We start from the raw sequence: 46,535 nt of genomic DNA on the forward strand, positions 1-46,535 counted from the left end.
CGGGCGGCCAGGGACTCAAGGTAGTCATAGGGCGGCTGCTTGTCCAGCCTGTCGAGCATGTAGAGGCCCGCGGCCACGGCCAGCGGGTTGCCCGAAAGCGTCCCGGCCTGGTAGACCGGCCCCAGGGGCGAAAGCTGCTCCATTATCTCGCGCCGCCCGCCCACCGCGCCCACCGGCAGCCCCCCGCCGATGATCTTGCCCAGGCAGGTCAGGTCCGGTGTGATCCCGTAGCGCCCCTGCGCCCCGCCGCGCCCCAGGCGGAACCCGGTGATGACCTCGTCGAAAATGAGCAGCGCTCCGTGCTTGCGGGTCAACTCGCGCAGAGCGGCCAGATAGCCCGGCGCGGGCGGCACCACACCCATGTTGCCCGCCACCGGCTCCACGATCATCGCGGCCACGTTGCCGCCGCAGTCGGCCAACACGCGCTCCAGGGCCGCGGCATCGTTGTAAGGGACATTGACCGTGAGGGCGGAAAGCTCCCTGGGCACACCGGCGCTGTCCGGCACCCCGAAAGTGGCCCCGCCCGAGCCGGCCTTGACCAGAAAACTGTCCGAGTGGCCGTGGTAGCAGCCCTCGCATTTGACTATCAGGCTGCGGCCGGTGAACGCGCGCGCCTGGCGCAGGGCGGTCATGGTGGCCTCGGTGCCGCTCGACACCAGGCGCAGCATTTCTATCGAGGGCAGGCAGCGCGCCACCCGCTCGGCCAGCTCGATCTCGCCCCCGGTGGCCGCGCCGTAGCTCGTGCCGAGCCGCGCCGCGCGGGCCAGCACCTCGGTCAGCCCCGCGGGCGTGTGGCCGAACAGCAGCGGGCCCCAGGAGCAGACAAAATCCAGGTAGCGGTTGCCGTCCACGTCGTAGAGGTAAGCCCCCTCGCCGCGCTGGACGAAAAACGGCGCTCCGCCCACCGAGCGGAAAGCCCGCACCGGCGAGTTCACCCCGCCGGGGATGATCCGCTGCGCGCGGCTGAACAGTTCGGCTGAACGGCTGCGTTTCACTCCCGGGCCTCCTTCTCTATATCAGCGAAATACTTCATCGAGGTCTTTTTCCATTCTTTCACACTGTGCACCAGACGGTAATCGATGAGGCCCGTGGCCGCGGACATCCGGGCCACCAGGGCCTCGATGGCTTCCTGGTCCGCGCCGTGGATCATGGTGTAAAGGCTGTAGGGCCAGCCGGGGAACTCCGGCCGTCGGTAGCAGTGGGTCACCTCGGGGAACGCGGCGAAAACCTTCCCGGCGGCCTGGGCCGCCTCTGTCTCCACGCGCCAGACCACCATGCAGTTGGCCTTGTAGCCCATGTTCACATGACGGACCGAGGCGCCGAACCGTCGGATAACGCCCGACTCGCTCCAGCGGCGCACCCGCTGGATGACTTCTTCCGGGGTCAGCCCCACCTTGGCCGCCAGCTCGTGATACGGCCGCTCAACCAGCGGCAGGTCCTCTTGCAGAAGGCGGATCAGGGCCCGGTCTTTCCGGTCGAAGGAGGCGGGCAGCGGTTCAGGCATCAGTCCTCCTCCCCGGCCGCGGAGGAGCCGCCGCCCTCCAGGGGACGGAACTCGGCGCGGACCTTGTACAGATCGAGCTGGGGCAGGGAGCGCACCTCGGCCACACCGGGCAGGGCTGCCACCTGCGCCAGGATCGTTTCCATGCGGGCCGGGCTTTCGGCGATCAGGGTGAACCAGAGGTTGAACCTGTCGGTGCGCTCGTAGTTGTGGGTCACTTCCAGATAACGTCCCACCGCCGCGGCGACCTCGGGAAGGCGCTCCGGCTCCGGGATACGCACCGCCACCAGGGTGCTGACATAGCCCAGGCGGTGCGAGTCGAACACGGCCCCGAATCGACGGATCACCCGCCGCTCGACCAGGCTCCTCAGCGTGTCGAGCACCTCCTGCTCGCTCAGGCCCAGGCTGCGGCCTATTTCCGCGAAGGGCCGCTCCACGGCCGGAAAACCGCTCTGCACCGCGCCCAACACTAAATTATCCCGCTGGCTGAGGTCGCCGCTCACGGCTGTTTCCCCTGGCTCAGCAGGCGCGCGGCCTCGCGGGCGAAATAGGTGATGATGAGGTCGGCCCCGGCGCGCTTGATCGAGGTGAGCACCTCCAGCATCGCCCGGGAGCCGTCCAGCCAGCCCAGGCGCTCGGCGGCGCGCAGCATCGAGAACTCACCGCTCACGTTGTAGGCCGCCACCGGTACATCGAAGCGCTCACGCACCCGGCAGACTATGTCCAGGTACGGCAGCGCCGGCTTGACCATCAGGATGTCGGCCCCCTCCTGGATGTCCTGGGCCACCTCGCGCAGCGCCTCGCGGCTGTTGGCCGGGTCCATCTGATAGGTGCGGCGGTCGCCGAAAGCCGGGGCGCTGTCGGCGGCCTCGCGGAACGGGCCGTAGAAAGCGCTGGCGTACTTGGCGGCATAGCTCATGATCGCGGTCTCGACAAACCCCTCGGCATCCAGCGCCTTGCGGATCGCCAGCACCCGGCCGTCCATCATGTCGGAGGGAGCGACAATGTCCGCCCCGGCGCGGGCGTGGCTGAGCGCCTGCTGCGCCAGGATTTCGAGCGTGGCGTCGTTGTCCACCCGGCCGTCAACGATCTTGCCGCAATGGCCGTGGTCGGTGTACTCGCAGAGGCAGACATCCGTGACCACCACCAGCTCGGGCAGCTCTTTCTTGAGCGCGCGCACCGCCTGCTGGACTATCCCATCCTCGCGCAGGCTGCTGCTGCCGGTCGGGTCCTTGCTGTCCGGCAGGCCGAACAGCAGCACAGCGGGCACGCCCTCGGCGAAAGCCTCGGCCGCCTCCCGGACCAGACAATCGACTGAAAGATGGTAGTTGCCAGGCATGGAGGGTATCTCGTGGCGCACTCCGGCGCCGTGCACGGCAAAGAGCGGGTAGATGAAATCGGCGGGGCTGAGCGCGGTCTCGCGCACCATGGAGCGTAGCGCCGCGCTTTTCCTGAGACGGCGGCCCCGGTTGAGCGGAAAAGTCATGGCGGCCTCGCAAGGGGACCCGCAGCCGGATCGTGCATCCGGTGCGGATAGTGAAAGGTCTATTTGAGGAACGGCTCGACGATCTGGGCGAACTTGGCCCGCGCGCGGTTCAGGCGGCTTTTGACCGTGCCGATGTTGCAGCCAAGAATTTCGGCGATCTCCTCGTAGCTTTTGCCCTGGGTCTCGCGCAGGCTGAAAACGAGGCGGTGACGGTTGGGCATCTTTTCCACCGCCCTGGAGACAATGTCGCCCAATTGTTTCTGGTACAGCTCGTCATCCGGGCGGCCGGCCTTGTCGGCGGCCTCGAACATCTGCGGCTCGTCCTTGCGGAAGAAGAAGTTCTGGAAATACATCAGCGGGCTGCGGCCGGCGTTGCGCAACTCGTTCTTGGCCAGGTTGGTGGCGATGGTGTACAGCCAGGTCGAGAACTTGCGGCTCTGGTCGAAGCGGTGGATATTGCGGTAGACCCGGATGAAAGTGTCCTGGAGAAGGTCCTCGGCCCGGTCGCGGTCGCCGATGATCCGGTAGATGTAGTTGACCATCCGGCGGCTGTAGCGGTCCATCAACTCACGGAACGCCCGCTCGTCGCCGTCGATGAACTCCCGGACCAGCTCCTCGTCGCTCAGCGCGGCGCGCGTTGGTCCCCTCTTGACTGACTCGTCGCCGTTGGTCGTCAAAATTCCGATATCTTCTGCTGAATTTTCGAGACTGCAAGCTGTATCCTGCACATTGACCGCCATGGTTGACCGCTTTCATAGTAACATAAACCAACTCAATCTCCAAGAATTGAACGCCCGCCCGGCAGCCTGCGCCGCAGTCGGGACACCTGACTGAATGCAAGAAACAAACCAGCTTTTCAGTCCGGTTGGAGATTGCGGGGCACACTCGAAACCGGAGCGCGTTCCCCTCAGTTCAAATATACAGAAGCGGTCAAGCACGAAGCAAAAGGGGTGTGCCCAGCCCGGGTGCAAGCCGGCTCAGATCTGCTCCAGACGGGCGGCCGGCATCCAGCCGCTGCTGCCGCTGGGCAGACTGACCAGCACCCAGCCGTTGCGGCTCTCGCCCAGGCGCACCAGGGTGCCCTCCGGCAGGACCATGACCCGGTTGTTCTCCTCCCCCGGTCCGCTGCGCGCCTCGGAGTTCGCCTCCAGTACCACGGCCTCGGTGAAGTAGTTCTGACGGTACCAGTGCATGGACAGAAGAGCGCTGTTGGCCAGCAGCAGGAACGTGCCGGCCAGAGTGGCCCAGATCAGGAGACGCCGCGCCCGGCCCGCGTAGCCGGCCACCAGGAACGTCGCCCCCAGAGTGGCCCAGCCCAGCAGCACGAGCTGGCTGAACCCCACCTCGCGGTCGGAGAGCAGGAACATCCAGCCCAACAGCGGTCCGCTCAGGAAATCCTCGCCCTCCTCCTGCGAGTTCTCGGGCCGGGTCAGGGCCTGCACGAAGCGCAGGTTGGCCCGGATGTCCTTGTCGCGGGGAGCCAGCCGCGCCGCGCGGTGGAACGAGGCCGTGGCAGGCCCAAGTTGATTGGCCTTGAGCTGAGCGCAGCCCAGGTTGTAGTAGAGTCCCGCGCTGGGGCCAGACAGCTTGAGCAACTCGGCATATTCCTTTGCCGCCTGCTCGTACTCGCCCTGGCTGTAGCTGCGGTTGGCCTGGATGAAACGGGTCTCCAGGGTGGTGATGTTCTGCTCCTGCGCCCGTAGGCCCCGCGCCGTGAATACACAGGCGAGCACAGCGGCGATAAGGATTACCAGTCCTCTTCCGGTCGATAAGTTATTCAGTTTCATAGCGCTCTCTCCAGGCTGGAGGCAAGCTGCTTGACCCGCTCGCACCAGGTGGCGGCCTCCGCGGCCGAGACCTGCGAGGGCGCGAAACGCGCAAAGGCGAAATGCTCCAGGCACTGGCGCACCTCCGAGACCAGGGAGCTGTCCAGTTTGCGGCTCTCCAGCAGCTCTAAAATCTGTTCGGTCACCATGCCGCGCGCCTCGGTGTTGAGCTTGTCCCCGATGAAATCGATCAGGGCGCGGTCCAGCGCGGCGAAAGCCTCGGGGGCCTTGCCTGCTGCGACGGCGCGGGAGGCCTCTTTCAGGTGCGCCGTCAGCCGCCGCCCGGAGCGCCGCAGCCGCGCATAGCCCATGTCGCTCATCAGGCGGCCGCGGTGGCGGCGCCAGGCCAGGGCCAGGCCCAGGCAGAGCAGCGGCAGCGCGTGGGCGCCCCAGAACCCGAACCCCTCCAGCGGCGAGCCGGAATGCGCCCGCAGCAGGTCCAGGTTCTCCTTGATGTAATGGATGTCCTCGCCCAGAGTGAGTACTTTCTCGGGAGCCAGGCGGTAGCCCGGGGCCTCGCGCCCGGCCTCGGAGGGCGTGACCGTGAATTTCACCGGCTGGCTGTGCAGGAGCACGTACTTTTCGACCGCGGGGTCGAAATAGGCGTAATCCACGCCATCCCAACCGAACGAGCCGGGCTTGCGCGGCACGATCACGTAGCGGAACGTTTTCTTTCCGCCGATCCCACCCGCGGTGCGCTCGATATTCTCCTCGCTCTTGGAGGAGTAGACGTCGAAATCTTTCAGACCCGGAAGGTTCGGTTCCTGCAGGGTCTTGATGTTACCCGTGCCGGACACTGTTACTTCCAGGGTCACAGGCTCGCCCTGCTTGACCTCGTTCTTGTCCAGCTTGGCGGACAGAGTGAACTTACCCACTGCGCCGTTGAAAACATCCGGGCGGCCGCTCTCGGGCAGGGCTTTCACTTTCACGCTCACCGGGTTGGTCCGGAGCTGGAAACGGCGCGGGCGGTCGAAAAAATTCCAGATGTCGCTGACCACATAGTTCAGGCCGGCCGGGGTGATCGCGGCCTCGCCCGCGGTGGTCGGGAACAGGGCGTAGCGCAGCTCCTGCACCACGAAAGTCATGCCGTTCACGTTACGGGTCGACTGCACCGCGTTCTGGTCGATCTGCTCGACCCAGAACCCGTTGAACGTGGGCGGGATATACTCCGGGTTCTCCACCAGGCGCGTGCGGTAGAAAAAGCCGAAAGTGTAGATCACCTGCTCGCCCACGAACACCTCGCGGCGGTCGGCGTTGCCCTGGATGAACACGCTGCCGTCCGGCGAACTGGCCCCGCCGGAGGGGGCCTCGGCCGGGGCCTGCGGCTGTGACTGCCTGGACGCGGCCGGGTTGGCGGGTGCGGCCGGATTGGCCGGTTGTGCGCCGGAGCCGCCCGCTCCCACAGTCACCTGGACCGTGTTGGAGGAATAGGTCTTGCCCTTGACCTGCACCGTGGCCGGCCCCAGGGTGAAGGCGCCCACCTGGTTGGCGAACAGGCTGTACTCGTAGGCCACGCTCACGCTGGTGCGGCCGTTGATAAAATTGAAGCTGGAGTTCTGGCTGGTCCCGGCCACGGTGAAGCTCTCCAGCCCGGCGATCTGCGGCTGTCCGACCTGCAGCATCGCCCCGGAAATGGAGACAGTCAGGTCGAGCTGCTGGCCCGCGGCCAGGCTGGTCGGCTGGGCCTCGATGCGCACGGTCACGTCATCCGCGGCGCGGCCCGTGACCGCGAGGCAAAGCACGGCCACCGACAGCGCGGCTAAAGTCCTGCTCCAGAAATAGTTTTTCGTCATAATGGTTCTCACCAGTCCGGCCCCTTGGCGCGTTTCTGAACGGCGGCTTTCTTTTCCTTCTCCTGCATGTCCTTTTCCATCTGCATCAGGGCGTTGAGGATGCGCTCGGCCTCCTCCTTGCTCATCTGGCCCGGCTGCGGCTGGGGTTTCTGCTCCTGTTGCTGCTTGTCCTTCTCGGCCTGCGGCTGCTGTTGCTGCTCTTTCTTATCCTGCTGCTTCTTCTGCTGGTCCTGGTTCTGTTGCTGCTTTTGCTGCTGGTCTTTCTTGTCCTGATCCTTCTTCTGGTCCTGGTCCTTCTTCTGGTCCTGGTTCTGCTGCTGTTGCTGCTGCTGTTTCCTTATCAGACGGCGTGTCAGCTCGTAGTTGTACTTGCTGTCCAGGTCCGCGGGGTTGCGCTGGATGGAACTGCGGTAGGCCTGGAGCGCCTGCTCAAGCATTTTCTGGTCCTGCCCGGCCTTGCCCATCTGGAACAGCGTGTTGCCCAGGTTGTAGAGCGAGTTTGCGCTGAGCGAGGGCTTGTCTTTCTGCAGCACCTTCGAGAACTGTTTCGAGGCGTCCTGGTAGCGGCCCAGGCTGTAGAGCGTGTTGCCCAGGTTGTAGGCCAGGGTGTCGGAGTCGGGCTCGTGGGTGGCTGCATCCTGGTACAGATCGAGGGCTTTCTGGAAATTGCCCTTGTGATAGGCTTTCTGGGCCTGCTCCGGCTTGCTCTGGGTAAGGTTCTCCCAGGCGCCGGCGAATGATAACACGAACACCGTGGAAAGCGCCAGCAAATGCAATGCTGTATTGTACCCTGGCTGTCTCACCCTCGTTCCCCTCCCTGCACCGCAAGCCCGTTCCGCCCGTTGTCACGGCGGCGGCGGGTCTCGACCAGCAGCGGCTCCAGCACGAGCAGCGCGAAAGCCAGCCCCAGGAACCACTGGTAGCGGTCCTTGTACAGCACGAACTCCTTGCTTTCGAGCTGGCGCTTCTCCAGCTTGCGGATATCGTCGAAAATGCGCTCCAGCTCCAGGGCCTGGTCACCGGCGCGGTAGTACTCACCACCCCCGGCGCGTGCCAGCTCGGCCAGGAGCTGCTCTCCCAGGCGGCTCATCACCACCTGGCCCTGGTAGTCGCGCTTGTAGTCGGTCACCTTGCCCGAGCCGTCCCGCACCGGAATCGGCACCCCATCCGGTGTGCCTATGCCGATGGCGTAAAGCCGCACTCCGGCCTCGCGCAGCTTGCGCGCCTCATCGAGGGCGTCCCCGCTCAACTGCTCACCGTCGGTGATAAGCACCAGCACCCGGTACTTGGTCTGCTCCTTGTCAAACGCGCCCGCCCCCACTTCCAGGGCGCGGGCGATGTCGGTGCCGGGCTCGGAGGTCATCTGCGTATCCAGGGCGTCGATGAACAGGGCCGCGGCACTGTAGTCGGTGGTCAGTGGGCAAAGGATGTCGGCGTCCCCGGCGAACGGCACCACGGCCACGCGATCGCCCTCCAGACGGCCCAGCAGGCTGCTGATCTCGAAACGCGCCCGGCTCAAGCGGTCGGGCTTGATGTCATCGGCCAGCATGCTGGTCGAGGTATCGATCAGGAACACGATATCGCGCCCCTCGCGCTTCAGGATCACCGGCATGCGTCCGTACTGCGGGCGGGCCAGGGCTGTCACCACCAGGCCCAGGGCGGTCAGCAGGCACACAGTGCGCAACGGGCTGACCCACTCGAACACCGGGTCGCTCAGGCGCTCCAGCAGCGGCGCCCCGGCGAAACGGGCCAGGGCGCGACGACGCGCCCGTCCGCTCAGCCAGAGAAACAGCACGGTCAGCGGCAGCAGCCAGAGCAGATGAAAAAACTGCGGGTTCTGGAAATGCATATCCCAACCCCTCGAATCAAGGCAAAGTCCCGAAACGTGTCCGGGCCAGCAGGATCTCGATCACCAGCAGCAGCAGCGCCGGAACGAGCAGCAGCATGAACAGCTCATCGTAGCGCTGGTACTGCTTGACTTCCACTTTCGTCTTTTCCAGACTGTCGATCTCGCGGTAGATGTTCTCCAGCTCGGCGGCGTTGGTGGCCCGGTAGTAGCGGCCGCCGGTCAGCTCGGCGATCTCGCCCAGGGTCTTCTCGTCGATCTCCACCTGCTGGTTCACGTAGCGCGTGTTGCCGAACTGGTCCATCATCGGCACCGGGGCCACCCCGCGGGTGCCCGCGCCGATGGTGTAGACTTTCACTTTCTCGGCCTGGGCCACATGTGCCGCGGTCAGCGGGTCGATTTCGCCGCGGTTGTTCATCCCGTCCGTGAGCAGGATTATCACCCGGCTCTTGGCCCGGGAGGAGCGCAGGCGGTTGACGCTGCTGGCCAGGGCCACCCCGATCGCGGTGCCGTCCTCGATGGAGCCGATCTTCAGGTTGTCCACCTGGGCCTGCAGCACGCGGTAGTCCAGGGTGGGAGGACAGCGGGTCAGGGCCTTGGCCGCGAACGCCACCAGGCCGATGCGGTCGTGACGGCGCTTGCCGATGAAATCGGTCACCACCTCGCGGGCCACCTCCAGACGGTTCTCGCCGCGGCGCAGGTCCTCGGCCAGCATGCTGGTGGACACATCCACGGTCAGGATGATGTCGATCCCCTCGCTGGAGACCTCCTCAACGCTGGAGCCGCTGCGCGGACGGGCCAGGGCCAGGGCGATCAGGGCCAACGCCAGAAGGCGCAGCGCGAACGGCACGTGCGGGCGCACCCGGGTCCAGGGGCCGGTCACCCGGACCAGGCCCGGCAGATCGGAAAAATCCAGGCTGCGGCGACGGCGCGAGCGCCAGCCGAACCAGGCCCAGCCCAGCGGCGCCAGCAGCAGCAGGAGTAGAAGGGCGTAGCGGTCGGCGAACTCGAAACCGGCGTAGTTTATGTCAGGGAGCCAGTCAAGCACGGCTTCAATTATTCTTTCTATCATTTCGGCGCCTCCTCTGTGGAGGCCGGCTCAACGCTGTCCACGTCCGCGACCGGGGCTGTCTCCTCCGCAGCTTCAGCCGCGGGCAGACGGCGGGTCAGTTCGACCAGATCATAGGCCTGGTTGAAAACCGAGTTTATCTCCACAATGGGCGGACGGTACTTGGCGAACTTGACCAGGTCGCAGGCCTGCAGGAACTCCTGGAAACGGTCGGCGATGTCCGGCCCGGCCGTGAGCGCCCGGTGCAGGCTCTCGTACACCTCCCAGGTGGTCATGTCGATGGCCTCGATCTCGTAGAGGTCCTGGATGTAGCGCCGCATCGCATCCGAGATCAGGCTGTGGAACAGCTTGATCTCGCCCTTTTCGATCAGCCCGAGGGCCTTGATCCGGTCCAGTTCCTCCAGGGCCACCACGTGGGCGGGACGTTTGGGGCCCGCCTCTGCCGGGGCGCCGCTCAGGCGCTGGTCGCGGCGTTTCAGGTAGCGCCGCCATAGCCAGATCAGTCCGGCCAGGACCAGCAGGGCGGCCACGGCCAAGAGCGCCAGGACATGCCAGCGCGGCGGCGCCTCGATCAGCGGCTTGAGTGGACGGACATCGGTCTTGGTCGTGTCCTGGAGCAGGCTGACCACCTCCAGGGACAAGGCACGGGTGTAGACCGTGTCCACCGAGCCGTTCGACTCCATGACCACAAACGGCAGGGGCGGAAGCTCCAGACGGCCGGTCTCGAACGAGGTGAGCCTGAAGCTGCGGCGCTCAAGGCTGGCCCCGTTGCCCTCCTCGTAACGCTCCGGAGAGCCGGCCGAGATCAGCTCGAATTTGTCGGGTGCGGGCTGAAGGTCCGGAAAGCGGACAGTCTCCCCCGGCCCGGTGTGGGCCGAAAGAGTGAGGGTCACCGGGTCGCCGATACTGATCCCGGTGGTGTCCAGGCGGGCATCCACCTGCGGTTGGGCTGCCGCCGTCGCCCCGGTGCAAAGCAGCAAAGCCAGGGCCGGCAGGGTAAACGATCTATTCATATACACGTTCTTTGGCGTTTATGCTATTGAACCACATGCCTGACCGGGACATCCGCCAGATCGTCGAACGTCCAGGACAGCCGCTCCAGAGTGCGCGGGGGGATCGTATAATCGGTCCTCAGCAGGACATCCCGGAAATATATGTCCATACCCGCGTAGTCCCCCACCAGAAAATGCCCGACCAGGCTGTCGCCGCTGAACAGGCTCAGATCGAGCTGCGGGTCCTCGAACCCACGCCCGTTGGCCTGCTGCTGCAGCACTGTCAGCGCGTTCATCGTATCCACCTCGGCCAGGATCCGCTCCACCTGCCAGAGACGGGCCTTGTGCTCGCGGGGCAGAAGTATCCGCCACAGGGTGTCGGAATCGGCCTTGAGCTCCAACTCGTTGGCCCGGTACTGCAAAAGCATCCGGTCGACAGTGTGGATGTCAAGCTGGGCCAGACGGACATAGGGGATTCTCTCGGGCCGCAGACGGTCGAGCTGGCTCACCAGCAGCGAATCCACCATCAAAAGCTCATTCGGATAGACGGTCGAGCTGGCCCAGAGCAGGTAGTCCCGCCCGGCCACGGGCCGGCCCAGACGGACCTCGTTGCGCTTGCCGTCCAGGTCCTCCACGCTCACGCGGCGCACCGGACGGTCCAGTCCGGTGACCGGCATGCCGGCCTCCTCAGGCGCGTGGAACTCGCGCACCTGTCCCAGGTGCAGCCTTTCCAGCACGGTCAGGACAATCAGTTTGTCGACCGGATGGGCCACGGAGCCATCCAGCGCGTTCCAGCCGCCGGACTGCGGGTCCACGGCGAGACGGTCGCTGCGCCCGTCATGCTCCAGCTCCAGGGCGCTCACCCGCAGCACCGGCAGGTTGATCAGCTGCTTGCTGCGGATCATCCGGCTGTTCACGGCCAGGGACGGTCCCAGGATCTTACTCACCATCAGGACACTGTCCGCCGAGGTTCTCCGGACATAGAGGTTGTCAGTGGTGGGGTTCAGGGCCCCGAAACTCACCCCCTGCGTGCTGCCGTCCAAGAAATGCAGTTCGAACGAAAGCACCGGATTGTCGAGGTTCACCTGTGCCAGGCTGATCGAGTCCAGCGGAATCTTGCGTATCACGCTGATCTTGGTCAGGGTCCGCAGCATGTTGTTGACTGTCAGACTGTCGGCCTGCTCGCCGGGATAGGGCTGCGCGATCCGCCACTCGTCGAAATGACGCTCGAGCTGGTAGGTCGTATCCATAAAGCTGATCTGCGCCCGGTCCACCGTCGCCAGGTCGAAAGTCAGCAGCTTTTCGATCTGTTTCGGCTGCGGCTCCTCTTTCTTGAAACCCCCCATTTGCCGGGCCAGATACACCCCGGCTCCGGTCATGACCAGCAGAATGACAAGCAGTATCTTCCAGTTCATCAGCCTATCCCTTATCGTGGTCGGATGCCTTAGGTGGACCGAGTTGTTGCATCAGGTGCGAAGGCGCATCACCCAGACCCAGACCCCGAACAGCAGCACCAGGAGCGGCAGCCCGTACTGCACCGCCAGGGCCATGCGCTTGGCCTGGCGCTGGTTGATGTAGATGGTCTGGTCTTCCGGGTCCTTGGCGGCGATGCTGATCAAGCGCTCATCGCCCACCAGCCAGTTGATCGAGTTCATGAACAGGTCCCAGTTGCCGCCGTAGCGCAGGTACTCGTTCGAGGCGAATTCGCTGTCGCCGAACACCACCATCTCGGCCCGGCGCTGCGACAGATCGAGCTTGATCTTGCGCAACTCCTGCTGGGTCGGGGTGTGGTCGATCGCACCGGTCTTGACCTCCCGGACCCCCGGCTCGGTCTCCTCCAGTTTCTTGTGCATGGCCACGGCCACCGGCACCGGGCCGCTCAGGTCGGACGGGTCGAAAGTGGGGGTCTTGATCGCCATCGGGGTGAGGTCGGTCTCACCCCAGCTGTTGTCACTGGTGCTGGCCAGGACGGTCAGAGTGATCTCGGGGTCGTGGTCGCTCATCACCCGAACCGAGCGCACCGTGGGCAGGGTGGTGAAAGCTTTCTGCAGCGGAGCGGTAATCGGGTGCTCCTTGTCGTAGCTGTAGATCAGCGGCTCGGTGGGCCCGGCGCCCTGGCGCACGCCGGCGGCGGAATTGTCCACCACGATGTCCTTGTCCACCCGGATGCCCCAGCTCAGGAGCCACTCATCGAGACCGGCCTCGTACTCGGGGTCCAGGGCCACCAGCACCCGGCCGTTGTTCTCCAGGTAATCGTCGATCAGGCGAATCTCATCGGGCAGCAGCGGCTTGTGCGGCCCGGCTATCACCAGGACGCGGCAGTCGGCGGGCACGCCCCCGGCCTCCAGCACGTTGAGCGGCTCGACCATGTAGCTCTGGTCGGCCACGGCCTGCCCGGCCAGCATGAACCCGCTGTTGCCCCCGTCATCGATGGCCCGCTCCTGGTGTCCCTGCAGGAAATAGATCTTACGGCGGTCGGCGCTCAGGGCGCGGATCAGGGCGTTGGTCACCGCCTCCTCGTTGCCCATGTTCGTCACCATCTCCTGGCTCGCCCCGCTCTCCACCGCCACCACGTTGTCACGGTAGCGCTGGATGTTGTACTGTTGCGACAGGACCAGCTCGCGGTTCGGGTCGATGAAACGGAAGTGGATGAAGGGGCAGACACTGCTGTAGACCGCCAGCAGGTCGCGCAGCTTGCTCTCGCGGCGCGCGTTGTCGCGGACCATCTGCTGGTTCTGCTCGGTCGACAGGTTGTAGTCCACGTGCTGCCAGAAAAAGGCGGTCAGGTGGATTTCCTTTTTCGCCTCTTCGATCTGCTTGATCACGTTCAGGGTCAGGGGGCTGAGCTCGTATTTCTTGGCCAGGGTGATGTCCTTCCAGACGAAATGGCGGTAGCCTAACAGGTTCACCACCACCAGCACGCTGGCCGCCACGCTGATCACCAGCAGCGTGCTGGTCCCGGAGCGGAAAGTTCGCGCCCGGAACATCTGGCGCACCTCATCCATGCCCACGGCCAGCCAGAGGACCAGGCCCGCCGCGCCCAGGACGCTCAGGCCGATCGAGAGCGAATCCCACAGACCGTTCACATAGTACATGCCCAGACCGGCCAGCAGGATGACCGGGGACGCGTATCCGTATTTTCTGATTTTCTGTCTCATCCGGCCTCACCTCCAGCGCAGTGATGAAATGGACTGGTATGTCAGGAGCAGGCCGAAGAAAGTGAACGACAGGTAGAACAGCACATCGCGTGAGTCTATCACTCCCATGGCGAAATTGTTGTAGTGCGAGGTGATCGACAGGTAGTCGGCCAGCTTGGACCAGACCGTGAAATTCGACTCACCCAGCCTTCCCATCAGCCAGAGGAACAGGAACGCCCCGAAAGTGAGCGCCCCGGCGATGATCTGGTTCTCGGTCAGCGAGCTGATCAAAAGGCCCAGCGCTATCACCGCTGCCCCGAACAGCACGATCCCGGCGTAACTGGTCAGGATCGGCCCCAGGTCGGGGTTGCCGTAGAGGAACAGGTAGAAAAACAGCGCCGAGGTGGGCAGCACCATGGTCAGGAACAGGATAAACCCGCCCAGGAACTTGCCGAGCACCAATTGTGTGATGGTCAGCGGGGAGGTGAGCAGCAGCTCCACCGTGCCGGTCTTGCGCTCCTCGGCGAACAGGCGCATCGTGATCATCGGCAGCAGGAACATGCTGATCGTGCGTATCTCCTGGAAGATGCTGCGCACCACAGTGTCGTTGATGCTGACCTTGGGGATAGCCTGCTGCCGGGCCAGAGCGTCGCTGATCGTCTTGAAGCTCAGGTCGACGAACTGGTTGAACTGGTAGACGAAACGGTTGGCCACCAGAAAGATAAACACGCCGATCACCACATAGGCGATCGGGCTGACAAAGTAAGACCGGTACTCGCGCCAGAATATCGATAAGATATTTCGCATGCCTGTTTTCCCCTGGATGTGTCCGGGTGACTGAGCTCGGGCTCCGCCGGCTCAGGACTCGATCTGCGAGGTGATACGGATGAAAATTTCCTCCAGGGACATCGTATTGGCCCGCAGTTCGAGCAACTCCGCCCCGGACTCAACCACGGCGCGGGCGATCTCCCCGCGGTGGTCCTGTTTCAGCTCGAATTCCAGTTCCATCCGCTTGACCCGGCTGTCCTCCCGCTCGGGTTGCGGCTCGCCCACCTTGATCCGCCCGGGCAGTGCGGCCAGACGCTGCGGCAGGTCGGCCGGGCCGCCGCGCCAGGTCAGGCTCAGGTTCTCGTTGCCCTGGAGCCGTCCGGTCAGGCGCTCGGTGGTGTCCTCGGCCAGGATACGGCCGCGGTTGATTATCAGCACCCGGTCGCAGGTCAGGCTGGCCTCGGGCAGAATGTGCGTGCTCAGAAGGATGCTGTGGTCACCGGCGATCTGGCGGATGAGCTGGCGCACCTCGATGATCTGGTGCGGGTCCAGGCCGCTGGTCGGCTCGTCCAGGATCAGGATCGGCGGGTTGTGGATCAGCGCCTGGGCCAGGCCCACCCGCTGACGGTAGCCCTTGCTGAGCTTGTGCATGTGGAAAGAGCGCACCTCGCCCAGCGAGCAGCGATCCAGCACGAAATCCAGGCGCCGTTTGCGCTCGCGGGCGCTCTTGAGGCCCTTGATCACCCCGCAGAAATTCAGGTAGTCCTGCACCCGCATCTCCTTGTACAGCGGGGGCAGTTCCGGCAGGTAGCCGATATTGCGCTTGGCCGCCAGGGGCTGCTCGAAAATGTCGTGGCCCGCCACCTCCACCTTGCCCTCGCTCCGCGAGAGGAACCCGGTGATGATACGCATCGTGGTGGTCTTGCCCGCGCCGTTGGGCCCCAGAAAGCCCAGTATCTCGCCCTTTTTCAGGTGGAACGAGATATCTCGCACGGCGTGAAAGTTACCGTACCTCTTGCTCAGGTTCTCTACTTTTATCAATGCGCCTCCGCTCGGCCTGCCCGCCGAAACCGCCACCGACAGACAGGTTTATCTGATCTTCCTGGCCCGCATGCGGAAAAAACCCATGAGGGGTTCAATATAAGAGCTTCCGGCCTTAAGGTCTATGTAATCGATGCCAGAGCTCTTGAAAAAGCTCTCCTGCTCGCCACGCCGCCGTGCGGCCTGGACACGGAACCCCTCGCGCACCGCGGGCGAGGACAGGTCGGCCACCAGGGTGCGGCCGGTCTCGGGGTCGCGCAGGTTGACCAGCCCCACCGTGGGCAACTCCAGCTCGCGCGGGTCGGTGATCCGCACCACCACGACATCGTGACGGCGGCTCAGCAGGCGCAGCGCCCGCTCGTAACCCGCATCCATGAAATCGCTCACGATGAAGATCACGGCGCGGCGGCTGAGCACGCGGAACAGGTGCTCCAGTCCCTCGCGCAGGCAGGTGCCACGGTGCTCGGGACGGAAATAGAGCAACTCACGGATCACCCGCAACACGTGCTTGCGCCCTTTCTTGGGCACCACCACTTTCTCCACCTGGTCGGTGACCATGGCCAGACCGACCCGGTCGTTGTTGCGAATGGCGCTGAACGCCAGCACTGCGCACAGCTCGGCCGCGAACTCACCCTTGGTCCGGTCCACAGAGCCGAACATACCACTGCCCGAGGCGTCCACCATCAGCATCACGGTCAGCTCGCGCTCTTCGTGGAACTTCTTGACGAAGGGGTGGCCCATGCGGGCGGTCACGTTCCAGTCGATGGCGCGGATGTCATCGCCCGGCTGGTACTCGCGGACCTCGGAGAACTCCATCCCCAGGCCCTTGAACGTGCTGTGGTATTCCCCGGAAAAAACGTCGTCCACCACCTGACGGGTGACGATCTCGATGTGGTGGACCTTGTCCAGGATTTCCTTCGGGATCAACTCAGGGCACCTCAACGTGGTCGAAAATCTTCTGCACGATGTCCTCGGGCGTGCGCTCCTCGGCCTCGGCCTCGTAGGTGAGGATCACGCGGTGGCGCAGCACGTCCAGGCCCACGTACTTCACGTCTTCCGGGGTCACATAGCCGCGGCGGCGGATAAAGGCGTTGGCGCGGGCGGCCTGGGCCAGGTAGATCGTGGCGCGCGGGCTGGCCCCGTACTCGATGAGCGAGCCCAGCTCGGGCAGTCCGAACTCGGCCGGCTGACGGGTGGCCATGACCAGCGAGACGATGTAGTCCTTGACTTTATCGTCCATGTAGACCTCGCGCACCACCTTGCGCAGGCGCACGATGTCCTGGGGCTTGAGCAGCGGGCGCACCACGGGCGGCTCGCCGGTGGACATCAGATCGAGAATGCGGCGCTCGTCCTCGCGGCCCGGATAGTCCACCTTGATCTTGAACATGAAACGGTCCACCTGGGCCTCGGGAAGCGGGTACGTGCCCTCCTGCTCGATCGGGTTCTCGGTGGCCAGGACCAGGAACGGGTCGGGCAGACGGTAGGTGGTGGAGCCGATGGTCACCTGGCGCTCCTGCATGGCCTCCAGAAGGGCGCTCTGCACCTTGGCCGGGGCGCGGTTGATCTCATCGGCCAGCACTATGTTGGTGAACAGGGGGCCCCGGTGCGGCACGAACTCGCCGGTCTTCTGGTTGTAGACCATCGTACCGATCAGGTCGGCGGGCAGAAGGTCGGGGGTGAACTGGATACGCTGGAACCCGGCCTCGATCACCTGGCTCAGGGTGCGCACACTGAGTGTCTTGGCCAAGCCCGGCACACCCTCCAGCAGCACATGCCCGTCGCACAGAATGCCCAGCAGCAGACGCTCCAGCATGTGGCGCTGCCCCACTATCACCCGCCCCACCTCGTGGATCACGCTCTCGACGAAAGCGCTCTCCTGTTTCACCTGCTCGTTCAGGATGCTTATCTGTTCGTTCATCCAAGTCTCCGTGAGAGGAAAGCTTCTTGGGCCCGGACCGCTCGCGCCGGGACAAGTGTGTCATTGCCCTAAAGGCAAACCCCATACCAGCCGGCACAAATTTCAGCGCTCAATTCAACCGCTTGATCCCGCTCAGCTTACGCCGGAGCCGCCACAACAGCCGTTTCCGGCGCTTTCGCCTTTTAAAGCAAAGCTGCCCCAAATGGGGCAAAGACAAGTGGCAATAAAAAACTGAGACCTCCGGCGGTCTCAGTCCTCGCAGCCACAACCGGCCGCAGACCCCGCGCGCGAATCAACTGCCGGCCGGGGTCCCGAAATGTTCCAGCTCCTGGATGGTCAGGTCGAAATTCGTGTAGATGCCGTCATCCGTCCCGGCCTCGGCCTTGCGCTGCTCGGCCATCCGCTTCAACTCGGGCAGGAAACGGCGGAACGAGTCCACGTTGTCGGCGCTCAACACCTCCATCACGCCCACGGACACGTAGGAGCAAAGCTCGATATCCCCGCCGTTGGCTTCCAGTATATCCGTGAAAGCCTTCACCACCTGCGGCGTTGCCTCCCCGTGGCCGAACGAGGCCAGGGTGATCGGGATGCTCAGGCGCAGGTCGCGGTCTGTGGCCGGGTCGGTGAGAAGAGCCACCAGGATCGGCACGCTGCTGGTGTCGCAGACCTCGCCCACGGCGTAGAGCACGGTCTCGCGCAGGAGGTAGTCCGTGGCCGTGGTGAGCAGGCGGTTCAGCGCCGGGGCCGAGGACTTGTCCTTGAGGAACCCCAGGGCGCTGACCATGGCGATCCGCACGTTCGGATCGGGGTCATCCAGGTGCGCGGTCAGCAGCTCCGCGTGCTTGAGGCTGTATAAAGTGCGTATGGTCGAGTCCCGCTGCAGAGGCGTGCCGCTGCGCAGCACCTCCAGGCCGCTGGTCACCATCGCGGTTTCCTTTTTAAGCTGCGGGTCGCGCGGACCGCAGGCCAGCGCCAGAACCACCGCCGAAACCAGCAGGGACACCGGGGCAGGACCGGTTTTCTTCGCGGAAAAGAGTCTTAATACAGACATAATCTCCCTCAATGCTGTCGCATGAACGGCAGAGCGCCTGATATAAGCGCCGCCCGGATTCATTTGAAAAACGGATGGTCGAACCAGCCCCAGCCGAACACCTCGCTCAGCGCGGCCAGGGTCAGAAGCAGCGCGTAAAGCCCGAAAAACACCAGTGGCAGGCCGGGCCGGGCGGGGTTCCTCTCCCCCTCCGGCTGGCTGTCGGCTCCAGCGTCCATCTCAGCCCCCCAGCTCCCAGACCAGCCGCCCGCCCACCACCGTGGCCACGGCCCGTCCGGTGACCTGCATCCCGTCAAACGGCGTGTTGCGGCTCTTGGAATAGAAACTGTTCTTGTCGATGCTCCACTTCGTGTCCAGGTCCAGCACGGTGATATCCGCAATCTGTCCCTGGGCCAGCGAGCCGCCGCGCACACCCAGCACCCTGGCCGGGGCGGGGCTCATTTTCTCGATCAGTGCGCCGAGGCTCAACACCTTGCCCAGCACCAGCTCGGTGTAGAGCACCGGGAAAGCGGTCTCCAGGCCGATCACCCCGTTGGGGGCGTCCGCGAAAGCCGCCTCTTTCTCGTTGTAATGGTGCGGCGCGTGGTCGGTGGCGATGCAGTCGATCACGCCCGCGGCCAGGGCCTTGCGCAGCGCGGCCACATCCTCGGTCCGCCGCAGCGGGGGCGCCATCTTGGCGTTGGTGTTATAGCCCTCCACCGCCGCGTCGGTCAGCACCAGGTGGTGCGGGGTGACCTCGGCGCTCACCCGCACGCCCTCGGCCTTGAAACGCTCGACAATGCCGGCCGACCGGGCGCAGGACAGGTGCGCCACATGGTAGCGCGCCCCGGAAAGCCGGGCCAGGGCGCAGTCACGGTAGACTATTATCTCCTCGCTCTCGGCGGCCACCCCGGCCAGGCCCAGACGGGTGGCGACCAGGCCGGCGTTCATCGCGCCGCCGCCCACCAGCGATTTGTCCTCGCAATGGTTGATAATGGGCACGTCGAAAATGGTGGAATACTTCATCGCCTTGAGCATCATCTCGGCGCTGTTCACACAGTGCCCGTCATCGGTGAACGCCACCGCCCCGGCCTCGATCATCCCGCCCATCTCGGCCAGGCTCTCGCCGGCCAGGCCCTTGGTGATCGCCCCCACCGGGTAGACCGTGGCGTAGCCGCTGCGGATGGCCTCGCGGATGATATAGCCCACCGCGGCCTGGTTGTCGGTGACCGGGTCGGTGTTGGGCATGGCGGCCACTGCGGTGAACCCTCCGGCCACCGCGGCCAGGCAGCCGGTCTCGACAGTCTCCTCATCCTCGCGCCCGGGCTCGCGCAGGTGTACGTGCATGTCTATCAGCCCCGGAGCGACCACCTTGCCCGCAGCCTCGACCACGCGCACACCCTCCGGCGCGTCGAGGCTCTGTCCCAGGGCGGCCACTTTCCCCTCGGCCACCAGCAGGTCCAGCCGGGCATCGACCTTGTTCACGGGGTCGATCACCCGACCCCCGCGTATCAGCAGACGGTCCAAAAGGCACCTGCCTTTCCTCGCAGAACGTTCAAGGGTCTATTCGCGCATCGAGGCGGCCTCGGCCGCGCCAGCGGGCTTGCCGCCCGCCAGAAGGAACAGCACCGCCATGCGGATCGCCACGCCGTTGGTGACCTGCTTGAGGATCACCTGCTGCGGCCCGTCCGCCACGTCGCTGTCGATCTCCACGCCGCGGTTCATCGGCCCGGGGTGCAGGATCAGGATATCGTGCCCGGCGGCCCTGAGACGGCGGGTGGTCACGCCGTAAATGCGGTTGTACTCCTGGAGCGAGGGGAACATGTTCGACTGCATGCGCTCGAGCTGGATGCGCAGGACGTTGATCACATCGCACTCGGCCAGGACATCCTCCACCCGCGGGTAGACTTTGACCCCCAGCTCGCGGACATGGCCCGGCACCAGGGTCGGCGGGCCGCACACCCCCACCTCGGCCCCCATCTTGCGCAGGCCCCAGATGTTGGAGCGGGCCACCCGGCTGTGGGTGATGTCGCCGATGATCCCCACCTTGAGCCCGGCCAGGCGTCCGAACCGCTCACGCATGGTGAGCATGTCGAGCAGACCCTGGGTCGGGTGCTCATGCCAGCCGTCCCCGGCGTTGATCACGTTCGAGTCGATACGCTCGGACAGGAAACGCGGCGCGCCCGAGGCCCCGTGGCGGATCACCACCATGTCGATCTTCATCGCTTCGAGGTTGCGCGCAGTGTCGACCAGGGTCTCACCCTTGACCACGCTGCTCTGGGAGGTGGAGATGTTGATCGTATCGGCGCTGAGACGTTTCTCGGCGAACTCGAAGGAAGTGCGGGTGCGGGTGCTGGGTTCGAAGAAGAGGTTGACGATTGTCTTGCCACGCAGAACGGGGACTTTCTTGATCTGTCGCTCGCTGATTTCCTTGAAGGGCACGGCGGTGTCCAGGATCATCTGGATTTCTTCCGCCGTAAGTTCCTCCAGGCCTAAGAGATGCTTGCGGTTGAATAGCATGCAAGACCTTCTGCGGACAGGGTTGAAAGAAACGGCAACGGAAAACCAGGGCTTGCCTGACGGTCAAACCGGCCGGATCCAGACACCGTCGGCCCCGTCCACCTCCCTGACCTTGACCACCACCTCCTCGTTCTGCGCGGAGGCGACAGTCTTGCCGACAATGTCCGCCTGGATCGGCAGCTCGCGGTGTCCTCGGTCGACCAGCACGGCCAGTTGGATACGCGCCGGGCGGCCGAAATCCACCAGGGCGTCCAGGGCCGAGCGTACGGTGCGGCCGGTGAACAGAACATCATCCACCAGCACCACGTGCAGGCCGGTGATATCGCTGGGCAGGTCGGTGCTGCGCACCAGGGGTTGGACAGCCACATGACGGAGGTCATCGCGGTACAGGGTGATGTCCAGCTTTCCGGTGGGCACCCGCACCTCCTCGGCCTGCTGGATGCACTGGACCAGACGCTCGGCCAGGTTCACCCCGCGGGTCTGTATCCCGACCACCAGCAGCGACTCGGTGCCCTGGTTCTGCTCCACGATCTCATCGGCCATGCGTTTGAGCGTGCGCTCGATCATCTTGGCGTCGAGCACCAGCCTGTCTCTGGATGGGGAGTTCATCACGACCTCTGGCAAAAGCTTGAATGAAGCTTAACGTCCCGTATATCGCGCGGCTGCCGCTCACGAACAGCGGTTGCACCAACGGTTGAATGTACCGAGATTCAAAGCGCTTCGCAACATAAAACTGGGCATTCCCGAAAAGACCCTCCAGCGGGGCGTACTGCCCACCTCACCGGAAGGTCTTTTCGTCAGTTCAATTCCAGCGTTCGCAAAGCCGAGGCCACCGAACCCGCAGCAGCCTACTTCTTACCCGCGTCGCTCGCCTTGAGCGCCTCAGCCTCTTTGAACACCTCGACGCCCTTTTCCTTGTTGCCAACCTTCACGTAAGCCACGCCCAGGTTCTGCAGGGTCGGGTAATCGCGCTGGCAACCGTTCTTCATCATGCCCTCGATGGTCTCGATCACTTTCGGCCAGTTTTCGAGGTTGATATAGGTGTAATAGAGCTGGGTCGCGGCCTCGCAATCGTTAGGAGTTTCCTCCAGCACGCTGGTGTAAGCGCCCGCGGCCTTGTGCAGGAACTCGGCCGCCTTGTCCTTGGAGGCCTGGTCCTCTTTCTTGGACAGGCCCATGTAAATCTGGTAGTAGCAACTGGCGGCGTTGAAATAATCGGCGGCGCCCAACTCGGCCCCGGCATCGGAGAGCATGGTGTCGAAGATACGGGCGGCGGCTTCGAAATCCTGGCGGGTCATGTACAGGGTGACCAGGCGTTCCTTGATCTGAGAGTCATCCGGGTTGTTTTCCAGGCATTTTTCGTAAATCCCGATCGCCTCGTCTTCCTTGCCGGCGATCGTATAGGCCTGAGCCAGGTTCTTGATGAACGTTTCGTTGGTCGGATCGAGCTCCAGCGCTTTCTTGAACGAATCGATGGAACCCTCGTACAGGATCTTGGCGCTGTCCGGCTTCGGGGGCTGGGCCTCATCGAAGGCGCGTCCGCTCTCGAGCTGCGCCACACCCAGGTTGGCCCAGCTTTCCTTGCGGTCTGGATTGATCTTGTTGGCCAGGACATACTTGTCGATGGCGATGTCATAGCGCTTCTGCTGCAGCAGCGCCGAACCTTCCTTGACGAACGACGACCAGTGGAAGTCGCGCCACTTCTCGATCTCTTTCTTCAGTTCCTTGTCCGGATTGAGAGTGAGCGCCTTGCTGAAATTATCGCCCGCAGGGGCCCATTTGGCCGTGCCGGCATAGGCCCGGCCCAGGTAGTAGTACAGCTCGGGATCGTTCGGATACTCGGCTTTGCTGTCCTCAAGGACCTTTATCGCCTCATCGTACTTTTTGGCCTTGATTCTCACCTTTGCTCCGGTCACCACGGGGGAGGATGCCACTGTGAACATCCAGACCACGGCCAGCGACAGGACTACGATCAGCTTGCGCATTTTGTTATCCTTTCTTCCAGCGATTGTAATGATTCCGGGCTTTTGCAGGCCAGGTACATTCCCCCTAAAATAATCCCAGCCTGACATATTTCATCACATCCACAAGGAGAAATCTTCAGACCGTGGCAGCAAACCTGGCGGCAGTCACCGTCAGGTAAGACATTCCGCACAAAAGACATCCAAATGCCAAACCTGTAAACAATAAACTTAAAGATACTTTTCACCTTACTACCAGTCAAGGAAAAAGCTTTTCCACGGTCCCAGGCCGCCTTCTCGGCAATCTTCCGCTTCACTCATTCTGTTTGACCGCCCGGACTGGAATTTTCTTCAATTAATGCCGGCAGCCCCTTCTTCCGCGGACAGCGAACCGCTTACGTCGGTAAACCAGAGACCCTCCTCGCGCGTTTCTCCGACCCCCGGCGCGGGGTCGCGCGGCTTGCCACGGCTGTCCCAGACACCCGGCCTGAAACCCTGTCCCTCCAGGGTGACATAGATATCGGCCAGACCGGCCAGGGGGGCCGGTTCGGCGGCGGCTGCCACCACCACTGCCCCGCCGCGGCAGGCAGCCGCCAGGAAACGCAGCACCTCCCCACCGCTGACTCCATCCAGGCAGGCCAGGGGCTCATCGCAGAGCCAGAGCCCGGGACTGGCCGCAGCCTGGGAGGCCAGCAGCAGCAGGCGCCGCTCGGCTGAACTCAGCTCCCAGACCGAGCGCGGAAGAAGGCCGGCGAAAAATTCCCGCAACCACTGCGGAGGGGCAGCCTCTCGCTCGCCCGACTCGGAGACGGCGAAAGACAGCTCCTCCTCCACCGTGGCGCCGGCGAATATTTCCGCGCCCTGGGGAGGCAGGTAGGCGCGACGGAACCCGGCCGGGTCGACACGGCCCGACAGGGCACCCGCTTTCAACACGGCCCTGGAGGCTTTCCCGCTGTCCAGACCGGACAGGGAACGCAGCAGAGCGCTCCGCAGCGAGGCGCTCCCGCCGCAGAGCAGAGTAAACTTGCCTTCCGCTGCCGGAATCACTTCCGCGGAAATAGTACCGTTCCTGTCCACCGCCTCAGCCAGAAAAAACATACCTTTGTGCTCCAGCATCTCACCACCACCCTTTCCCGTTAGCCATCCACCCCTCTGTTGCAGATTCGGCCGACCGCAGTCCCCGAAACATTCCCTCGAAACGCACGAGCGCCACGAGTCGCTCTCCCAATTTTTTACGGTCCGTCGTTGAAGATACAGTCCCCGGAACCCCTCGCCTGTAATCCGGGCGGCTGGTCCTGAATACAATATAGTCATCCCCGGGTTTGAACAGTAAAGTCTTGCCGCGTTGGGTTTTTTGTCATGATTGTGTGCAGATGTCCAGAGGGCTTCGCTCTCAGATCCAACGTAACCGGCTCATCGAGTTCGTATTTGCAACCGAGAGCGCCCGGAAAAGCCCGGCCGCGACCCGGTGCGAGATGACCGGAGAGCCGAAATTATTCTTGACTTTTATAATTAGTCCGCTATCATATAATTAGCGTTTCTAACGCTATGTGTACTAAACGCCCAGTGCAAGGATGTTCCACTGATTGTATAATTCAGTCGGACCGTTGCGCCGTCGCGGGAAGGCGCCTGTTGTTCAATTTTGAGGAAAAGGTTATTCTTCAAATATTTCTGTTGCTACGCAGGAGGCGCTCTATGAGAGGGTTTGGCTCATTTTTATTCCTGTCGATCCTGCTGGCCTCGAGCCTGATGGCTCAGGATAAGGAACTTAAAGGAAGCTTCGGGGTGGTGATAGCCGAAAATTTCGTCAAATTCAACTACACCATCTCCTACCTGGGCGATTCGGCCCAGCCCGACAACCTGGCGTTCAGAATCAGCTTCGATGATACGAAGGGTTTCAATCTCGCCGGCGAGATCACCGAAGCCGAGACCCAGCTTAAAAACCTGAAAAACCAGTCCCTCCAGGGTAAAGTCCAGCGGGAAAGCGCCGCCAGCGCACTCCTGCTGTTCCCCAAAGACGCAAGTTTCGACCTCAAGGGCAAGACCAAGCTATATACCGAAATCAAAGGCTACAAGCTGAAGAAAGATTTCACTCTGTAAAACCGCTCCTGCCGCAGGGATAAGTTGTCAGTCCGAGACCGCCACCGGCAGATCAGCTGTCTTTGAAAGGGCTGGTCCTCGCTCAAGAGGTTCAGCCCTTTGCATATCCATTTGCCGTCGATCCACCGAGGACTTCCATGCCCGCACACCAGAGGATTCTTGTGGTGGAGGACGATCCGCTGGTACGGCAGAGTTTCGTGCGCCTGATCGCGGAGGAGCACTACGAGGTTCACAGCGCCGGAAGTTGCCGCGAGGGCCTGGTCATGATCAAGGAAAATCGCTTCGACCTGATCCTGACCGATATCCGCCTGGGCGATGACAACGGGCTGAAAATCCTGGCCCAGGCCAAGAAACTGGACCCCCGGGTGGTGGTGTTCATGATAACCGGGTTCAGCTCGATGGACAGTATGAAACGCGCCATGCGCAAGGGAGCCGAGGACTATATAGTCAAACCGGTCGACACCGAGCTGTTACTGATGAAAATCAAGAATGTGCTGGAGCGCCAGAGCGGCCGCAACCTTCCCGGCCAGGCCCCCGCCTGAATAGCCGGCTGGAGGAACTCCCCAGGTATTGTGCGGTTGGTCCGGTCACTCCACTACAGATATTGGATTCGGCGTACGGTTTCGCCCACTGTGGTTGATTTCAGACAGTGAGAGCGGAGACCCGCAGACAGGTGCTCAATTGGGATTCATGCACTTACATTTTCGTGTTCCCACGGCACAACTTCTGCATTACATTCTGTGGATATTAACCCATAATCTGGATGATTGAGCAGCAATTCCATACCTTTAACGAATTGCCGCCCGCGCTGTCGCCCCGTAACGGTGTGCGATTTCGCGCAGCGGGAGGAGAGCTTTCAGCAGAAATATGAGCGGATAGCAGGATGGACCCGGCCTTTCAGGGGCCGGCGGATTAAGCCGAAAAGGAACGTCTCGGGGAAAGTGGTCGAACCAGTCATTCCGCGACAATGCGGCTGGGCGCAGGCCGGCCCCGGATACTCAGCAGTGATTCACGGCCGTTCAATGTACAAATCGCTCTGACAGGAGAGAAAGACCGATGCGCAAGAGTTTGCTCGCAGTAGCCATGTGCGTGCTGTGCGCCGGAAGTCTGCTGGCGCAGGAAAAGGAAATGAAGGGCAGTTTCGGCGTGGTGATCGCCGAAAATTTCGTCAAGTTCAACTACACAATCACCTACCTGGGTGATGCATACCAGGGCAACAACCTGGCGTTCCGGCTCAATTTCGACGACACCAAGGGCTTCAATCTCGGCAGCGAGATCAACGAGTCGGAGACCCAGCTCCGGAATCTGAAAAACCAGACCCTGCCCGGCAAGGTGCAACGCGAGGGCGCCGGCAGCGCGGTCCTGATCTTCGCCAATGACGGCTCGTTCGACATGAAGAGCAAGACCAAGATCCAGACCGAGGTCAAGGGCGTCAAGCTGAAGAAGGATTTCGTGATCTGAGCGGCGGGCACAGGCCCGGACACTGCGCGGGAAGCGTCGAGGCCGGTTCTCCCAGGCGGAGGACCGGCCTTTTCATGCTCAGGCCCGCGGGTGGTAATCGCGGTGGACCTGGCGCAGGGTTTCGCCGCTCAGGTGGGTGTAGATCTGGGTGGTGGAGATGTCCACATGGCCCAGCATCTCCTGCACCGCGCGCAGGTCGGCCCCGCGCTCGATCAGGTGTGTGGCGAACGAGTGCCGCAGCACGTGGGGGTGCACCTTGCTCTCCACTCCGGCGAGGATCGCGTACTTGCGCAGGATTTTCCAGATACCCATCCGGGACAGGGGCGTGCCGCCGCGGTTTAGGAACACCCGTCCCTGGCCGCGCCCCTTGTCCAGAATCGGGCGCTCCCGCTCCAGATATTCCCTCAGCGCCCGGATCGCCGCCTCACCCACAGGCACAAGCCTCTCTTTCGAGCCTTTCCCGAACACCAGCACCACCTGGCGCTCCAGGTGGAGGTTCTGCAGCGGCAGGCCGGCGGCCTCCGAGACCCGCATCCCGGTGGCGTAGAGGCTCTCGATCAGGGCCGTGTCACGAAGGCCGCCCAGGGCGCCGCGATCCACCGCCCCGAGCAGGGCCATTATCTCCTCCAGCGACAGCACGTGCGGCAACCTTCGCCCCAGGCGTGGCAGCTCCAGGGTGTCGGTGGGGTCCCGGCCGACCACGCCCTCCCCGGCCAGGAAACGGAAATACAGACGGATCGAGCTGCTCTTGCGCGCCAGAGAGGTGGGGGCCAGCTCCAGTGCGGCCAGGCTGTTCAGGTACTCGGCCACGTGGCTGCGCTCCACCGCGCCGGGCGACTGGACGCCGCGCCGGGCCATCTCCTGCGCGAACGCTTCAACGTCCCGGCTGTAGGCGGCCTGGGAATTGTCGGCCAGGCTGCGCTCGAACAGCATGTAGTCCTCGAACTGCTCCAGGTGGTAACTCCGGCGCAGGCTGTCACGTTGACGTTCGGCCTCCTGCCGGCTCAGGTCAGGAACGGGTTCCACTTCCTCTCCTGTCCGATAGTGGTGTTCTGGGCGTGTCCGGGCAGCACCTGGGTCGGGTCGGGCAGCACCAGCAGCCCCTTGCGGATCGCCTTCACCAGGGTTTCGAGATTGCCGCCGGGAAGGTCGCAGCGGCCGATCGACCCGGCGAACAGGGCGTCCCCGGTGAACACTATCCCCTCGCCGTCGTACAGGCTCACCCCGCCCGGACTGTGGCCGTTGGTGAGGATCACCTCCAGCTCCACCCCGCCGAATTTCACTTTCTCACCCGGCGCCAGCAAGCCATCCGCCGGCGGGCTGACCACCGGCTCGCCATAAACCGAGGACATGTTGAGGACCGGGTCGCCCAGCAGCGGCAGCTCCGCCTCATGGATCAGGATCGGCACCCCGTACTCGTCCTTGATCGCCCCGTTGGCCCCGATATGGTCGCCATGGCCGTGGGTGTTCAGGATATAGCGCATTTTTAGGTCTCGCTTGCGCACGGCCTCGATTATCCGCTCCGGGTCGGCCCCCGGGTCGACAACGGCCGCCTCGCGCGTGGCCTCGTCCCAGGCCAGGAAACAGTTCGACTGCAAATCCCCCACCGGAATCTTAAGCGTCCTGAGCATCCTGTTCTCCGTTCTCCGTCTCTCCGTTCAGCAATTCGAGCACCCCGGCGGCCAGTTCGGCCGAGATGCCTTTCACCTCCATCAACTGCTCCACGCTGGCCTTGCCCACCGCCTCGGCCGAGCCGAAAGCCACGATCAGCGCCCGGCTGCGCGCCTTGCCGATCCCGGGGGCCTCTTCCAGGCGCGTGGCCAGGGTCTCGCGCGTGCGCACCACGCGGTGGTAGCCCACGGCAAAGCGGTGGGCCTCATCCCGCAGGTGCTGGAGCATGCGCAGCGCCTCGCTGCGGCGCGAGAGCACGTAGGGGTCGCTCTCGCCGGGCAGGAAAACCTCCTCCTCGCGCTTGGCCAGGCCGATCAAGGGCGGGATGTTCTCCAGCCCCGCCTTGCGTACTGTCTCCAGGGCCGCACCCAGTTGTCCCTTGCCCCCGTCGATCACCACCAGGGTGGGCGGTTCGATCTCTCCGGCGGCCACCCGGGCGAAATATCGCCCCACCGCCTCCTGCAGCATGGCGAAATCGTCCTGTCCCTCGACGCTGCGGATACGGAAACGACGGTAGCCGCTCTTGGCCGGCTGGCCGTTGCGGAAACAGCTCATCGCGGCCACGGCATAGGCCCCCTGGATGGTAGAGACATCGAAGCAGACCATCAGCCGGGGCAGGCGCGGCAGGCGCAGGGTTTTCTGCAGGGTGAGCAGGGCCTCGGGCACCCGCTGACGGGCCTTGGCGCGCTGGAGCACCAGCTCCTCCAGCAACAGGTGGCTGTTGCGTTCGGCCATGGCGGTGAGGGCGGCTTTCTCGCCGCGCTCGGGCACGCGGACATGCACCCGGCGGCCGGCGCTTTCGCTCAGCACCTGCTCGATGATCTCGCGCTCCGGCGCCTCGGAGGCCAGGAACACCTCGGGCGGGTACTCGCGGTCGCTGAAATATTTCTGGGTTATGAAAGCGGCGAGCACGGCCTCGGTGGATTCGCCCAGACGGTTCTGCAGATAATGGTGCTCCCGTCCGATCAGCTTGCCGTCGCGCACCTTGAGCACCACCCCGCAACCGTCCACACCGTCCACGGCCACGGCCAGGATGTCACGGTCGGCGCCGCCGGGCGAGTGCATTTTCTGGCGCTGGCTCATCTTGCGCACCGCGGCGAGCTGGTCGCGCCAACGGGCCGCGCTCTCGAAATCCAGGCTCTCGCTGGCCCGCTGCATCCGCTCCTCAAGGCGCTTCTCGATCCCTGCGGTGCGGCCCTCCAGGAACAGCAACATCTCGTCGATCATCGCCCGGTAGTCGGCCTCCGAGATATGCCCGTGACAGGGCCCCGAGCAGCGGCCCAGGTGGAAATTCAGGCATTCGCGCGCCCCGCGCCGGTGGGGAAGCGGCCAGCGGCAAGAACGGATCGGGAAAATCTTGCGCAGGGATTCCAGCGTGGTGCGCAGCGCCCCGGCATCCGTGTAGGGCCCGAAATAGCGCCCCCCGTCCCGCTCGAAACGCCGGGTGACAAAGGCGCGCGGGAACATTTCGTTCACTGTGACCTTGAGGTACGGGTAGCGCTTGTCATCCTTGAGGCTCACGTTGTAGCGCGGGTGGTGCTCCTTGATCAGGTTGCTCTCCAGAACCAGGGCCTCGACCTCGCTGTCGGTGACGATGTAGTCCAGGTCATCCACCCGGGCCACCATCGCCGCGGTGCGCGGGTTCTCGATCCGGCCGTGGAAATAGCTGCGCACCCGGTTGGTGAGCAGCTTGGCCTTGCCCACGTAGATTATCCGGCCCTCGCCGTCACGCATCAGGTAGACCCCCGGACGGGCGGGCAGAGTGGCCAGCTTGGCTTCGACTTTGGGTTTCAACGCAACTCCGGTGAATCCAACAGTCTCGACGACATTCAGAACAAACCGGATGCTACACACACACACAGACCGATGGTTTGTCTTTTGCAGGGGCGGACCCATGTGTCCGCCCGGTCGCACACCCGGGTGCGGCCCTGCATAAATAAAAGGCCACCGGCCATACGCTGACGTGGCAACACGTCCGGGACCATCCTGTAATATGCAAGTTCAGGCTGCGCGGCACAACAGGTGCGGAAAGGCTCGGGGGCAGAGGAGCGGCTCTGTCTCAGGGGGCGCCCAGGTGGAGCAGGCGCTCGCGCACCCGGGCGTTGATCTCCGGGCTGCCGCCGCCGTTGTTCAGGAAAGAGCGGTACTCCTCGATGGCGCGGTCGAGGCGGCCGGTCTCATCGTAGAGCAAGGCCAGGTTGTAGTGCGCCGCGCCGTAAGTCGGGTCGAGGGCGATGGCGCGCTGGAAAGCCTGTTCCGCCTCCCCGCTGCGGCTTGTCTTGCGGTAGACCAGCCCCAGGTTGTTGTAGGAGTCCTGGCTGGAGGGCTCCAACTGCACCGCCCGCTCCAGTTCGCTCCGGGCCTGCTCGTACTGCCCGCTGCGGTAGTAGGCCAGACCCAGATTGTTGTGCGCCTTGCTGTAGCGCGGGTCGATGAGCAGGGCTTTCTGCAGCACGGACACGGCCTTGCCGTATTCGCCCACCTGGTTGTACAGCACGCCCATGTTGCTGAAGGCCTCGGCGTTGTAGGGCGAGATGTCGATCACTTTCTGGTATTGGTCAAGCGCGGACTGGATGTCGCCGTTGCGCTGGAAATAGACCGCCATGTTGAAATGGTAGATGTCCGGCCGTATCTCGGCGGTCGCCTCCCGGTCGCGCGGGACTATCTCGCCGCGCGGCGCGGCGGTGGTCGGGGTCTCGGTTGTCTCTCCGGGGCCCTGGGCCACGGTCTCGGCCAGCGGGGGCTGCTCCGCCGGAGCGGGCAGGTTGCCGGTCGGTGGACCGGGGGGCAGGCTCACGGGCGCCGTGGCGCCGGCGGGATAGCTCTTTTGCTCCCCGGCGGGCCTGATCCGCGCCACATGTTCCCGGGCCGGTGTTTCCGCGGCGGTCTCGGCCGTCTCGGCGGGCGCGGCCTCGCTCCCGGCGGCTTCGGCCGCAGCCGTGGCCGTGCTGTCGGTGGGCTGGACGGCTTGCGCGGAATCCGCTGCGGAGTCGTTCGGGGCGGCGGCCTCGGGCGCGGGAGCCGGCGCGGGGGCGCTCTCCTGCCGCAGCGGGGCGGAGGACACGCTCATCCCGCCCTGGCTCAGGCCGGGCAGATAGACCTTGTTCACATAGTAAAGCGCGCCTGCGGCCAGCCCCAGCACAAAAACTACCAGCACCGGGATACGCCAGCTCCAGAGCTTGCGCGGGGCTTTCGGTTTGGCGGCCGGCTTGGCTGCGGCTTTGGCGTAGTCCGGGGCTGCCGCCTGGGCGGCGACCGGCTTGGTGGGACGCGGCGCGGTCGTGGCCGGGGCGGGCGCGGCGGTGGCGATCACGGATGCGGCCTGCAGCGCGGCGGCGGTTCGGGGCGCGGCGGTCTGAGTCAGCGGGATCGCCCGCGGGGCGGCCGCGGCCTGGGTGGCGGTGGCAACCGGGGCGGCCTTGACTGCCGGCTCGCCGCCCTCCTTTTTCAGGTCGAACGGTGGCAGGCCCTCCACCGGTTTCACCCCGATGCGCTGCGCTTTCTTGAGTGCGTCGGCTATGATGCTCATCGGACACTCCAGGGCGCGAAGGGCGCTGTCATCTGGCGGTTTTCCACAGGCCGGTCCTTTCCACCAGTTCGCCGTGCAGCCCGGATTCCTCCAGACGGTCGGCCAGGAAAGCAGCCTGGGCTTTCTCCTCGAACGCTCCGGCGTACAGACGGTAGACCGCGGGGGTGCTCCCGTGCAGCTCGAAAGCGTACGAGGGGATGCTGAAACGGCTGAGATAGTCCTGACGGTCCTTTTCCGCGCCGGCCTGGCTGTCGTAATCACCAAGCTTGAAAGCCAACGGCGTCTGCACGATCCGGGCGCTGCCGGACGAGACTGTCCCCTGCTCCACCAGACGCATCAGCTCGGAGCGCGCGGCGTCGGCATCCGGGTAGCCGCCCAGGAACAGGCGGTACCAGCGGCCGCCCAACTGCACCAGGTGCAGCGGCACCACGTACATCTGCCCGCTCAGCCCCTGCTCGGTCAAAAGGCGCATCTGGTCCAGCCCGTCATCCAGGCTCTGGAACGCGCCGAGCTGGATGGAATAGGAAAGCTGCACCGCCGCATCGGTCGCCTGGCCCTGTCCCGCCTGGGCGGAGGCGGCCTCGGTCGCCGCAGCGGTCTGGCTCTGGGCCGGTGCTGCACTCTGCGCGGCCGGCTCCCTGGCCTGCGGCGCGGTCTTCTCCTGACCGGCCGCGGAGGGTTTGGACGCCGCGGGGGTATTTTTCTGCATATAGAAACGGTAGCCGAAAGCCGCGGCCAGTAGCAGGGTCAGCAGGACCAGCGCGGCGACGATGATTTTTCGCATCCCACCCGAGCCGCTTGCCTTCTTGCGCTCCCAGGGCTGTTTCACGGCCTCCTCGGGCGTCTCCTCCATCTCGAACACCGGCGCGCCCTGACGGGGCGAGGTCGCGGCAGCCGGGGCCGCAGCCACGTGGTTCACCACCGCGGGCGTCTCATCCGGGCTGCTGATCGAGCGGACTATCTCGGCCTCCTCATCCAGGTTGCTCTCCAGGGAGCGGCGGCAGCGCTCGACCAGCTCACGGTCCACCCGCCGGGTCTGGTCCACGTAGGCCCCCAGCATCGAGCGCTCGCTGATGACGTTGATCAGGCGCGGCACGCCGCGGCTGTAATCGTAGATCGCCCCGTAGGCGTCATCCCCGAAAGTGACCGCCGCGTTGGAGCCGGCCACGAACAAGCGGTGCTCCACGTAGCGCTTGGTCTCCTCGACTGTCATGGGCTTGATCTGGTAACGCACCGAGATGCGCTGGTTGAGCTGGCGCAGGGCGGGGCCCTCCAGCTTACGCTTGAGTTCGAGCTGTCCGACAAGCACGATCTGGAGCAGTTTCTGGCGCGGGGTTTCGAGGTTCGATAGGATGCGTATCTGCTCCAGCACAGGGGACGAGAGGTTCTGGGCCTCATCGATGATGAGCACGGCGTTGCCGCCCTGGCTGGCGCGCTCCAGGAGCCAGGCGTTGAGCCGGTCGATCAGCTCTTTCTTGGAGGGCTGCACCGCCGGTTTTTCGACTTTGCTCAGGATGTCCTGCAGGACTTTGTTCGCCGGGAGCATGGGGTTCAGCTCCAGGGCGGTCTGGGTCTCGGGATCGAGGGTCTCGTACAGGCGGCGGTACTCCTCCTGACGGGCCTCGGGGGCATGGGGCGAGGGCAGGATGCCGAAATCCTGCAGGATCGCCTCCAGCAACTCGGTCTCGCTGAGCAGCGGGTTGAGGATCAGCGCGCTGGCCGAGCCGGGATCGAGCTTTTCGAGCAGCTCGCGGCAGATCGTGGTCTTGCCGGTGCCGATGTCCCCGACGATGAGGATGAACCCCTCACGCTCCCGGATGCCGTAGAGCATGTGGTCCAGCGCCTGACGGTGGCTTTCACTCAGGAACAGGAACCGTGGGTCCGGGGTCAGGGAAAACGGTTTTTCTTTCAGTCCGAAGAAATCAAGGTACATACTGGCAGTCCCGGTCTGTCCAGCGCTTCAGTCAACTGCCGCCGTCCGCGGCGCGAGGAGCATTCTCAGCGGCGGAACTGGCCCTCGCCGAACTCGTAACGCTTGACCAGCTCGCGGTAATGGTTGATCTGCTGCTGCGAGCTGATCTGTTCGGTCGGACGGCTGTAATTTATGTAGGGTGTGAGCATTATCACAAGCTCGATCTTATCCCTCTTCTTTTCCACCTGCTTGAACAGATTGCCGAACAGCGGCACTTTCGACAGCCCCGGCACCTCGCGCTTGTCATCGTTCTCGCGCTCCTGGATCAGGCCGGCCAGGACCACGGTCTGGCCGTGACGGACCTTGGCCACGGTGTCCAGCTCGCGCACATCCGTGACAGGGCTGGAACTCAGCCCGTCCGGGCTGACCGCCACCGAGGCGATGGTGGTGATCGAGGGCCGGATGGACATGATGATCAGGCCGTCATCGCTGATCTGCGGGGTTAGGTTCAGCACCACGCCCGTGGGCTGCTGGATGGGCACGTAATTGACTGTCGGCTGAGTGGCCGGACTGGTGGCCGTGGCCTGCAGTCCCGGAGTTTCCTGGCGCTGGAAGAAAGTCTCGTTGCGCGCCACCCGGATCACGGCGGGCTGGTTGTTCAGGGTGCTCACCTGCGGGCTCTGCAGCACGTTCACCGTGCCGTGCTGGCTGATCGCCGACATGATCGCGCTGATGTTCTTGTTGGACACACCGATCTGGAACTCGCCGTTGCCCGGATCGAGCGACTGGCTGGCGGCCGCGCCGCCGGTCAGGGCGCCCTTGAGGTTGGACAGGTTGGTCAGGTCCGGGATCACCGACCAGTCCAGGCCGGCGCTGAAATTCTCGCTCAGGTTGATCTCGACGAATCGCGCCTCGATCAGCACCTGACGCTGCAGGCTGCTCTCGATGGCCTGGATGAAATTCTCCGCCTCCGCCATCACCTCGTCGTTGGCCGTGATCTGCACCACACCGGAGTTGGGGTCGACCACCAGACGGTGGCCGGTGGTGGCATCCACTCCCGAGAAATTGCCCTGCGGAGTCAAGGCCGGCGTGGTCTGCTGGCCCTGGCCCAGCACAATCGCCTGCAGGCCGTTGCGGATGTCCTCCCACAAGTTGACCGTGTTCTGGGTCTGCAGCGTGGTGGTGCTCTGCGGGATCAACCCGCCGGCCGCCGCGCCGCCCTGGCCGGTCAGGGTCATGGTCCCGGTGATCTGGCGCGCCGTGTTCAGGTAGTTCAGGTTGAACACCTTGGTGCGCAGCCCGGCGGCGTCCACGAACAGGAAATTGTCCTCCAGGCGGTACTTGAAATTCTTGCGCGGCAGCACAATGTCCAGGAACTTGAAGAAAGTCACGCCCTTGAGGTTCAGGTTCAGCGTATCCTGGACCTTGGGATCGAGCACAAGGTTGAGCCCCAGCTGGTCGCACATGGTCTGAAGGACCGTGCCCAGCTCCACGCCCGGCAGGTCGAGGTCGAACACATGCTCGGCCTTGTTGAAACTGTAGTCGGGATGCTTTTCCTGCTCCACCTGCGGGACGGATATCTCGGGCAGGCCCTGGGCGTCCGGCTCATCCTGCAGGCTTATCCGGTTGACCGGCTGGCTGACCTCGGGCACTGCGGGCGCCGCGCGACGCTCCGAGCGCAACTGACGGTGGCAGGAGGCGGAGACAAGGACCATCAACACTGCGGGGACAAGCAAAATCACTCTGAAGGCGCGGGCCGCGACTGCACCGTGCACTCTCATCGTTCCTCCCGGGTAGATTGCTCCAAAAAGGCATTATTTTCCGCGAACAACAAGGGCAAGGCGGATAAGCCCGCTGTCCGTACACAGAATAAGAGCAAAAATCGCACCATGCACCCCGGACAGCCAGATGGAGCCTTTCGCAGGTTGGATTGGAACTTTTTTCCCAGGGACGGAGGCAATTCTTACCTCGCACTCATTCTGGGGTGTAATAGCATTTCAGGTTCAGGCTCACCGTGACATGCGGCATCCCGCGGGTGATATCCAGCGAGGTGACCTCCACCAGACGGTCGAGCGCGCGGATGTCGCGCAGGAACTCCAGCAGGGCGCCGAACCCGCACTGGAAAGTGAGCTTGAGGTCGAAACTGCTGTGCGCGATCCCGCCCTCCTCACTCACGGCCGGGGCGGCCCCTCCGGCCAGCTCGACCAGCTCCCGCTGGAAATCGATCAGCGAGTCCTTTTCCACCAGACGGGACAGATCGCTGTATAGCGAGGTGATCTCCATCCCCTTGGGCATCCGGCGCTGGATCAGCAGCCCCAGCGTGTCCCACTGGGCGCGCTCCGAGTCGGTGGGCTCCTCGAACGAGCTGAGCTGCATGGCGATCGACTCGATCTGTTGACGGGTGGCCAGGGGCTTGTTCCTGTACTCGGAGATCTTGGCCATCTCCGGGCGGTACAGGCCGAACCAGACCACGGCGAAAAAAGCCAGCACGCCGAGCGGCAGCAGAACCTTGTTCAGAACGCTCTTCAGGTTCACGGCCCCACCCCCACCTGCAGCTCACCCTCGATCTGAAACGCCAGGACATAGACATTGTTCTCGTAGGCGCCGTTGATTTTCGGCTCCTTGAGCGAGACGAACAGCCCGCAGCCCTGCAGGCGCTGGTACAGAAGGTTGAGCTGGGTATCGGTCTCGGCGATCGAGGCGCTTTTCACCTGGCCGGCGACCGAGGCCAGGGGCTTGCCCGAGGTGTCATCCACCTTTACGTTCAGCAGACAGGCCTTGTCCGGCAGATAGTTGCTCAGGGCGTAGAGCAGAAGGACATCCGGGGAGGCGGACGATTCGAAGCGCGCCAGAAACGCACGCCGCACCGCGGCCAGGTCGCGCGACTGCTTGATCTCGCCGATCCGGTCCAGGCTGCGGGTCAGTTCGGCCAACTGGTGCTCCTGGTCGCTCTGGCGGATCGCATCCTCCAACTCGGTGCGCGTGTCCCGGATCATCAGGTAGCCCACGCTCATGCCCACAAAAACGACCACCGCCGCGGCTATGCCAAGGGTGCGGCGCAGGCGCGCCTGACGGCGCGACTGGTAGGCCGGGGGCACGAAATTGAGCTTGGCCTCTTTCTGGCCCTGAAGCGCCGCCCCGAGGGGCAGGGCCAGCGAGGGGAAAATGCGCTCCAGCTTTTCGGCGCGCTCGCCCAGGTGGCTGTACTGGAAACCCATCGAGGGCAGGTAGGTGCAGGACTCGATCCCGATGTTCTTGCCGATCGAGCCGGCGATCTCATCCAGGTTGAACGCCTCGCCGCTCAGGACGATCAGGCTCACCCCTTCCCCGCGGAATCGCTGCTTGAAATACAGCAGGGAGCGGTTGACCTCGATCAGGAGACGTTCCTGGTCGGCCATGTAGCGCGCGCTGGCGAACTGGCGCTTCGCCTGGAGCGAGGCCTGCCCCTGGTTCTCGCTCTCGTTCTTGGTCAGCACCGACTGGAACTCGCGGGAGAAGACCCAGGTGCCGCGGTTGGAAATGACCAGGAAACTGCGGTCGCGCTCCAGGTGCACCATGGCGGCGATTATTTTCGTGCTTTTCTCGCCGTAGGCGCCGAACGCCGAGATGAGCGACAGCGGCACGGTGCTGATGAGCTGGGTCTCCAGCTCGCAGTTCTCCATCAGCCCGATGATGCGGCCCACGTTCTCGCGCGGCACCACGCCGATCAGCACATCGGACTTGCGCCCGGCGCGTCGCGCGCCGCGGTCGAGCCAGAAATCGGAGGCAATGTCCCGGCTGCCCGCCTCCGGCACTATTTTCTTGACCTCGCGCCGCACCAGGGCTTCCATCTCGTTGCGGTTGAGCGCCGGCAGCGAAACCTGGCGGTGCTCGACCCCGGTGTCGTAGACCATGGCGTTCACGGTGGTGGCGGTGATGTTCTTTTCGTGCATCAGCCCGAGGATCTGGTCCGTGGCCTCCTGCACGTTGTCCATCAGCGGGTCGATGGCCGAGAAATTGATGATGCGCGGCGGGTTGGTCCCGCGGTCGATCTCGATTATACGCATGATCGAGGGCGTGACCTGCAAGCCGATCACGTTGCGGCCGCCGGGACGGGCCAGCCCCAGCCGCTGGAGGATCGCCGCGGGAGTGTATTTGGCCTTGCGCCTGGGGCCTTTCTTTCCGGTCTGTCCAGCCATCTTCGCCTGCATGTCCGAAGTTGAAGTCCGACTTGTTCTCAAGCTGTCACGTGACTGCGATCAGGGCGCCTTGCGTATCCGGATAACCGGCTGCCGGGCGCTGGTATCCTGGGCCGTGGCATTCAGCGGAATCCGCCGGGTGCTCCCGTTTCCGGATTCCAGTGTCATCGTGTTCATATCCAGCCCGACCACCTTTTCCTCCCCGATCCGGTCCCCCACCCCGTAATAGCGCCCCTCGATCAGCGCCATGAACTTGCCGGTCACGTTGTCCTGGATCACACCCTTGACCGGGATTTCAGGCGGGGGCGGCCCCTCGTCGACCACGACCGGTGCGGCGTCCGGCAGGGCCGGCTCCAGCAATTCGCCGTGGGCCAGGGCCTTCTCCTCATCCAGAGTGAGGAAAGGGTTGCGGGCCAGGCTGGACGGGACATTCAGCGCCACCGGCGCACCGGGGGCCGCAGCCGTTGCGGCGGGCGGCCCGCCGGCGGGGGCGGCCGTGGCTGCCGCGGCCTGCTCGGCCTGAAACTCCTGCTCCACTTTGGAGGGCTGGCGCACCACTTCCAGGTTGACCGGCGGCGCGGCGTGCTGCTTGAAATAGTTCAACCAGTTCCAGGCGCCGCCGGCAAGCCCGGCCAGGGCCACCACCGCCAATATGATATGCTTCTTCTGCAAACCACCCCCGTCAGAACAGCCCGTTGATATGGAAACTGGTCGTATCCGCGCCGCCGCCCGGGTTGGTGATATAAATCAGACGGTCCACCCCCAGCAGGCTGAACCCGACATCCACCCGGACCCGGATGCTGGTCGCGCTCTGGAACTGGGTCTGGTCGACCGAAAGCGGCGAGCCGCTGGTCGTGGCCGTGAACCCGCTGACAAAGTTGCTGCCGGTGAACTGGATCCAGACATTGTTGTTGCCGGTGTTGGCGCTGACCGGGTTGATCGAGGCGATATTCGGCTTGACCGCCAGCAGGGTGAACGCCGACTCGGCGAACTTGTTGTCCGGGTTGGTGACCCGTACGGTGCCGGCTCCGGTGGAGGCGCTGCCCGAAACATTGACTGTGACATTGATCTGCGAGGAGCTCACGAATGTCTTGTTGGTGATCGAGATCCCCGGGTTGGAGAAAGTCACGTTGGTGTTGCTCAGGAGATTCTGCCCCGTGATCGTGATCAGCAGGCCCGAGGTTCCCTGGTTGGCCATGGCTGGCGAGACCAGCGTGATCTGCGGAGACGGGTTGCCGGAGGAGGTCAGGACCTCGAACTTGTTGTAGCCCGAGCCGTACAGGCTGTTCGGGTTGGTCACAGTCACGTTGCGGTAGCCGGTGGGGGCCGAGGCGGCGATGGTGACGCGCACCGTGAGCTGCGTGGCGCCGACGAAAGTGGCCGGCACTGTCAGCACGGTGATGCCGGTGCCGCTGAACGCCACTGTGGCCCCGTCCGCGAAATACGCCCCGTCGATCGTGATCAGCTTGTTGGTCTCGCCCTGACGGCCGAAGCTGGGCGTGATATCGTTGACTATGGGCGTTGACATTTCGCCGGCCGCGCCGCCGTTGATCGCCGGGTTGAGCGAGTCGGGGTCGATGGCGTTGGGCGTGCCGTCGCCGTCGATGTCCGGGTCCAGGCTGTTCGGGACCCCGTCACCGTCCTGGTCCTCCAGACGGTCCGGGACCCCGTTGGCGTTGAGGTCCGTATCGGTGCGGCTCAGATAGTCGGCATCCTGCAGACTTACACTGATCGTGGTCTTGGAGCCGGGAAGGATCGTCACCAGCTCCTTGGCCGTGCTGGCCGGATCGATAATCGCCTTGGTGGCGTTGACCGTGAGAACGTGGACCCCCTGGTGGATCGAGTCCACCTTGAAGATCATGTCCGTGGCGTTGAAAGGCAAGGTCATCACCGCTGGGGCGCCGTTGTTGGCGTACGAGAGGGTGGCGTTGACCTGTTCGAAAGTGGCGTCCTGGATCAACCGTCCGTTGATGAACACCTGAACGTCCAACTCACCCTTGTACTTGCTGATGGGGTTTTCCGGGTAGTTGATGTCATCTCCGGTCCCGTTGTTATTCGTCCGGTTGGGTCCGAAACTACGCACGCGGATGGGGCTTTTGTCGAAAGCATAAGGCTTTCCGTAGGGGTCTTTCACGGTCACGGAGCCCCCGAGCGACAGATAGGGTCCGTTCCAGGCCGTGCCCTGGCCGGCCCCGTTGATAAGCTGAGGAATCGAATCCGGCAGGCGGCCGACATCGCCCACAAACCCGAAATAATTCTCCTGCGGCTTGCCCATGGCGGCCTCGTAAATCGCTTGGAGGTCTCCCACCACCCTCTTGTAGCGCGCCTCCTCGATCTGGTGGTATGCCACCGGGACCACGGCCGCGGCCAGGATCGCCATGATCGTGATCGCGACGATCACTTCGATCAGGCTGAAACCACGGTCTGTATGCAATCGTATCCGTTTCATATGCACCGCCCCCGAGTTGTCGGGTTCAGCTCTGGCCCAGTTGCTGCAGCGACAGCATGGGCAGGAGAATGGCAAGGACGACAAACAGTATCACCACACCCAGAACCAGGATTACGCCGCTCTCCAGCACTGTGGTCAGTCTCTTGACCGCCTGCGGCACTTCGCGGTCATAATAGTCCGCCACTTTCTGCAGCGTCTCCTCCAGGTTTCCGGTGGTCTCGCCGATCGTGACCATCCGCACGACCATGGACGGGAACTGGCCGCTTTCGCGCAGCGCCCCGGCGATAGTCTGGCCGGTGCCGACCTGGATACGGGCGCGGCGTATGACCTCGGCCAGCACGGCGTTTCCCACCACACGCTCGACCACTTCCAGGGCCCCCATGATGTTGACCCCGGCGCCGAAAAGAGTGGCCAGGTAATGCGAGAACCGGCTGAGCGCGATCCGCCGGACCAGCTCGCCGAACACCGGAATCCTCAGCTTGATCCGGTCCAGGACCAACCGTCCGCCCGGTGTCTTGTTGGCCGCGCGCAGGCCGACTATGGTCCCCACCACCGCCGCGATCAACAGCCACCAGAAATTCTGGAAAAACGCGCTGAGCGCGATTACGATGCGGGTGGGCAGGGGCAGTGGAATGTTGAAGCTGTCGAAAATGCCCAGGAAACGCGGGAGGATGAAAGTGAACAGCGCGGTGACCAGACCGCCGACGAAAGTCATGACAATTATCGGATAGGTGCTGGCCTGCTTGATCGTGCCGATAAGCTCGCTCTGCCATTCCAGGAAACGGACTATTTCCTTGAGCACCTCGTCCAGGCGGCCGGTGGTTTCGCCGCTCTTTAGGATCGAAACGTACAGCTCGCTGAAAATGTCGGGGTACTGGGCGAAAGCGTCCGAGATGCTGAACCCGTCCTGGATCGATTGGCGGATGCCGCGGACCACCTCGCGGAAACGGGGGTTCTCGGTCTCCTCGATCATGTCGTCCAGGCCCTGCAGGATCGGCACACCGGCGCCGATCACCGTGGCCAGGTGCACGGTGAACGAGATCAGGTCCTGACGTTTGACTTTGGCCCGCACGATCCGGCGTGAACCGGATTCGGAACGTCCGCCGGAGGAGGCTTTTTTCCCACCACTTTTGGACTCGCGGGCCGTGATGAGGATCAGGTTGCTCTTGTCGAGCTGGTTTTCCAGATCGCCTTCATCCTCGGCGGTCAGTGTCCCCTTGACCGTCTTGCCCGCGTCGTCCGTGGCTTTGTAATCGAAAACCGGCATGGCTCGCTCTCCGCAGGCTCATATACCCGACTTGCGTTCGGAAGCTTCTAAGCCCCGCTTCCTGGGGCCAGCCTGCATAGCGGCAGGCCCCTGTGCTTGCCATATTCGATTCGGGCGGCCACAGGGGGCCGCCCCTACGGTGTTATCTCCCACGCCCCGGCCAAAAGAATTACATCCCGGCGTAGGTCACCCGCAGGACTTCCTCGATACTGGTCTGGCCGCCCACGGCCTTGATCAGGGCGTCGTGCATCAGGGTGGTCATCCCTTCCTCGATCGCGGCGGTCTTGATCTCGGGGCCGTCCGCCCGGCGCAGCACCAGCTTCTCGATCCGTGGGCTGACCGTGAGCACCTCGTAGATCGCGCAACGTCCGCTGTAGCCGGTGCCGTTGCAGGCTTCGCAGCCCTCGCCCTTGTAGAACTTATACTTGCGGCCCTTCTCGTTCAGACCCAACTTGCGCAGGTCATCATCCGAGGGCTCGCACTCTTTCTTGCACGAGAGGCAGATCTTGCGGATCAGGCGCTGGGCCAGCACACAGTTGACCGAGCTGGAGACAAGGAACGATTCGATGCCCATTTCAACCAGACGGGGGAAGGCACCGGCCGAGTCGTTGGTGTGCAGGGTGCTGAACACCAGGTGGCCGGTCATGGCGGCCTGCATGGCAATCTCGGCCGTCTCCTGGTCACGTATCTCGCCCACCAGGATCACGTCCGGGTCCTGGCGCAGGATCGCGCGCATGCCCGCGGCGTAGGTGAACCCGGCGCGGGTGTTGATCTGGGCCTGGCGCACCAGGGTCATCTCGTACTCGACCGGGTCCTCCAGGGTGACGATCTTGCGCTCGGAGTTGTTCAGGAAACTCAGGGCCGAATACAGGGTGGTGGTCTTGCCGCTTCCGGTGGGCCCGGTGACCAGGATGATGCCGTTGGGACGGGTGATGGAGCGCTTGAATATCTCCAGGTTCTTCGGGGTGAACCCCAGGCGCTCCAGGCCAAGGATGACCTTGCTCTTGTCCAGAAGGCGCAGGACCACGTTCTCGCCGTTGATTGTCGGCAGGGTGGACACGCGCAGGTCCACCTGCTTGCGACCCATGTGGAACCGGATTCGCCCGTCCTGGGGAAGGCGGCTCTCGGCGATGTTCATGTTGCTCATGACCTTGAGCCGGGCGATCACCCCGGCCTGCAGCGACTTGGGCAGCGAGGGCCCCTGCTGCAGAATGCCGTCGATCCGGAACCGTGTGCGGATCGTGTTCTCATCCGGCTCGATGTGTATGTCCGTGGCCCCGCCGCGGGCGCCCTTGATCAATATCTGGTCCACGATCTTCACCACCGGTGACTCCTCGGTGGAGGCCTGGCGCTCATCCGCGCCGCTGCGCTCGGCGGCCAGGGAGAGCTGCTCGATCACGTCATCCTCGCTGACCTCGCCCTCGTAGAACCGCTCGATGGCGGAGAGGATATCGCTTTCGGTGGCCTGGACCGCCTCGATGAACTTGCCGGTGCGGCTCTGCAACTGGTCGATCATCATCACGTCCAGCGTGTTGTCCATCGCCACCAGCAGGGTGTCATCCTTGAGTGAGACCGGCACCAGCTTGTTGCTCTTGGCAAACTCCTTGTCGATCAGGCGGATCGCGCTGTCATCCCCACGGCGGCGTCCCAGTTCGAGAAGCTTGACTCCGGCCTGGCCCGCCACCACCTGGGCGACATCCTCCTCCTTGCAGAAACCGAGATTGACCAGCACCTCGCCCAGGCGCTTGCCCGTGCGGTTCTGCTCTTTCACTCCCAGTTCGAGCTGGTCGCGGGTGATCACCGCCGCGTTCACCAGCGCCTGTCCCAGCGGCTGTGCCGACTGAATCGCCATCCGACAGCTCCCGAGTGCCCGCAGTTGCAGGGAGGGCGGCGGTCCCGCCCGCGATCCACTGCGGTCTTGCGGTTATGATCCGCGACAATTCAATAAGAAAAAATTATGAATAGTTTCCATACCATAAAAATAGCGAAAAGACCCGGTCGCATAATAATACCACCCGTCGTAAGCTCTGGCAAGTTCAAAGTTGTCGGGATTTCCGGGCGGGATTTGACAGCCGTTGCCGCGGCGGGTATTCTGGAACGTTTATTGCTATATCTGCGCCGTATCGAACCACATAACAGGCAGTCACGAACCGTAACGATAACCCGGAACGGAAAGCGGTATTCAGCCTATGGAAACACCCCGTCTGAGTGTGGTCATCCCGATGTACAACGAGGGCGAAAACGTGCGCCGCACCGTGGCCGCCGTGATCGCGGAACTCGAGCCCGCGGGAATCGGCTTCGAGCTGGTGTGCGTGGATGACGGGTCCACGGACGACACGCTGGGCATGATCCTGGAGCTGGCCGCCTCCGACAGCCGGGTCCGGGCAGCCGGCCATCCGGTCAACCGCGGGCGGGGCGCGGCTCTGCGCGCCGGTTACGCCGCCTCTGCGGGCGAATATATCGTGGCGATCGACGCCGACCTGAGCTACCACCCGCGGCAGATAATGCAGCTCGTACGCCGCCTGGAGGAACCGGATGCGCCGGACATCGTGCTGGCCAGCCCCTACATGCCGGGCGGCCGCACCGAGGGCGTGGCGCCGCTGCGGCTTTTTATCAGCCGGGCGGCCAACGTGATCCTGCGTCAGGCCATGGGACGGCGCTACTGGACCATGACCAGCGTGTTCCGCGCCTACAGGCGAAGGGTTTTCGAGTGCATCGAACTCTACAGCGAGGGCAAGGACATCCACCTGGAAACCGTGGCCAAGGCCGAGGCAGCGGGCCTGAGGATAGTCGAGTCGCCGGCCGTGCTGACCAGCCGCAAGCGCGGCAAGAGCAAGCTCAAGTTCCGCGTCACCGCGCTCAGCCACCTGATGTTCTCGTTCTACGAGCGGCCGATCCTGCTGTTCGGCGTGGCCGGCCTGGTCCTTATCCTGGCCGCGGCGGGAATAGCCGGGTATCTTTTCCACCTCTGGCTGATCGCGCGGCTGAACCCCACCCGCCCGATTGTCTGGCTGAGCGTGATCCTCCTGCTGGCCGGCATCCAGATCGCCGGGTTCGCGTTCGTGAGCACCCAGGTGAGCATGCTGCGGCGCGAGCTGTTCCGCACCCAGAAAGAAATCCTCCTGCTGCGGCGCGGCGACGCCCGGAAATGAGCCCCGCATGCCCGGCCCGGTCTGTGTCATAACCAACGCCTACCCCGACCTGCCCGGCTCCTACCACGGCTCTTTCATCCGCCGCACGGTGGAGGACCTGGCAGTGCGCGGCTGGCGCTCGTACGTGCTGGCCCCGCGTATCTACCGCGAAAGCCCCCCGCGCGAGAGCTTCCCAACTCACGACATCCGGCGGTTCCCGTTCCTCTCGGCGCAAAAGCTCCTTATCGAATACGAACGCACCCCGTACCTGCGCGTGGCCTCCCTTGTCACTTCGGGAACAGCGGCATCTGTCAGCGAAATTCTGCGCCACGGCTGCGGCCTGATCCACGCGCATTGGGCGTTCCCGGCCGGGCTTGTGGGCCTGGCCGCGGCGCGTGTGACCGGAAGGCCCCTCATTCTCACGGTCCATGGCTCGGACCAGCGTCTTGCCGCCGAGCGCGGCGGTGTTGCGGCGCAAATATTCCGCACTGTCGCCCGCGGAGCCGCGCGGGTGCAAAGTGTCTCCGGCCCGATCACGGATTACCTTCTCTCCATCGGCGTGCCGGCCGGGCGTATCCTCACCCGCCCGCTGGGGGTGGATGAGTCCGTGTTCAACGCCTCCGTGCAACCGGACAAGGACTCGGCGGACTCTTTCGGCATCCTCAGCACGCGCAGCCTGTTGCCGCTCTACCGGGTGGAGGACCTGGTGCGGGCCGCCGCGCGCCTGCGCGAAAATATCCCGAGACTGCACCTGGTCCTGGCCGGGGAGGGCCCCGAGCGCGGTTCTCTTGAATCCCTGGGCGCGGAGCTGGGCCTGGGCGACAGGCTGACTTTCACCGGACGGCTCACCCCACCCGAGCTGGCGCGCCAGTTGGCCGCCTGCCGGGTGTACGTGAGCACCAGCCCGGCCGACGGCACGAGTGTATCTCTTCTCGAAGCCCTGGCCCTGGGTTGCCTGCCCGTAGTGGCCGACATTCCCTCCAACCGCGATTGGGTGAGTCTCGGCGTGAACGGCCTTCTGTTCCCGCCCGGGGACATAGACTCCCTGGCGGAGTGCATTCTGCAGGCCAGCCGTGACAGCGCTCTGGCCGCCCGGGCACGGAGCGAGGGACCCAGGCTTGTGGCCGCGCGTGGCCTCTGGCGCGGGCAGATCGAGACGTTGGATTCGCTCTACAGCGAGTTGTGGCGGGGGTGAAAAAAAATGGAAGGGCTTGCGGCAAAGTGAAGCCTGTGCAACACCGTTTGGCGCCTGTCGTAGGGGCGAGGCCTGCCTCGCATAGAAAAGAATTCGGTCACGGTGCACTGTGACCCTACGCGAAAGACAAAAGGCGAATCCCCCAAAGGGGACCCGAGAGGGATTTATCTCTTGAACCGCCGACGCACGGCCAGCAAAAGCAGGGCGAACTGCGAGGAAAACACCAGCACGGCCGCCACTTTCCATATTTCTGTCAACAGGCCGTACGGCTCGTAGCGCATGCTGCGCTGGAAAGGCAGGATTGAGAGCGTGAAACGCAGAGCTTCTTTGAAGTCCACCCAAGAAGGCAGCCCCCAGCCCCAATTGTAGTTCACTGGTTTTTCCCCCACCACCTCGAACCCGGACATAAGGAAGATGCCGGAGAAAGCCAGGAACATGCAAAGCAGCACCCAGAACGCCTGCCAATAGCTTGTGCCGTAATTATTGAGGATGCGGTACAGGTTATACTCGTTGCACCATTCGCGGAGCTTACGCCAGAAAGGAGACTTGACCTTTTCACCTTTCTGTTTTCTGCGGCACTCCATTTCACCGATGTGGAACTGTTCTGCGGAGGGGAAATCTCTTTTTCTTTCGTAGTTGATAACTAACTGGCTATAGTTTTCGGCGATCTTGGTATAGTCTATTTCCTCTTTTGGTGCATTAGTTTCAGCGCTTTCAGAGTTTTTATACTCGTCATAAAGTGCCAATTTTCTTT

At 63.8% G+C, this 46,535-nt stretch carries 42 protein-coding genes; 5 read left to right on the forward strand and 37 right to left on the reverse strand.

Features of this window, described 5'->3' with window-relative positions:
• The 24 genes from LLH00_08295 to LLH00_08410 all read right to left on the reverse strand — a co-directional run.
• Positions 1-995 (reverse strand): glutamate-1-semialdehyde 2,1-aminomutase (locus LLH00_08295; protein ID MCE5271271.1); only part of this gene is annotated, 995 nt, incomplete at its 3' end.
• The gene (locus LLH00_08300) at positions 992-1,504 is read right to left on the reverse strand and encodes an AsnC family transcriptional regulator (GenBank protein ID MCE5271272.1); all 513 of its coding nucleotides are present in this window, start codon (positions 1,502-1,504) and stop codon (positions 992-994) included. The genes LLH00_08300 and LLH00_08295, both read right to left, overlap by 4 nt.
• Positions 1,504-2,004, reverse strand: coding sequence for an Lrp/AsnC family transcriptional regulator (locus LLH00_08305; protein ID MCE5271273.1), 501 nt, complete (start codon positions 2,002-2,004; stop codon positions 1,504-1,506). Before LLH00_08305 ends, LLH00_08300 begins: the two co-directional genes overlap by 1 nt.
• On the reverse strand, positions 2,001-2,987 hold the full coding sequence (gene hemB / locus LLH00_08310) for a porphobilinogen synthase (GenBank protein MCE5271274.1): 987 nt from the start codon (positions 2,985-2,987) through the stop codon (positions 2,001-2,003). The genes LLH00_08305 and hemB overlap by 4 nt, the downstream gene beginning before the upstream one ends.
• 59 nt (positions 2,988-3,046) lie before the next feature.
• Positions 3,047-3,664 carry a sigma-70 family RNA polymerase sigma factor gene (locus tag LLH00_08315; protein ID MCE5271275.1) on the reverse strand — a complete coding sequence of 206 codons (618 nt, stop codon included), beginning with the start codon at positions 3,662-3,664 and terminating at the stop codon, positions 3,047-3,049.
• A gap of 300 nt (positions 3,665-3,964) precedes the next feature.
• On the reverse strand, positions 3,965-4,774 hold the full coding sequence (locus LLH00_08320) for a hypothetical protein (protein ID MCE5271276.1): 810 nt from the start codon (positions 4,772-4,774) through the stop codon (positions 3,965-3,967).
• The gene (locus tag LLH00_08325; GenBank protein ID MCE5271277.1) at positions 4,771-6,618 is read right to left on the reverse strand and encodes a BatD family protein; all 1,848 of its coding nucleotides are present in this window, start codon (positions 6,616-6,618) and stop codon (positions 4,771-4,773) included. Before LLH00_08325 ends, LLH00_08320 begins: the two co-directional genes overlap by 4 nt.
• Positions 6,615-7,409, reverse strand: a complete 795-nt coding sequence (locus LLH00_08330) for a tetratricopeptide repeat protein (GenBank protein MCE5271278.1) — start codon at positions 7,407-7,409, stop codon at positions 6,615-6,617. Before LLH00_08330 ends, LLH00_08325 begins: the two co-directional genes overlap by 4 nt.
• A complete protein-coding gene (locus LLH00_08335) occupies positions 7,406-8,455 on the reverse strand; it encodes a VWA domain-containing protein (GenBank protein ID MCE5271279.1) in 1,050 nt (349 codons plus the stop codon). Before LLH00_08335 ends, LLH00_08330 begins: the two co-directional genes overlap by 4 nt.
• 16 nt (positions 8,456-8,471) lie before the next feature.
• Positions 8,472-9,524 carry a VWA domain-containing protein gene (locus LLH00_08340; GenBank protein ID MCE5271280.1) on the reverse strand — a complete coding sequence of 351 codons (1,053 nt, stop codon included), beginning with the start codon at positions 9,522-9,524 and terminating at the stop codon, positions 8,472-8,474.
• Positions 9,521-10,534, reverse strand: a complete 1,014-nt coding sequence (locus LLH00_08345; GenBank protein MCE5271281.1) for a BatD family protein — start codon at positions 10,532-10,534, stop codon at positions 9,521-9,523. The genes LLH00_08340 and LLH00_08345 overlap by 4 nt, the downstream gene beginning before the upstream one ends.
• A 23-nt stretch (positions 10,535-10,557) precedes the next feature.
• On the reverse strand, positions 10,558-11,928 hold the full coding sequence (locus LLH00_08350; GenBank protein MCE5271282.1) for a DUF4340 domain-containing protein: 1,371 nt from the start codon (positions 11,926-11,928) through the stop codon (positions 10,558-10,560).
• Positions 11,929-11,979: 51 nt separating this feature from the next.
• Entirely contained in the window at positions 11,980-13,671 is a 1,692-nt protein-coding gene (locus tag LLH00_08355; protein ID MCE5271283.1) for a GldG family protein, read from the reverse strand.
• Positions 13,672-13,677: 6 nt separating this feature from the next.
• Positions 13,678-14,457, reverse strand: coding sequence for an ABC transporter permease (locus LLH00_08360; protein MCE5271284.1), 780 nt, complete (start codon positions 14,455-14,457; stop codon positions 13,678-13,680).
• 51 nt (positions 14,458-14,508) lie between these two features.
• Positions 14,509-15,459: an ABC transporter ATP-binding protein gene (locus LLH00_08365; protein ID MCE5271285.1), complete on the reverse strand. Its 951-nt coding sequence runs from the start codon at positions 15,457-15,459 to the stop codon at positions 14,509-14,511.
• 48 nt (positions 15,460-15,507) lie between these two features.
• Positions 15,508-16,386 carry a DUF58 domain-containing protein gene (locus tag LLH00_08370; GenBank protein ID MCE5271286.1) on the reverse strand — a complete coding sequence of 293 codons (879 nt, stop codon included), beginning with the start codon at positions 16,384-16,386 and terminating at the stop codon, positions 15,508-15,510.
• A gap of 1 nt (position 16,387) precedes the next feature.
• Positions 16,388-17,377, reverse strand: a complete 990-nt coding sequence (locus LLH00_08375; protein MCE5271287.1) for a MoxR family ATPase — start codon at positions 17,375-17,377, stop codon at positions 16,388-16,390.
• A gap of 292 nt (positions 17,378-17,669) precedes the next feature.
• Positions 17,670-18,380 carry a HEAT repeat domain-containing protein gene (locus LLH00_08380; protein MCE5271288.1) on the reverse strand — a complete coding sequence of 237 codons (711 nt, stop codon included), beginning with the start codon at positions 18,378-18,380 and terminating at the stop codon, positions 17,670-17,672.
• A gap of 107 nt (positions 18,381-18,487) precedes the next feature.
• Complete coding sequence (locus LLH00_08385; protein MCE5271289.1) at positions 18,488-18,646, reverse strand: hypothetical protein; 159 nt, start codon at positions 18,644-18,646, stop codon at positions 18,488-18,490.
• 1 nt (position 18,647) lies between these two features.
• The gene (locus LLH00_08390; protein ID MCE5271290.1) at positions 18,648-19,934 is read right to left on the reverse strand and encodes a dihydroorotase; all 1,287 of its coding nucleotides are present in this window, start codon (positions 19,932-19,934) and stop codon (positions 18,648-18,650) included.
• A 36-nt stretch (positions 19,935-19,970) separates the two neighbouring features.
• The gene (locus LLH00_08395; GenBank protein MCE5271291.1) at positions 19,971-20,927 is read right to left on the reverse strand and encodes an aspartate carbamoyltransferase catalytic subunit; all 957 of its coding nucleotides are present in this window, start codon (positions 20,925-20,927) and stop codon (positions 19,971-19,973) included.
• Between the two features lie 63 nt (positions 20,928-20,990).
• The gene (gene pyrR, locus LLH00_08400; protein ID MCE5271292.1) at positions 20,991-21,536 is read right to left on the reverse strand and encodes a bifunctional pyr operon transcriptional regulator/uracil phosphoribosyltransferase PyrR; all 546 of its coding nucleotides are present in this window, start codon (positions 21,534-21,536) and stop codon (positions 20,991-20,993) included.
• Positions 21,537-21,775: 239 nt separating this feature from the next.
• The gene (locus tag LLH00_08405) at positions 21,776-22,912 is read right to left on the reverse strand and encodes a tetratricopeptide repeat protein (GenBank protein MCE5271293.1); all 1,137 of its coding nucleotides are present in this window, start codon (positions 22,910-22,912) and stop codon (positions 21,776-21,778) included.
• A 327-nt stretch (positions 22,913-23,239) separates the two neighbouring features.
• Entirely contained in the window at positions 23,240-23,986 is a 747-nt protein-coding gene (locus LLH00_08410) for a hypothetical protein (protein MCE5271294.1), read from the reverse strand.
• 597 nt (positions 23,987-24,583) lie between these two features.
• On the opposite strand from LLH00_08410, the gene LLH00_08415 reads away from it, so the two are divergent.
• The 3 genes from LLH00_08415 to LLH00_08425 all read left to right on the forward strand — a co-directional run bounded on the left by LLH00_08415 (position 24,584) and on the right by LLH00_08425 (position 26,449).
• Positions 24,584-24,988 carry a hypothetical protein gene (locus LLH00_08415; GenBank protein ID MCE5271295.1) on the forward strand — a complete coding sequence of 135 codons (405 nt, stop codon included), beginning with the start codon at positions 24,584-24,586 and terminating at the stop codon, positions 24,986-24,988.
• A gap of 137 nt (positions 24,989-25,125) precedes the next feature.
• Complete coding sequence (locus LLH00_08420; protein ID MCE5271296.1) at positions 25,126-25,530, forward strand: response regulator; 405 nt, start codon at positions 25,126-25,128, stop codon at positions 25,528-25,530.
• Positions 25,531-26,044: 514 nt separating this feature from the next.
• Positions 26,045-26,449 carry a hypothetical protein gene (locus LLH00_08425; GenBank protein ID MCE5271297.1) on the forward strand — a complete coding sequence of 135 codons (405 nt, stop codon included), beginning with the start codon at positions 26,045-26,047 and terminating at the stop codon, positions 26,447-26,449.
• 78 nt (positions 26,450-26,527) lie between these two features.
• Here the strand turns inward: LLH00_08425 and xerD are convergent, their stop codons facing one another.
• From xerD to LLH00_08485, 12 genes are all read right to left on the reverse strand, one after another.
• Positions 26,528-27,475, reverse strand: a complete 948-nt coding sequence (gene xerD, locus LLH00_08430; GenBank protein MCE5271298.1) for a site-specific tyrosine recombinase XerD — start codon at positions 27,473-27,475, stop codon at positions 26,528-26,530.
• Positions 27,454-28,080 carry an MBL fold metallo-hydrolase gene (locus tag LLH00_08435; protein ID MCE5271299.1) on the reverse strand — a complete coding sequence of 209 codons (627 nt, stop codon included), beginning with the start codon at positions 28,078-28,080 and terminating at the stop codon, positions 27,454-27,456. The genes xerD and LLH00_08435 overlap by 22 nt, the downstream gene beginning before the upstream one ends.
• Positions 28,064-29,914 (reverse strand): excinuclease ABC subunit UvrC, encoded by a 1,851-nt coding sequence (uvrC, locus tag LLH00_08440; GenBank protein MCE5271300.1) that lies wholly within the window; start codon positions 29,912-29,914, stop codon positions 28,064-28,066. Before uvrC ends, LLH00_08435 begins: the two co-directional genes overlap by 17 nt.
• A 265-nt stretch (positions 29,915-30,179) precedes the next feature.
• On the reverse strand, positions 30,180-31,649 hold the full coding sequence (locus LLH00_08445) for a tetratricopeptide repeat protein (protein MCE5271301.1): 1,470 nt from the start codon (positions 31,647-31,649) through the stop codon (positions 30,180-30,182).
• Positions 31,650-31,677: 28 nt separating this feature from the next.
• Entirely contained in the window at positions 31,678-33,582 is a 1,905-nt protein-coding gene (locus LLH00_08450) for an AAA family ATPase (protein MCE5271302.1), read from the reverse strand.
• A gap of 65 nt (positions 33,583-33,647) precedes the next feature.
• The gene (locus LLH00_08455; GenBank protein MCE5271303.1) at positions 33,648-35,342 is read right to left on the reverse strand and encodes a hypothetical protein; all 1,695 of its coding nucleotides are present in this window, start codon (positions 35,340-35,342) and stop codon (positions 33,648-33,650) included.
• 193 nt (positions 35,343-35,535) lie between these two features.
• Positions 35,536-36,096 carry a hypothetical protein gene (locus LLH00_08460; protein MCE5271304.1) on the reverse strand — a complete coding sequence of 187 codons (561 nt, stop codon included), beginning with the start codon at positions 36,094-36,096 and terminating at the stop codon, positions 35,536-35,538.
• Positions 36,093-37,739: a pilus assembly protein PilM gene (gene pilM, locus LLH00_08465; GenBank protein MCE5271305.1), complete on the reverse strand. Its 1,647-nt coding sequence runs from the start codon at positions 37,737-37,739 to the stop codon at positions 36,093-36,095. Before pilM ends, LLH00_08460 begins: the two co-directional genes overlap by 4 nt.
• A gap of 60 nt (positions 37,740-37,799) precedes the next feature.
• Positions 37,800-38,411, reverse strand: coding sequence for a hypothetical protein (locus tag LLH00_08470; protein MCE5271306.1), 612 nt, complete (start codon positions 38,409-38,411; stop codon positions 37,800-37,802).
• A 10-nt stretch (positions 38,412-38,421) separates the two neighbouring features.
• Complete coding sequence (locus LLH00_08475; GenBank protein ID MCE5271307.1) at positions 38,422-40,188, reverse strand: prepilin-type N-terminal cleavage/methylation domain-containing protein; 1,767 nt, start codon at positions 40,186-40,188, stop codon at positions 38,422-38,424.
• A 25-nt stretch (positions 40,189-40,213) separates the two neighbouring features.
• Entirely contained in the window at positions 40,214-41,455 is a 1,242-nt protein-coding gene (locus LLH00_08480; protein MCE5271308.1) for a type II secretion system F family protein, read from the reverse strand.
• Positions 41,456-41,624: 169 nt separating this feature from the next.
• Entirely contained in the window at positions 41,625-43,307 is a 1,683-nt protein-coding gene (locus tag LLH00_08485; protein MCE5271309.1) for a GspE/PulE family protein, read from the reverse strand.
• Positions 43,308-43,644: 337 nt separating this feature from the next.
• On the opposite strand from LLH00_08485, the gene LLH00_08490 reads away from it, so the two are divergent.
• Both LLH00_08490 and LLH00_08495 read left to right on the forward strand, forming a co-directional pair.
• The gene (locus LLH00_08490) at positions 43,645-44,607 is read left to right on the forward strand and encodes a glycosyltransferase (protein ID MCE5271310.1); all 963 of its coding nucleotides are present in this window, start codon (positions 43,645-43,647) and stop codon (positions 44,605-44,607) included.
• 7 nt (positions 44,608-44,614) lie between these two features.
• Positions 44,615-45,781: a glycosyltransferase gene (locus LLH00_08495; GenBank protein MCE5271311.1), complete on the forward strand. Its 1,167-nt coding sequence runs from the start codon at positions 44,615-44,617 to the stop codon at positions 45,779-45,781.
• A 164-nt stretch (positions 45,782-45,945) separates the two neighbouring features.
• Here the strand turns inward: LLH00_08495 and LLH00_08500 are convergent.
• The coding region (locus tag LLH00_08500) for a hypothetical protein (protein MCE5271312.1) at positions 45,946-46,535 on the reverse strand (590 nt) is incomplete at its 5' end.

This window comes from bacterium (assembly GCA_021372515.1).
In the GTDB taxonomy this organism is placed as follows: Bacteria; Gemmatimonadota; Glassbacteria; order GWA2-58-10; family GWA2-58-10; genus JAJFUG01.

What these genes read in the sequence shown, in the direction of transcription:
- LLH00_08320 (MCE5271276.1), bottom strand. Translation starts at nt 4,774, where the DNA reads ATGAAACTGAATAACTTATCGACCGGAAGAGGACTGGTAATCCTTATC.
- pilM (MCE5271305.1), bottom strand. Translation starts at nt 37,739, where the DNA reads ATGGCTGGACAGACCGGAAAGAAAGGCCCCAGGCGCAAGGCCAAATAC.
- LLH00_08495 (MCE5271311.1), top strand. Translation starts at nt 44,615, where the DNA reads ATGCCCGGCCCGGTCTGTGTCATAACCAACGCCTACCCCGACCTGCCC.
- pyrR (MCE5271292.1), bottom strand. Translation starts at nt 21,536, where the DNA reads ATGAACTCCCCATCCAGAGACAGGCTGGTGCTCGACGCCAAGATGATC.
- LLH00_08480 (MCE5271308.1), bottom strand. Translation starts at nt 41,455, where the DNA reads ATGCCGGTTTTCGATTACAAAGCCACGGACGACGCGGGCAAGACGGTC.
- hemB (MCE5271274.1), bottom strand. Translation starts at nt 2,987, where the DNA reads ATGACTTTTCCGCTCAACCGGGGCCGCCGTCTCAGGAAAAGCGCGGCG.
- LLH00_08455 (MCE5271303.1), bottom strand. Translation starts at nt 35,342, where the DNA reads ATGAGAGTGCACGGTGCAGTCGCGGCCCGCGCCTTCAGAGTGATTTTG.
- LLH00_08345 (MCE5271281.1), bottom strand. Translation starts at nt 10,534, where the DNA reads ATGAATAGATCGTTTACCCTGCCGGCCCTGGCTTTGCTGCTTTGCACC.
- LLH00_08410 (MCE5271294.1), bottom strand. Translation starts at nt 23,986, where the DNA reads ATGTTTTTTCTGGCTGAGGCGGTGGACAGGAACGGTACTATTTCCGCG.
- LLH00_08395 (MCE5271291.1), bottom strand. Translation starts at nt 20,927, where the DNA reads ATGCTATTCAACCGCAAGCATCTCTTAGGCCTGGAGGAACTTACGGCG.
- LLH00_08445 (MCE5271301.1), bottom strand. Translation starts at nt 31,649, where the DNA reads ATGAGCATCATAGCCGACGCACTCAAGAAAGCGCAGCGCATCGGGGTG.
- LLH00_08475 (MCE5271307.1), bottom strand. Translation starts at nt 40,188, where the DNA reads ATGAAACGGATACGATTGCATACAGACCGTGGTTTCAGCCTGATCGAA.
- LLH00_08375 (MCE5271287.1), bottom strand. Translation starts at nt 17,377, where the DNA reads ATGAACGAACAGATAAGCATCCTGAACGAGCAGGTGAAACAGGAGAGC.
- LLH00_08485 (MCE5271309.1), bottom strand. Translation starts at nt 43,307, where the DNA reads ATGGCGATTCAGTCGGCACAGCCGCTGGGACAGGCGCTGGTGAACGCG.
- LLH00_08420 (MCE5271296.1), top strand. Translation starts at nt 25,126, where the DNA reads ATGCCCGCACACCAGAGGATTCTTGTGGTGGAGGACGATCCGCTGGTA.
- LLH00_08415 (MCE5271295.1), top strand. Translation starts at nt 24,584, where the DNA reads ATGAGAGGGTTTGGCTCATTTTTATTCCTGTCGATCCTGCTGGCCTCG.
- LLH00_08350 (MCE5271282.1), bottom strand. Translation starts at nt 11,928, where the DNA reads ATGAACTGGAAGATACTGCTTGTCATTCTGCTGGTCATGACCGGAGCC.
- LLH00_08405 (MCE5271293.1), bottom strand. Translation starts at nt 22,912, where the DNA reads ATGCGCAAGCTGATCGTAGTCCTGTCGCTGGCCGTGGTCTGGATGTTC.
- LLH00_08355 (MCE5271283.1), bottom strand. Translation starts at nt 13,671, where the DNA reads ATGAGACAGAAAATCAGAAAATACGGATACGCGTCCCCGGTCATCCTG.
- LLH00_08450 (MCE5271302.1), bottom strand. Translation starts at nt 33,582, where the DNA reads ATGTACCTTGATTTCTTCGGACTGAAAGAAAAACCGTTTTCCCTGACC.
- LLH00_08425 (MCE5271297.1), top strand. Translation starts at nt 26,045, where the DNA reads ATGCGCAAGAGTTTGCTCGCAGTAGCCATGTGCGTGCTGTGCGCCGGA.
- LLH00_08360 (MCE5271284.1), bottom strand. Translation starts at nt 14,457, where the DNA reads ATGCGAAATATCTTATCGATATTCTGGCGCGAGTACCGGTCTTACTTT.
- LLH00_08435 (MCE5271299.1), bottom strand. Translation starts at nt 28,080, where the DNA reads ATGCTCAGGACGCTTAAGATTCCGGTGGGGGATTTGCAGTCGAACTGT.
- LLH00_08490 (MCE5271310.1), top strand. Translation starts at nt 43,645, where the DNA reads ATGGAAACACCCCGTCTGAGTGTGGTCATCCCGATGTACAACGAGGGC.
- LLH00_08340 (MCE5271280.1), bottom strand. Translation starts at nt 9,524, where the DNA reads ATGATAGAAAGAATAATTGAAGCCGTGCTTGACTGGCTCCCTGACATA.
- LLH00_08335 (MCE5271279.1), bottom strand. Translation starts at nt 8,455, where the DNA reads ATGCATTTCCAGAACCCGCAGTTTTTTCATCTGCTCTGGCTGCTGCCG.
- LLH00_08300 (MCE5271272.1), bottom strand. Translation starts at nt 1,504, where the DNA reads ATGCCTGAACCGCTGCCCGCCTCCTTCGACCGGAAAGACCGGGCCCTG.
- LLH00_08385 (MCE5271289.1), bottom strand. Translation starts at nt 18,646, where the DNA reads ATGGACGCTGGAGCCGACAGCCAGCCGGAGGGGGAGAGGAACCCCGCC.